Genomic DNA, 57,485 nt, shown 5'->3' with positions numbered 1-57,485 from the left:
ATGAGCCGCAGGTAATGCTCGGCATATTGGTAGTAGTTTTCGCGGGCGACCCGGTCATCGCTCTCGCCTTGCGCCAGCGCGGAGTAGCGCTCGAAGCTCTGGCGCCACTGGGCTGGATTGCCCGCTTGCGCCCGGTTGCCCCGAGCCTGCGACCCGCCCGTATGACGGGGCGATCTGTTCGTGTTGGTTCTTGTGTTCATGTGATGTGCCGCTCCCAGGGGCGGCGTCCAGTTCCGCGCGGGCGATACCATTATCGAGCCGGCGGTTTTCATCTTTGAGGGAGAGGAAGCATACGGGCGGCACGGCGTACATCCGGCCAATGGCGCCCCGGTTTCGCGATGAAAGCTTCCAAGAAGCCGAATCGGTGAATCCGTGCTTTTGATGAGATGGGGGCGGCGCTGCCCGTTTACAAGGGATCGCGCCTGATAGTTTCGGCCGGTGCGGCCCGGCTATTCGGCAACCAGAGGCTGCACCGGCACGACATAGCTGAGCCGCCGCGATGCTTTCGAATAGACATTGCGCCCATCCTGAAACGGCAGATCGACGTGGATGAAAAACACATCCCGACCGTTGTTTCTCGCCTCTCCGTGTAGCGTCAGTATCTGTTCGAACAATTTCTTCCGAAATTCCGGCGCAAGTTCCATGCCGAGCAGCTTCATGGCATCCATCTTGATGAGCCGGTAGGCTTCCCCGAGAGCGCTCGCCTCCCGGCGCGATTGATATCCGCCCGGATCGTTCTTGCCGAACTGCCGCTCCTCATTTCCATGCCTTATGCTATCGAGCGCGCCTTCGGGAACGGTGCTTCTGGCGACCCCGATCATGCCCAACCGTTCGTAGAGGTCCGTGTCCTCGTGTCCCCAACCTCGGATAGCCTCGTCATAGCCGCCAACTCTCCGGAAGTTAGCCTTGCTGCAAATGGCAAAGCCGTCGAGCTCGTCCACCTTGTCTGCGCAACGATACAGTGTGCTTTCCCGCGCATTGCGTCTGAACCACCCTCCGACATCTCCCTTGAAAATCGTATCGGCATCGGCAAAGCACAGAAACGGGTGAGAAGAATTCGCCGCTCCGATGTTCCGCGCCCGCGCCAGGCAAAAACCGGGATCGTCATCGACCTTGACCACCCTCGCTTGGGGATGATTTTTCACCACCCAGTCCGCGGTCCCCTGCCCGCACCCATAGTCGACGACAACCACCTCGGCAAATGACTGCCTGAGCATCAGCGGCAAGGTGTGCTGCAGATGGTGCAAGCGACTTTTGCAGGTCGTTACAATCGAGAGCATGGCGTAAAAATCGCATCCCCCAAGGTGGACCGTGCGAGAATTATATAGCCTCACGAGCCCATCACAATGGACCGTTACGGGACATCTCCCGATCAGGACCGCGCCGCGTAATCCTTCAACCGCGCACCCGCTTCCGTGATGATCGCATCCTGCTTGCAGAAGCAGAAGCGAACGAGATGGCGCGGCACCTGGGGAGCGTCCGGAGCATAAAACGCCGAGAGCGGAATAGCCGCGACTTTCGCCTTCACGGTGATGTCCCGACAGAACTCCTCATCCGTGCCATTGAAGCCGAGCGGGCGAAAATCGACGGTGATGAAATAGGTTCCATCCGTCGGCAGAACATCGAATCCAACCTCGCGCAGGCCCGCTGCCATCAGATCGCGTTTGGCTTCGAGCGAACTCGCGAGCGCCTCGAAATAGCTGTCCTCCTTGCCGAGGCCGAAGGCTATGGCCGTTTGCAGCGCAGGAGGCGTGGTGAAGGTCACGAACTGGTGCGCCTTCATGATCGGTGTCATCAGATGCTCAGGCCCGGTGATGTAGCCGATCTTCCAGCCGGTAAGCGAAAAGGTCTTCCCCGCCGAACCGATGCGCACACAACGCTCGCGCATGCCCGGCAGCGTCATCAGCGGAATGTGCCGGTGACCCGAAAAGACGAGATGCTCATAGACCTCGTCGCAGACCGCATAGGCATCGTGCCTCACCACGAGATCGGCAATCGCCTGCAATTCCACAAGCGTGAAGACCTTGCCGGTCGGGTTCATCGGCGTGTTGAGCAGGATGAGCTTGGTCTTGTCGGAAAATGCGGAAGCCAGCTTCTCGATCGGCAACGACCAGAAGGGCGGCTCCAACGCAACGGAGACGACCTTCGCCCCCATCGCCTCGATCATCGGCTTGTAGCTGTCATAGGCGGGCTCAAGGATGATCGCCTCATCGCCGGGATTGAGGAGGCCCATCAGGCAGTCGCCCAAGGCTTCGGTGGCTCCGGACGTGACCAGCACCTCCTTCTGCCAGTCGATGTCCAGCCCGTAGAATCGCTTGTTGGCGACGGCGACCGCCTGGCGGAGCGCGGGGACGCCAGGCATCGGGGGATACTGGTTAGGGCCGTCGATCAGGGCCTTCGCGGCCGCGGCTCGAACGTCGTCCGGCCCCTCATCGTCCGGAAAGCCCTGTCCAAGATTGATTGCCCCATGTTCGACGGCGAGCGCCGACATAACAGTGAAGATCGTTGTCCCGAGATTCCCGAAAACACTGTTCACCGGCCGCATTCCGCCACACACTCCGTTAGTTGGGTCCCGGCCACGCCTCCAGGGCTTAACGCCGCATCGCGACCGTGGCGGAGCATGTCAAAGCCGCTCCATCGGCGCAAATCCTCAGGGATGCCACGACGTTGCCCACTTTTCGTTCATATTGTCTATTTTACAGGCAGTTATGGGGCCCTCATTTTGGGCAGATATTGTCCACAAGTGGCCAAGACCTTGATTCAGCACGATATTCGTTCAGTCGCGGAGTGGCACGACCCATGCTATTAAGCAGGTAGAAGCCGGCGGACGCTGCGACCAAAGTTTAAAGGGATTTAGGTATGAAGAAGATCGAGGCGATCATCAAACCGTTCAAGCTCGACGAAGTGAAGGAGGCTCTTCAGGAAGTCGGCCTCCAGGGCATCACTGTCACCGAGGCCAAGGGTTTCGGTCGCCAGAAGGGCCACACCGAACTTTACCGAGGCGCCGAATATGTCGTCGATTTTCTCCCCAAGGTGAAAATCGAGGTTGTGCTTGATGACGCGCTGGTGGCAAAAGCCGTCGAGGCTATCCAGCAGGCCGCGCGCACTGGCCGTATCGGCGATGGCAAAATCTTCATCTCGACCGTTGAGGAAGCAATCCGCATCCGCACGGGCGAGACCGGCACGGAAGCTATCTAGGGCGCGGGGGCGCACTAATTCAACACTCAACTCCCACTCAGTACAACACAACGCACACGGGAAAGACGAAATGGCTGATTACGGCTCCATTCAGCAGCTCATCAAGGAAAAGGACGTCAAATACATTGACCTGCGCTTCACGGATCCCCGTGGCAAGATGCAGCATGTGACGTTCGACATCGGCTTCTGCGACGAAGATTTCTTCGCTCAGGGCACGATGTTCGACGGCTCGTCGATTGCGGGCTGGAAGGCGATCAACGAGTCGGACATGGTTCTGCTGCCCGATCTCGACACGGCCGTGATGGACCCGTTCTACGCCCAGAACACCCTCGCCATCATGTGCGACATCGTCGAGCCCTCGACCGGCGAACTCTACGGTCGCGACCCGCGCTCGACGGCGAAGCGCGCCGAAGCCTATGTGCGCTCCGGCGGTTTCGGCGACTCGGTCGTGTTCGGCCCCGAAGCTGAATTCTTCATCTTCGACGATGTGAAGTTCTCGGCCACGCCGTACAAGACGGGCTTCGAGCTCGACTCCGTCGAACTGCCGACCAACTCCGACACGCATTACGAGTCGGGCAATCTCGGCCACCGCGTCCGCACGAAGGGCGGCTACTTCCCGGTGAACCCGATCGACAGCGCGCAGGATCTCCGCGGTGAAATGCTCACCGTCATGGAAGAGATGGGCGTCGTCATCGAAAAGCACCATCACGAAGTCGCCTCGGCCCAGCACGAACTCGGAACAAAGTTCCAGACGCTGACCAAGGCCGCCGACCACATGCAGATCTACAAGTATGTGATCCACAACGTGGCCCAGGCCTTCGGCAAGACGGCGACCTTCATGCCGAAGCCGGTCTTCGGCGATAACGGCTCGGGCATGCATTGCCACCAGTCGATCTGGAAGGACGGCAAGCCGCTCTTCGCCGGCAACAAGTATGCCGACCTCAGCCAGGAATGCCTCTGGTACATCGGCGGTATCCTGAAGCATGCCAAGGCGCTGAACGCCTTCACCAACCCGTCGACGAACAGCTACAAGCGTCTCGTCCCGGGCTATGAAGCCCCCGTTCTGCTCGCCTACTCGGCGCGCAACCGCTCGGCCTCCTGCCGTATTCCGCACGGCACCTCGCCGAAGTCGAAGCGTATCGAAATCCGTTTCCCCGATCCGACGGCGAACCCCTACCTCGCCTTCTCGGCCATGCTCATGGCCGGCCTCGACGGCATCGAGAACAGGATCGATCCGGGCCAGCCGATGGACAAGGACCTCTACCACCTGCCGCCGGAAGAGCTGAAGCAGATCCCGACGGTCTGCGGTTCGCTCCGCGAAGCCCTGCTGTCGCTCGAAGCAGACCACGACTTCCTCCTGAAGGGTGGCGTGTTCACGAAGGAGCAGATCGAGGCCTATACGGACCTCAAGTGGGAAGAGTGCCTGCGTTATGAAATGACGCCGCATCCGGTCGAGTTCGACATGTACTACAGCGTCTAAGTCTCTTCACGGTGGACTTGGGCATTGGGCCGGAGCGAAAGCTCCGGCCCTTTTCTTTTGGTTGCGGATCAAGCCCGAACGAGTTCGAAAGACGTGCCGCAGATGCGGACCGCATTGCCCTCGACCAGCACCCCGACGGTGCGCGCCCTTTCGAGGCAGGCTTGCGGATCGGCCACAGCAATGTCGATGCCGACAACGCCAGTGCCGTCGGCATCCACCGGTTCGACGAAGCGAATGACACCGCGCCTCAATGCGATCTCCGGACCGCGCGCGCCCTCGCGCAGGGGCTGATCGAGAAGCTGCGCCCAGCGCGCGGCAAGCGCCTCGGGTGCGCGGCCCTGAATGGTCACGGCGAGAATTCCCGTCGATATGTCATTGCGAGCCTTCCGCCAGTCGCGCCCGGCATAGGGCCAGTCGCTGTCGTGGTCGAACCAGTTCTCGACACCGGTCACGGAATCGACCGACGTCAAAACGCCGCCGAAGTCGCCCGGATGAAAATGCGTGAAGACGGACGCCCCCTCGTGCTCCGCGATCTTGCGGGCGCCAAGGCCAAGAATACGCTTCCGTTCCGCGAGTGCGTCGCCGGTCTGAAGGATCACCATGTAGCCCGCATCCCCGCCACGGCGATGGAGATAGCGCGAGGCGGAAGCGTCATCCTTCACCGGCTGTACAACTTCGAGAAACTCGTCGCCGACCGGCATCACCGCGTTGACGAGCCCGAACATGCCGACCGCAGGATCGTTGAACGCAACCTTGAGCCCCAACACGTTGCCAAGCTGCTCAACCACCGGCTTGAGATCATGCACGACGAGCGCCACCTGACGAAGCCACATTCGTTACCTCCCTTGCGTTTTGTTTTGGCGCAGCGTGACGGTGGAAACAGCGCACGTCAAGCTGACGAAGCGCGAGCGTCGGAACCCCGAATTAATCCGTATACGTTTTATTTAAGTCAGTTTCGCTGCCCCAAATTTGTCGCGTAGGCAAAGCTCAATTCTTGTTGACGCTTCAACGACAACGGGCCTAGCATTTCTTCATCAGATGGCTCCAACGGGGAGGTTTCGAAGATGACTCCACCGACGCAGGCAAGATCCTGAAACATCTGGATCTTGCATTTCATCGCAGTCCTGACGCGTTCTTCATGGGCGGCCGGTCAGCCAACCATTTATGCCATAGAGCGCACCGTGAAACTGACGCCCGGGCTACTCACATTGAGTGCGCAGGCGATAGCAATGGAACAGGCCCTGCTCTTAAGCTGGGGCGAGTGCGAACAGCACATCCATAAGCAACCCCGCGAGGAACGCCCGACAGGATGACCGGGGCTTCCGCTGAGCGGGGTTGCGTGCATTGAAAATTGGCTCGCGCCATTCACTTCCCCACCTTCCCTCCCTATCTAATTCTCCGTGGTGCCCAATTGCCGCCTCGCTGCGAACACAGAGGCAGGGTAATGTCGGTCGCCTGTAGACCGGAAAACGAGGGGATGAAATGTCGAACGGCCGCGCTGTCATTTTGGGAATTCTCGCCGTCATTGCGCTGATCGGTGTCTGGATATTTTCCAACATCAATGTGATCCCGCGCCAGGATGAGGCGGCGAATGCTGCATGGAGCCAGGTGCTCAACCAGTATCAGCGGCGCGCGGACCTTGTGCCCAATCTCGTTGCGACGGTGAAGGGCTATGCAGCACATGAAGAAAAGGTGCTGACCGAAGTGACGAATGCCCGCGCCCGCGTCGGCCAGCTTACCGCGCCCGACCCGACCGACGAAAAGGCCGTTGCAAATTATCAGGCCGCCCAACGCGAGCTTGGCGGCGCCCTGTCGCGGCTTCTGGTCGTGTCGGAGCAATATCCGCAGCTCAAGGCCAACGAGAATTTCCTGACGTTGCAATCGCAGCTTGAAGGAACCGAGAACCGCATCTCCGTTGCGCGGCGCGATTACATCGCCGCCGTACAGACCTACAACACAACGCTCCGGACCTTCCCCGGCCGTCTCGTCGCCGCGTTCTTCTATGCCGACGCGAAGCCCAAGGCGAACTTCGCGGCCGAGCCCGGCGCGGAGAAAGCGCCGCAGGTCCAGTTCTGATGAAGCGCCTCGCCGCCCTTCTCTCGCTCCTGTTCTGCTTCGGCTTTGCCGCGAGCGCAATGGCGGCCATCAACCCGCCGCCGCTCACCGGTCGCGTGGTCGATGCGGCGCATGTGCTGCCGGCTGAGAAGGCGCGCGAGATCGAGGCGGCGCTCGCCGCGCATGAAGCGAAGACGACCGAGCAGGTCGTCGTCGCTACAGTGCCGTCACTCGATGGCAACGACATAGCGACTTATGCGAATGAAACCTTTCGCATCTGGAAGCTCGGCCAGAAGGACAAGAACAACGGCGTTCTCTTTCTCATCGCGCCGAACGAACATGAGTTGCGGATCGAGGTCGGCTATGGGCTCGAAGGCACGCTGACCGACGCACTCTCCTCACAGATCATTCGGGACATTGTCACGCCGCGCTTCAAGGCGGGCGATCTGCCGGGCGGCATTGAGGACGGTACCGCCGCGATCCTGAAGGTACTGGGCGGTGGCTCGCTCCCCGCACCCAGGCAGGATCAGGGGGACTGGAAGAACGCTTTACCCTTCATCGTGTTCTTCCTGATCTGGATGTTCGTCGCCGGCAATGCGCGCCGCCGCGGCGGACGCGGGCCCGGCATCTGGTGGGGCGGCGGTGGCGGCGGATTTGGCGGAGGCGGAGGCGGCTTCGGCGGCGGTGGCGGAAGCTCCGGCGGCGGCGGGTCTTCAGGCCGGTGGTAAGGCCTTGGCCTCGCCCTTCGAGACGCAGGCTTCAGCCCGCGTCTCGAAGAACGAATTTCCCCTATCTCTCCAACGCGGCAGCCGCCTTGGCTTCGTTCTTCGCGTAGTCGCGGAACGCCTTGAAGACGCCGAGCTTCACATCCGGATCGAGACCCCTCCCCATACGCAAAAGCTGCAAGCAGAACCAGGCCTGCTGTCCCCAGCCATTGAGGCCACGAAGAAGCGCGATGGAGCTCGACGGCCCGAGAAGCCCGGGCCCGATGCGCAGCGTCTTTTCATAGGCAGCCGTTTCGCGTGCCTCTCCGCAAAGGAGCTTCGCCGCAATTGCCGGATCGACGCAGAGCGGACGACCGAGGCCGATGATGTCCGTCGCACCCGATTGCAGCGCTGCGTTCATGCCCTCAACCGTGCGGAACCCGCCCGTGACCATCAGTGGCAGCGACACCACCTTGCGGATGTCGGCTGCATATTCGAGAAAATAGGCTTCGCGCGCGATGGTGCTCTGCCGCCGCTTCTCGGTGCGCTCGGGATGAAGCGTCATGTCCTCGCGACCGGTGAGCGCAGGCTGCTCATAGGTGCCGCCGGAAATCTCGACCAGATCGACATGTTCATCGTTCAGCCAGCCTGCGACCTTCAGCGAATCCTCATGCGTGAAACCACCGCGCTGGAAGTCGGCGGAGTTGAGCTTCACCGAGACCGGGAAGTCAGCACCCACCGCCTTGCGCACCGCGCGAACGGTTTCGAGCAACAGGCGCGCACGGTTTTCGAGGCTGCCGCCCCATTCATCCGTGCGGTTGTTCACGTCCGGCGAAAGGAATTCCGAAATCAGATAGCCATGCGCGCCATGAATCTGCACGCCGGTGAATCCCGTCTCACGCGCAATGGTGGCGGCGTGGGCAAAGCGGCGGATGACATCCTCGATCTCGGCACCAGTCAGCGCGCGCGGCTTGCCGAACTGCGCGCCCGGCATGTCGAGCTGCTTGTCGGAGGGACCGACGGGCTCCTTGCTGACCGAGGCCGGCGTCTGCCTGCCCGCGTGACTGATCTGCATCCAGAGATGCGTGTTGTTGACCGTGCCCGCCTCCGCATAGGCACGCAGCGCCGCCAGCGCTTCGGCCGATTGCGGCCCGTCGATAGCGACATTGCCCGGCCGCTCAAGATAACGCCGGTCGACATGCACATTGCCCGTGAGCAACATGCCCGCGCCACCCTCCGCCCAGCGGCGATAGAGCTTCACATGACCCTCGGTGGCTCGATTGCGTCCGTCGCCCAGCCCCTCGGTCATGGCGGCCTTGGACAGGCGGTTCTTGAGCACAGCGCCGCAAGGCAGCGTGAACGGCGTCGAGATGCTGATTTTATCCGTCATGAAACTCCCCCTGAATTGCTTGGTGACCGAATGTGACAGATCGGTCGGACCGATCAAGCCCGGTTCATATCGCCATTGCGACGCAAGACGGACCCCACGTAAGCTGATACCGTCCGGTTGCAGAGGGGGAACTCACCATGCAGGGCGTGAAGATACGAACGGCGAAGCCGAAGCTGCCGCCGGCGGCAATCGTGAATTTTCTCGGCCGGATCAGGAACGGACTCATCGCGCTGACCCGCAAGATGGTGCCCCCGCCTGTAGCGGTTCTGGAAATGCTGACAAGTTTCTGGGCGTCGCAATGCATATCCCTGATCGCAAAGCTCGGCCTTGCCGATCTGATGAGCGAAAAGGAAGCGATCTCCTGCCAGACGCTGGCGGAGAATTGCGGCGCCAACGCGGAGGCGCTTTATCGCGTCATGCGCGCGCTCTCGACTGTCGGAATTTTTGCCGAGGACAGCATCGGCCATTTCCGCCTTACGCCAATGGGCGCGACGCTGAGGACGGATCATCCGCAGTCGATGCGCTATTTCTCGATTTATCAGGGGAGCCTCAACTGGGACAATTGGGGCGCGCTCAGCCATTGCGTGGCGACGGGCCGCAACGCCATTGAACATCTGCACGGCATGAAGTCCTTTGAATATATTTCGGGCAATCCGGTGCGCGCCGATATTTTCGACAAGGGCATGGTCAACGTCTCGGAGATGGAGATCGATCCGGTGCTGGCCGCCTACGACTTCTCGCCTTTCAAGACGGTTGCCGACATCGGTGGTGGATATGGCGCCGTTCTCGGCTCCATCCTGATGCTCAATCCGGGCATGAAGGGCATCCTCTTCGATCTGCCGCACACGGCCGAGGGCGCGCGCCGCTATTTCGACGCAGCAGGACTTGGGCCCCGCGCCGAGACGCATGGCGGCAGCTTCTTCGATTCCGTGCCGGGCGGCGGCGACGCCTATGTGATGAAGCACATCATCCATGACTGGTCCGACGAAGAGTCGATCCTCATCATGAAAAACATCCGCGCGAAGATTCCGGCAACCGGCAAGCTGCTGTTGATCGAGCACGTGATCCCCGCGCCGGGCGTGGCGCATTTCTCGAAGTTCCTCGATCTCGAAATGCTGGTGGCAACAACGGGCCGCGAACGCACGGAGCCGGAATATGCCGCGCTGATGGCCAAGGCGGGCTTCCGGCTGGAGCGCATCGTACCGACCATCGGGCTTGCGAGCGTGATCGAGGCAAGTCCGGTGTGACCTTCTGCCCACTCCATCGTCATGGCCCGATTTATTCGGGCCATCCACGTCTTCGTCGTCGCAGAAGGAAGACGTGGATGCCCCGGACAAGCCGGGGCGCGACGAATAGAGGAGTAAGCAAGATCAAGTTCGCGATTGAACTCTTGGTAGAGGTAGGTCTGTTAAACGTGCAGCTCGAATTTATCCCTGATCGTCCTTCGGCGTAACTAGTCCACCTGCATAACCGGCAATGGCGAAAAGCAGATTTCCAAGGTTTGGCCAATCTATTTTGCCGGTAACAAACGCAACCGCTCCGACAAAAAGCACAAGGATTAAAAGCAGCAAGCTCGTCGTATATTTTCCAAAGCCTTTGTTCTTGGAGCAAAAGAATCCCAAGAGACTCCCGGCAAAAATGAGAAATGTCAGAGCAATCGGCACGAATTCCATCCTTCCCCCCTTTTGTCTCAGTCTGATTGGTCGTACGCACACGCCTGTCGCAAGATTGAGCCTCGCACGGCAACATAAAGCTAAGCTGTCCTAATTTGACTTTTCCGGTAACTGGCCGCCTTGCCATCCCGTACTGCTGATTTTTACGAAATCTGTTAACCTGCACTTAGAGCAATAAAGTTTGAATGCGAGGGTAAAATCCTTAGCGGCCTTCGGGCGCTCGTTTGGATAGTGGCTTCCGCCCAGCTCATCTGGAACATGATGCCCATAGTCCAGAATCCGCATGACGTGCTTATCTTTGCATCGCGGACAGAAAAAATAGAAATAGTCAGTATCAGATGTTCCGATCAGGCCCCCGTCTGAGACTAGGGATGAACTGCGGTAAGGCCTCCCTTTATTGAATGCCATGTATCACCTCGAAGTCCGCTCGACCAATTCCTCAAGCGACCATAACCTATCAGAAACGCCAACGGCCATAGCGGGCGTTGTCCTGAGGGACTTGTGAAGCCTCACGAAATTGTGGTGCGCGAAGTGCCGCGCCATTTGCCCCCTCCGCCTCCCCGGCCCTACAATCGGCCTCGATTCGTTCCCCCAGATTGAAGTTTGAGTTTTCATGGCCGCCCGCAAGACGTCCAATTCCGACGATACCAGCGATCTCTTTGCCGCCGCGCCCAAGGCGCAGAAGCCCGTCAAATCCGCGCCCAAAGCCGCGGCGAAGGACGACGACAGCTATTCGGCCAAGGACATCGAGGTTCTGGAAGGTCTGGAGCCTGTACGGCGCCGCCCGGGCATGTATATCGGCGGCACCGACGAGAAGGCGCTGCATCACCTCTTCGCCGAAGTCCTCGACAACTCGATGGACGAGGCGGTCGCAGGCCACGCGAACTGGATCGACGTGTCGTTCCATGCCGACGGCAGCCTGACGGTGGCCGACAATGGCCGCGGCATTCCCGTAGACCCGCACCCGAAATTCAGGAACAAGTCGGCGCTGGAAGTCATCCTCACAACGCTCCATTCGGGCGGCAAGTTCGGTGGCAAGGCCTATGAGACCTCGGGCGGCCTTCATGGCGTCGGCGTCTCGGTGGTGAACGCGCTTTCCGACCGGCTCGAAGTCGAGGTCGCGCGCGAGCAGAAGCTCTATCGCCAGATTTATGCGCGCGGCGCGCCACAGACGAAGCTCATCGAGGAAGGCCGCGTTCAGAACCGTCGCGGCACGCGCATCACCTTCCACCCCGACGCAGACATCTTCGGCAAGGGCGCGGCCTTCAAGCCGGGCCGCCTCTATCGCATGGCGCGGTCCAAGGCCTATCTCTTCGGCGGCGTCGAAATCCGCTGGCACTGCGCGCCCGAACTTATCAAGGACGAGACGCCCGCCGAGGACGTGCTGCATTTCCCGGCCGGCCTCGTCGACTTCCTCCGCGCTGAAATCGGCGAGAAGGATTGGGTGACCGCCGAGCCCTTCTCCGGCAAGGTCTCGCGGGCGGGCGCGCACGGCGCGGCCGAATGGGCCATTGCCTGGCATGGCGGCGAGGAAGGCTTCGTCCATTCCTACTGCAACACGGTGCCGACGCCCGAAGGCGGCACGCATGAGGCCGGTCTCCGCACCGCGCTCACCAGGGGCCTGAAGAATTATGCCGACATGGTCGGCAACAAGAAGGCCTCGCAGATCCAAGCCGAAGACGTGCTGGGCACCGCGACGGTGCTGCTCTCCGTCTTCATCCGCGAGCCGGAGTTTCAGGGCCAGACCAAGGAGAAGCTCGCCAGCTCGGAGGCGCAGCGCCTCGTCGAAAAAGCCATCGGCGACCACTTCGACCATTGGCTGACCAACTCGCCGCAACAGGCGAACAAGCTTCTCGACTGGGTGATCGACCGCTCGGAAGACCGTCTGCGTCGGCGGCAAGAAAAGGATGTGGCGCGCAAGACCGCGACGCGAAAGCTGCGCCTGCCCGGCAAGCTCGCCGATTGCGCGCAGGCGGGCGCGGCGGGCTCGGAGCTCTTCATCGTCGAAGGCGACAGCGCCGGCGGCTCCGCCAAGCAGGCCCGCGACCGCGCCACGCAGGCGATCCTGCCCCTACGCGGCAAGATCCTGAACGTCGCCTCGGCCAGCGGCGCGAAGTTGCAGCAGAACCAGCAGATCAGCGACCTCGTTCAGGCGCTCGGCGTGCGCACCGGCTCGCATTACCGCGACGAAGACCTGCGCTACGACAAGGTCATCATCATGACCGACGCCGACGTCGACGGTGCGCATATCGCCTCGCTGCTCATCACCTTCTTCTATCAGGAGACGCCGGAGCTGATCCGGCGCGGGCACCTCTATCTGGCGGTGCCGCCGCTCTACAAGCTGACGCAGGGCGGCAAGACCGCCTACGCGCGCGACGACGCCCACAAGGACGAACTCCTGAGAAAAGAGTTCAAGAGCAACGGCAAGGTAGAAATCAGTCGTTTCAAGGGCTTGGGTGAAATGCTTCCCGCGCAGCTCAAGGAAACGACGATGGTCCGCTCCAAGCGCACGCTCCTCCGCGTCACCGTCCCGGAGGACCAGGTGAAGGAAACCAAGGGCTCCATCGACCGCCTGATGGGCAACAAGCCGGAGCTCAGATTCCAGTTCATCCAGGAACGCGCCGCCTTCGCAACCGATCTGGATATATGAAGGCCACGTAATTCGGTTTACGCTTCTCCATCGTGATCCACAGTTCCTGAAGCGGTCACGACGAAGGAGTAGTGGGAAATGAAGAAAATCATTCTGACCATTGCGGCAGCTTCACTTTATGCGTCCGCCGCTCTGTCGCTCCCCGTCGTCTCCTATGTCCAGCAGACCTCGCTCTACAAGCCGTCGACTGTTCACGCGGCGGGCTTCAACGTCGAACTTTACGGATCGCCCGCACCGGGCATGAGCGGTGAAGCGGCCATTGCCGGGCTGCACGGACCCGCATGGGCCGGGGGGACGCCGCTCAGGCTTCTGCCCCAAGGCGCCAAGCCCGGTCAGGGTACGCGTCTGGTGCTGGTCTTTAACGGTGCAGGCACGCCCAGCGAAGCGGCGTGTGAAACGCCCGGAGCGCTCGGTGGCGGCGAGGCGGTGGCGGGATCGTCGCTTCGCGTGGTCGCCGTTTATTGCTCCGGCGATCGCATGATCGCGCGCGGCGCGCTCTCCGGCGACGCGGTAACCGGCCCTGGCGACGGCGCATATCGCTCAGCCATGCAATCGCTTCTCGCTGCGATGTTTCCGCCACAGAACACCAATATCTCGCCATTTGGCGGCGGGCTTTAGGCTATAAGGCTGGCTCCCGGGCCGAGCCGCGATTGACAAAAGCCTGTTAATCCCTATGTATTGCGTGGAATTGCGGACCGCGCGGCCGCGGAACGACGCGCAAAGACGCTGCCCCCTAAGACAAAGCGTCCACGGGCCCTCGAAGTGGGCCACCATCGGGCAGCATGTACATGGTAGAACAGGCCTCATTATATGACATTTGACGAACTCGGCCTCGGGGCCGAAGTGCTTAAAGCGGTAGCCGAAACCGGTTACACCGAACCGACCCCCATTCAGGCGCAAGCCATTCCCTTCGTGCTTGCTGGCCGGGATGTGCTCGGCATCGCGCAGACCGGTACCGGCAAGACGGCGTCCTTCACGCTGCCGATGATCGAGAAGCTGTCGCGCGGACGCGCCAGGGCGCGCATGCCCCGCTCTCTCATCCTTGAGCCGACCCGCGAACTCGCAGCCCAGGTCGCCGAAAATTTCGAGAAATACGGCAAGTACCACAAGCTCTCCATGGCGCTGCTCATCGGCGGCGTCTCCTTCGGCGATCAGGAAAAGAAGCTCGACCGTGGCGTCGACGTTCTGATCGCGACGCCGGGCCGCCTGCTCGACCATTGCGGACGCGGCAAGGTGCTGCTCACCGGTGTGCAGATCCTCGTCATCGACGAAGCCGACCGCATGCTGGACATGGGCTTCATCCCGGACATCGAGGAGATCTGCAAGAAGATCCCCTTCACGCGCCAGACCCTCTTCTTCTCCGCGACCATGCCGCCCGAAATCCAGCGGCTCACCGATACGTTCCTCCAGAACCCGGAACGCATCGAGGTTTCCCGCCCCGCCTCCGCCAGCACCAACATCACACAGGCGATCGTCAAGACGACCCGCGAAGGCAAGCGCGACATGCTGCGCAGCCTGATCCGCGACGAGAACTGCAAGAACGCCATCATCTTCTGCAACCGCAAGCGCGACGTTTCGATCGTCGCGAAGTCGCTGGAGCGCCACGGCTTCTCGGTCGGCGCGCTGCATGGCGATCTCGACCAGTCGACGCGCACAAAGACGCTGGACGGCTTCCGCGCCGGTACTATCCGCCTTCTCGTGGCGAGCGACGTTGCCGCCCGCGGCCTCGACATCCCGGATGTGAGCCACGTCTTCAACTTCGATATCCCGACCCATTCCGAAGACTATGTCCACCGCATCGGCCGCACGGGCCGCGCGGGCAAGTCAGGCATCGCCTATACGCTGGTGACGCGCGAGGACGGCAAATATCTTGCTCAGATCGAAAAGCTGATCGGCAACGCGGTCCCGGTGCATGAACTGACCACGGCCCAGCCTGCGCCCGTCGGCGAAGTCGCCATCGAAGCGGAAACCGCTGCCGAGCCCGCGACGGCGCCGGAGCGCAAGCCGCGCCGCTCGCGCGCCAAACCGCGCAAACCGGAACCCATCCTCGACTCCGAGGCCCTGCCGCCCGCCGACCCCGTCGCGGAACTCGTGGCCGAGACGGTCGAGCATATCGAGCATCCCGAACCGGTTCGTCGCCACGAACAGACCCGGCACGAGCAACCCCGCTCCGAGCCGCGTCAGGAACCGCGTCACGAGCGCAGCCGCGGACGCGGCCGCCGCGACGATGACGAGGGCCCGAAGGTTCTGAGCTTCGGCGACCATATTCCCGCCTTCATGCTCAATGTCGTGAAGCTGCCCAAGAAGGGCGCGAAGGACATTGAGGAGGAAGAGATCGAGGAAGTCGACGATGCCGGCAATGTCGAGGAGATCGACGAGATCGTTGAGGTCGAGGCACAGGAAGCCTGAAGCCCCGTTCCTTCCAGAATTTAAAGGCGGCTCGCAAGAGCCGCCTTTTCTTTGTTCTTATTTGACCGCCGGCACCAGGCGCCAGACGATGTTGCCCACATCGTCGGCGACGAGCAGCGCACCTGCCTTGTCTTCGAAAACGCCCACCGGACGCCCCAGCGCATCGCCATCCTCGTTCACGAAACCTGCCAGCACATCCTTGGGCAGCCCAACGGGCTTGCCGTCCTTGAACGCCACGAAGATCACCTTGTAGCCGCTGCGAGGTTTGCGGTTCCAGGAACCATGCTGACCGATAAAGGCGCCGCCCTTGTACTGCGCCGGGAACAGATCACCACGATAGAAGTGGAGCCCGAGCGAAGCCGTATGCGAACCGAGCGCATAATCGGGCGCGATGGCTTTCGCAACCAGCGCCGGGTCCTGCGGCGACACACGGGCATCGACATGCTCGCCGTAGTAGACGAAGGGCCAGCCGTAAAAAGCTCCATCCTTCACCGAGGTCATATAGTCGGGAACGAGGTCGTTGCCAATTTCGTCGCGCTCGTTGACCACGGTCCAGAGCGTGCCGGTGACGGGCTCCCAATCCATGCCGTTCGGATTGCGCAGACCCGATGCAAAGATGCGCGACCTGCCCGTCGCTATATCGACCTCGTAAATGGCCGCCCGGCCCACTTCCTTGTCGAGCCCGTTTTCGCCGACATTGCTGTTTGAGCCCACGGTGACATAGAGGCGCTTGCCGTCCGGGCTCGCAATGACGTTCTTCGTCCAGTGATGGTTGATCGGACCGGCAGGGAGATCGATGACCTTCACACCCGGCTCGCCGATTTCCGTCTCGCCCGCCTTGTAGGGAAAGCGGAGCAACGCATCGCTGTCGGCGACGTAGAGGTCATTGCCCACCAGCGCCATGCCGAAGGGCGAATTGAGATCTTTCAGAAAGACGTGCCGGACATCGGCAACGCCGTCGCCATTGGTGTCGCGCAGCAGCGTGATGCGATTGGCGCTCGGCGTCTCGGCGCCCGCCATTTTCATGACAATGCCTGCAACCCAGCCCGTGATCCCCTTGCTGTCGTCAGGCCTCTTCGGCCCGTTGGTTTCGGCGACCAGCACATCGCCATTGGGAAGCACCAGGAGCCAACGTGGATGATCGAGGTCCCTGGCAAAGGCCTTCACCGCAAACCCCTCGGCGGGCTTCGGCGCCCCGCCCTCGGGCCAGCCGACAGCGGTTGCGATATTCACCGTCGGTAGCGCGCTCGACTGCGGTTGCGGCAAGGTCGGATGGGGGCCATAGCCGGCCGTAGCCGGTAGGGTCGAGTCCTCGCCACAGGCCGAAAGGCCGATAAGAGCGAAGGTGACGGCAAGGCTAGCGACGAGATGTTTCACGGTGAGCCTCTCTTTGGAGCCGTGGTGAAAAAAGGGCGGCTCAGTGGCCGCCCTTTCGCATTTACGTATCGACCTCGCGGCGGATCTACTTCTTGATCTGCGAGGCAAGCATCTTGCGGACCTTGGGGCCATAAGGCGCCCGGAACAGTTCCACCACCATCTTCGCCTTGGACTGCGTGTAGATCGCCTTCTTGTGACTGAAGGTGCGGAACCCGTCGACGCCGTGATAGGAGCCCATGCCGCTCGGGCCGACGCCGCCGAAAGGCAGGTCTTCCATCGAGACATGCATGATGACGTCATTGACCGTCACGCCGCCCGAGGTCGTGTGGTCGAGCACACGACGCTCTTCATTGGCGTCCTCGCCGAAGTAATAAAGGCCCAGCGGCCGGTCATGACCGTTGATGTAGCCAAGCACTTCGGAGACATCGCGGTAGGACTTCACCGGCAGCACGGGGCCGAAGATTTCGTCCTGCATGACCTTCATGTCGTCGGTGGCGTTCAGCACGATCGTCGGCGGAATCTTGTGCGCCTGCTGCTGGCTGAAATCCTCATTGGCCGGATTGATCTCGACGATCGTCGCGCCCTTGGCCTTCGCATCTGCCAGATAGCCGTTGAGGCGGTCGTAATGGCGCTGGTTGACGATCGAGGTGTAGTCCGGATTGTCCTTGATGGTCGGGAACATCTTGGTGACCGACTTCGTCGCTTCCGAGACGAATTCATTCACCTTGCCTTCCGGCACGAAGACGTAGTCCGGCGCGAGGCAGATCTGACCCGCATTGAGCGTCTTGCCGGTCATGATCTTGGCAGCCGTCTCGTCGATCTTCGCGCTGTGCGACACGATAACCGGCGACTTGCCGCCGAGTTCGAGCGTCAGCGGAACGAGATGCTCGGCCGCCGCACGCATGACGTGATAGGCAATCGAGGTCGCGCCCGTGAAGATCAGGTGATCGAAGGGCTGGCCGCTGAACGCCTGGCCGACTGCCGGGCCGCCGGTGATGACGGCGACTTCCGTCTCGTCGAAAGCCGAGCGGAACATGCGCGCCATGAGTTCCGACGTCGCCGGCGTGAATTCCGACGGCTTGATCATCGCGCGGTTGCCGGCGGCGAAAATGCCCGCGAGCGGCGCGAAGGTGAGGTTGATCGGGAAGTTCCACGGGCTGATGACGCCGACCGTGCCAAGCGGCTGATACTCAACCCGCGCCCTGGCGCCGAGAAGTCCGAGCGGGAACTGCACCTTGCGCTTTTCAGGCTTCATCCAGTCGCGCAGATGCTTCTTGGCATGCTTCAGCGGCCCGAGCGTGCCCATGACGTCGGTGAGCAGGGTCTGCTCATGGCTGCGATGCCCGAAATCGGAGGCCAGTGCCTCGCAGATTTCCTTCTGGTTGTCGACGACGAGCGCGATCGAACGGTCCAGCCACTCGATGCGGCGCTCCGCGCTGAGCGGACCTTCCTTGATATGGGCGGCTTTCTGCCGATCCAGAATGTTGCGGATCGAGGCCGAAATGGCCCCCACATCGGCCTCTTGGGCCTGAGATTCGGCCAAGCTCATGAATTCCTCCTGTTGCGCGCCTCTTGGGCCCAATGCCGCCAGGTTGAGCTGGCGATAGGCCAATTTGGGTAAAATATACATGACATTGACCAAAGCTCGTAGCCCCCTTTGGCCTTCCCCGGAGGGGCCTTCCGCTGCGTCAAGCTGAAGCTGAGCGCCCATTTCCGAGGCCGGTTTACCGCCGCGTAACGAAGTTAACCTAACTTCGCCGGCGTTGGATTTGGGCCGTGCTTCGAGGCAAGGCGGCCGGGCGAGGATTTTGCGGTGACTTATACGGACGATATTGGCGTGGCGACCGAATGGAGCATGAAGGCCCTGGGGCTCATGGCCCGTCACGGCATCGCGCCGCTACCGCAAAATTACGACCTCTGGTTTCGTTATGCCTCCGGCCACAATGCCGACCTCAACGAGGCGATCGACAGCAAGCTGAAGGAAGGCACGAAGATCGACGACAATATCTCCGCCGACCTGCATCAGCGCTTCATCACTCACGCCGCCCTTACCAACGCGACAATCAATGCCGGTGACAAGCTAAATCTCGAAGTCGACAACATCCTGAAACTCGTCGCGGAAGCGGCGGGCGACTCGAGCGCCCTGGGCGCCTCCGTCCGCCAGGCAAGCGCCGAACTCTCGAACCGTTCGACTGCGAACGATGTGCGCCGCGTTGTGGATGTGATCGTCGCTGCGACACGCCACATGGAGACGCGCAGCAAGGAGCTGGAGCTGCGCCTGAATGAAACAAAGAGCGAGCTCAACACGCTTCAGTCGAACCTGACAAAAGCGCGCAATGAAGCCCGCACAGACGGCCTCACCGGCGTCGCAAACCGCAAGGCATTCGACGAGGCGCTGGCGCAGGCTATCACCCAGGCATCGGTCGACAGCTCCCCGCTCTGTCTCGTCATCGGCGACATCGACCACTTCAAGCTGTTCAACGATACATGGGGTCACCGCACGGGTGACCAGGTGCTGCGCCTCGTGGCGAGTTGCCTCAAGGCCGGCGCACGAGAGACCGACACAGTCGCCCGTTATGGCGGCGAAGAATTCGCGCTGATCCTGCCGGGCATCGCCACGGAGGACGCCGAAAAACTCGCCAACGAAATCCGCGAAACCGTGCAGTCGCGCGAACTCGTGAAGCGCTCCACGGGCGAAACGCTCGGCCGCGTAACCATGTCGCTCGGCATCGCGACGCTGCGTCATGGCGAAGGTTCTTCCACTTTCATCGAACGCGCGGACGCCTGCCTCTATGCCGCCAAGCGCGGCGGCCGCAACCGCGTCGTCTCCGAAACACCGGACCTCGCACCCAAAGCCAAAGCGAGCTGAGGCCGCAACCCGCTTACGCTTTACGTAGCGGAACGCCCACGCTGGCATTCCGTTCACGTCCGCACATGCGACCGACGCACCCACTCCCTTCCGTCTCGCCATCGGCGCGTCTATGCACGCCCGCAAATCACGCAAGGGGTGAGGCCTTTCTTATGAGCGAACGGACGACTATCAAACTCGAAACGAAGGACGGCATCGCCCTCCTCACCCTGAACCGTCCGGAGGTGCTGAACAGCATCAATACGGCGTTGATCGCCGACATGCGCGAAGCGGTCGCGGAAGTCGCCGCCGACGACGAAGCGCGCGTGCTCGTCATCACGGGCGCCGGCCGCGGCTTCTGCGCGGGCGCCGATCTCGCGGCGCAGGGCAAGCGCTCGGAAGGCATGAGCGTCGGCCAGGGCGTCGCGCATGGCATGGAGATCGGGTTCAATCCGATGATGCGCGAACTTCACGAACTGAAGAAGCCAATCATCTGCGCCGTCAACGGCACCACAGCCGGCGGTGGCGTCGGCCTCGCGCTGGTCGCCGACATCGTCATCGCTGCAAAATCCGCAAGCTTTATTCAGGTCTTCGGACCGAAGCTCGGCCTCATCCCCGATCTCGGCACGACATGGACGCTGCCGCGCCTCATCGGCCGTGCCCGCGCGCTGGCTCTGACGCTGACGGGCGACAAGCTCTCCGCCGAGACAGCTGCCGAATGGGGCATGATCTGGAAATGCGTCGACGACGAAAAGCTCATGGAAGAGGTGATGACGCTCGCCGGAAAGCTCGCCAAGGGCCCGACCGGCGCATTCGCTGAAATCCGCAAGGCCATCGACGTTTCGGGACACAACACATTTGCCGCTCAACTCGACTACGAGCGCATTACGCAAGGCCAGATGGGCGACCATCCGAACTTCGTCGAAGGCGTCACCGCCTTCCTGCAGAAGCGCGAACCCAAATTCAAGCCATAAGAAACAGCTATAAAACAGGAGGAACACATGGAATTCGAACGCGTCAGACTCGACATCGACGGATTGGTGGCCACGCTCACACTGAACCATCCGGAAGTCATGAATGCCGTCTCACCGGAAATGCTCGGTGGACTGATGAAGGCAATGGATGAAGTCGAAAATCCGAAGAACGGCGTTCGCTGCCTCGTCATGACCGGCGAAGGCCGCGGCTTCTGCACCGGCGCCAATCTTCAGGGCCGTGGCGACAACAATGGCGGCCGCCCCGACGCGGGTTCGGCGCTGGAAACGATGTACCATCCCTTCCTGCGCCGCCTGCGCAACCTGCCCATGCCTTTCGTCACCTCGGTGAACGGGCCGGCGGCGGGTGTCGGCATGAGCTTCGCGATGATGGGCGACCTCATCCTATGCGCGAAATCTTCCTACTTCCTTCAGGCCTTCCGCCGCATCGGGCTGGTGCCCGACGGCGGCTCGACCTGGCTCCTGCCGCGCCTCGTCGGCAAGGCCCGCGCCATGGAGCTTTCGCTGCTCGGCGAAAAGCTTCCCGCCGAAACCGCGCTCGCCTGGGGCCTCGTCAACCGCGTGTTCGAGGATGCGGAACTTGCGGCTGAAACGAAGAAGCTCGCGCTCGATCTCGCAAACGGTCCGACCGTGTCGCTGAGCCTCATTCGCCGACTCTATTGGGAGAGCACGGACAACACCTATGAGGAGCAGCTCAACCTTGAGCGTCAGCTCCAGCGCACCGCCGGCAATTCCGGCGACTTCAAGGAAGGCGTCCGCGCGTTTCTCGAAAAGCGGCCCGCCCAATTCAAGGGCGAGTAAGCGCTGACTCTAGGCCTTGGGCTTCCTTGAAGGCTTTTTGGAGGGCGACGCCTTTGCAGGCGTCGCCTTCTGCTTTTTCGTTGCCGCCTTTTTCCGCTCAGCGGCACGCGCCGCGCGCGCGAGCTTTTCTGCCCTCGCCGCCCGCATCACCTCCATCGCCTTGCGCGCCCATTGCACGAGTTCGTCGGGATCGTCGTAAAGGCGTTCGGGCACTTCATAATAGTGAAGCGCGCCCGTCGTGCCGTCCGACATCTCGTAAGTGAATGGGCCCTTTTCCTCTGCCTCGTAGTCGGCGCGATTGCGATCATCGACCTTGAAGTAGAGCGTCTCGTCGAAGATGAGCCCTAACATCAGATCGTCAAGATAGACGCCTGCTCCGCCGAACATGCCGCGAAAGCGCACCGGGCCCAGCCGCTCAAGCTGCTCGGCGAGAAATTCCTTATATTCGGCACTGACAGCCATGCCGCCTCAGAGGCGCGCAGGTTCGATGGTGACGCTTTCGCCGCAGCCGCAGGCGTCTGTCACATTCGGATTATTGAACCTGAAGCCGGAGGAGAACTTGTCCGTCTCGTAGTCCATCTCGGTGCCGATGAGAAACAGGATCGCCTTGGGATCAATCAGGATCGTCACACCCTTGTCCTCGATCACCTCGTCGAGCGGGTTCGCGGCCTCGGCATATTCCATGGTGTATTCCATGCCGGCACAGCCGCCATTCTTCACGCCGACGCGAAGGCCGACATATTTGCCTTCCGAGCGCGCCATAATGGCCTGCAGATGCGCGGCGGCTCTATCGGTCAGCCGGATTGCCTTGGGACGTTCTCTCGCCATGTTTACACCTCGGACTTTAGATGGAGCCCGGTCCTTCCAAGTTCAATACATGTTGAGCGCGACGCGCGCTTCGTCAGACATGCGGCTCGGATCCCAGGGCGGATCGAAAGTCATGTTGACCTTCACGTCGCCCACGCCGTCCACCGAGCGAACTGCATCCGCCACCATTTCCGGCATGGTGCCTGCGACCGGGCAGCCAGGCGCGGTCAGCGTCATGTCGATCAGCACGTCGCGGTCGTCCGACACATCGACTTTGTAGATCAGACCGAGTTCGTAGATATCGACCGGTATTTCCGGATCATAGACGCTCTTCAACGCAGCGATGATGTCGTCGGTGAGACGATCCAGTTCTTCCTGCGGGAGTGCCGACGACGCCGGTGCTTCGCTGGTCCCCTCGTCGGGCATCTTGGCCTCGGTCATGTTCGCATCGTCCGACATACTGAGATCCTCAACTGAAGAACTTCTTCGCATCGACGAGCGCGGCCGCGAGGCGATCGATCTCTTCATGCGTCGTGTACATAGCGAAAGAGGCGCGCGCCGTCGCGGCCACGCCGAAACGCTCCATCAGCGGCTGCGCGCAATGGTGTCCCGCGCGCACCGCGACGCCCGCGCGGTCGATGATGGTCGCAATGTCGTGAGCATGGGCATCGGCCATTGTGAAGGAAACGATACCACCCTTGCTTTTCGAGGTGCCGATGATGCGCAGCCCCTCGATGGCCGACAGCTTCTCCGTCGCATAGGCGAGCACGCTCGCCTCATGCCCCGCAATCGCCGCGCGGCCGATTCCATGCACATAATCGAGCGCAGCGCCGAGGCCAATCGCCTCGATGATCGCCGGTGTTCCCGCCTCGAAACGATGTGGCGGCGCGGCATAGGTCACAGTATCGAGCGAGACTTCGCGGATCATCTCTCCACCACCGCGATAGGGCCGCATCTGAGCGAGACGTTCCTTCTTGCCGTAGAGAAGGCCGATGCCCGTCGGGCCGTAGATCTTGTGACCTGTCACCGCGTAGAAATCGGCGTCGAGATCGCGCACGTCGATCTCCAGATGAACGGCGCTCTGCGAACCGTCCACGACGACGGGAATGCCCTTCTCATGCGCGAGCCGGATAATCTCCTTCATCGGCGTCACCGTGCCGAGCACGTTCGACATATGCGTCAGCGCGACGATCTTGACCTTGGGGCCAAGGAGCTTTTTGTAAGCGTCCATGTCGAGGTCGCCCTCGTCCGTCACCGGCACCCATTTCAGAACCGCGCCCTGACGCTCGCGCAGGAAATGCCACGGCACGATGTTCGAGTGATGCTCCATCACCGACAGAACGATCTCGTCACCCGGCTCGATCAAGGGCGCGGCATAGCTCGCGGCGGCAAGGTTCAGCGCATCGGTCGAACCGCTGGTAAAGATGATCTCGTCCGTCGAACCGGCATTGAGGAAGGCGCGCGCCTTTTCCCGCGCATCCTCAAAGGCCTGCGTCGCCGCGTTGGAGAGGTAATGAAGCCCGCGATGAACATTCGCATACTCATGCTCCATCACCTGGCGCATGGCATCGATGACGACGCGGGGTTTCTGCGCCGAGGCGCCATTATCCAGATAGACGAGCGGCTTGCCATAGACCTCGCGCGACAGGATCGGGAAATCCGCTCGCACACGCGCAACATCGTAAGTCGCTTCGGCAATATTGAGCTTCAATTCCGTCATGACGTCTTTTCCTGATGGCGCTCGAACCAGCCAGCGGCCAGAGCCCGCAAATCATCCCGCGCGGCCCCGCTCGATACAGTCTCGAACGCCTCATCAAGGAAGGCCGAAATAAGCAGCTGCCGCGCCGTGTGTTCGTCGATGCCACGCGCACGAAGGAAGAAAATCGCATCGCGGTTCAGCTCGCCAATGGTCGAGCCATGGGCGCATTGCACATCGTCGGCATAGATTTCGAGTTCGGGCTTTGCGTTCATCGACGCGTCGCGCGACAGAAGCAGCGCGTTGGACATCTGCCGCCCATCTGTCTTCTGCGCGTCGGGCCGCACCATGACATTGCCCTGGAAAACGCCCGTTGACGCGCCGTCGAGCACTGTCTTGAACAGTGTGGAGCTGGAGCAGTGCGGCACCGCGTGGTCGACATAGCAGAAGTGATCGCCATGCTGCGAACCGGCAAGTGCCGTCGCACCGTTCACATGCGCCTCACCGCCCTCCCCCTTGAAGGTGATGAAGCTCTGGTTGCGCGACAACTTCGCGCCAAGCGTCAGTGAAAAGCTCGAAAGCTTCGCTGCGGCGCCAAGCTCCGCCGTCAGGCTCGCAAGGTGAATAGCCTCCGCGCTCTCGTCCTGAATCTTCACATGGTCGAGCATCGCGCCCCTGGCGAGCGACACATCGGTCACGAGATCCACGAAATAACTCCTCGCGCCGGCATCCACATGCGTCTCGAAGATCGTCGCCTCGGCGCCTTCTTCCAGCCGCACAAGCACGCGCATATGCGAGGCGCCATCATCATTGGCAAGGAAGATCAGATGCAGCGGCTTGTCGAGCTTCACGCCGCGCGCAACATGAAGACCGAGCCCATCACGCATCAGAGCCGTATTGAGCGCGATGACATTGCCCGCTTGCGTGGCAACCTTCGTTTCCACCAACGGTCGCGCCCAGGGCTCGCCCAAAGCCTCAGCAAGCTGAACGAGCGTCACACCATGGGGCAACTCCGCAACAAGATCACTTTGCAGCCTGCCATTCACGAAGATGGCGACATGCCGGTCGATGCCATGGAATACAGCAATGCTGGGCCGCTCCGCCGCATCAGGCAGTTCCACGACGCCGCTCGGCTGCGACGCGGGTGAGAGTGTCGCCTTGTCGAGTGCGCGCGCGAGGTCCGTGTAACGCCAGTCCTCGAGACGGCGATGCGGAAGCCCCGCGTCCGCGAAGGCCCTCAGCGCATCGGCGCGGCGGGCGGCGAGCCAAGCAAGACCTGCGCCGGGAAGCGCATCGCGCTCCCGCTCGTAGGTCTCAACGAAGTTGCGAGCTGCGTCTGTCATCTCGCTTCCTTACGCCGCGAATTCGGCATAGCCGGTCCGTTCGAGCTCTCCAGCGAGCTCCTTGCCGCCCGTGCGCACGATCTTGCCCTTCGAGAGGACATGGATCACATCGGGCACAATATAATCGAGAAGACGCTGATAATGCGTGATGACGATCATCGCGCGGTCGGGCGAGCGCAGGCTGTTGACGCCCTCTGCCACGACCTTCAGCGCGTCAATGTCGAGGCCGGAATCGGTTTCGTCGAGGATCGCAAGCGACGGTTCGAGCAGCGCCATCTGCAGGATTTCGGCACGCTTTTTCTCGCCGCCCGAAAATCCGACATTGAGCGCGCGCTTCAGCATGTCGTCCGACACGTTGAGCGGCTTCGACTTCTCGCGCACAAGCTTCAGGAAGCGCGGCGCGTCGAGTTCCTCCTCGCCGCGCGCCTTGCGCTGCGCGTTGAGCGCCGTCTTCAGGAACGTCATCGTCGTGACGCCGGGAATCTCGATCGGATACTGGAAGGCAAGAAAAACGCCGGCCGCCGCCCGTTCATCCACATTCATGGCGAGAAGATCGCGGCCCTTGTAGGTCACGGAACCTTTCGTCACCTCATAACCTTCGCGGCCCGCCAGCACATAGGACAGCGTCGACTTGCCCGAGCCGTTTGGTCCCATGATGGCGTGAACGCTCCCTGCCTCGACCGTCAGGTCGACGCCCTTGAGGATTTCCTTGCCATCGACGGTGGCATGCAGGTTCTTGATCTCGAGCATTCTCAAACGCCTTCTCAATTCTTCATTTCGTCGCTATCGGCCATGCCGACATTGACGTCGTATATTTCAGATCGAAGCGCCTAACCGACACTTCCTTCGAGACTGATGCCGACGAGCTTCTGCGCCTCGACCGCGAATTCCATCGGCAATTGCTGCAACACGTCGCGGCAGAAGCCGTTAACGATGAGCGCCACCGCCTCTTCCGCCGGCACGCCGCGCTGCCGGCAATAGAAAAGCTGCTCGTCGCTGATCTTCGACGTCGTCGCTTCGTGTTCCAATATCGCGGTCGGGTTCTTCGACTCGATATAGGGAACCGTATGCGCCGAGCATTTCGATCCGATCAGCAGACTGTCGCATTGCGTGAAGTTGCGGACGTTCTCAGCCTTCTTGTGCACGCTGACGAGGCCGCGATAGGCATTGGACGAGAAGCCCGCCGCGATGCCCTTGGAGATGATCCGGCTCGACGAATTGCGGCCCAGATGGATCATCTTCGTGCCGCTGTCGACCTGCTGATAATTGTTCGAAATTGCGATCGAATAGAACTCGCCGCGCGACTCCTCGCCACGCAGGATGCAGCTCGGATATTTCCAGGTGACGGCAGAGCCCGTCTCGACCTGTGTCCATGAAATCTTCGAGCGCGCCCCGCGGCAATCGCCGCGCTTCGTCACGAAATTATAGATACCGCCCTTGCCGTTCTCGTCGCCGGGGAACCAGTTCTGCACCGTCGAATATTTGATCTCGGCATCGTCGAGCGCGATGAGTTCGACCACGGCCGCATGAAGCTGGTTCTCGTCGCGCTGCGGCGCGGTGCAGCCTTCGAGATAGGACACGTAAGCGCCCTTGTCCGCGATGATGAGCGTGCGCTCGAACTGACCGGTCTGTTTCTCGTTGATGCGGAAATAGGTCGAGAGCTCCATCGGGCAGCGCACACCCGGCGGGATATAGACGAAGGAGCCGTCCGAAAAGACCGCCGAATTGAGCGTTGCGTAGAAATTGTCCGAAGACGGAACGACTGAGCCGAGATATTTCTTCACCAGCTCCGGATGCTCGCGCACGGCCTCCGAAAACGGGCAGAAGATCACGCCCACTTCAGCGAGCTTCGCCTTGAAGGTCGTGGCAACCGATACGCTGTCGAACACGGCATCGACCGCAACGCCCGCGAGGATCTGCTGCTCGACCAACGGGATGCCGAGCTTCTTGTAGGTTTCGAGAAGTTTCGGATCGACCTCGTCAAGGCTTTCGAGTTTCGCCCTCTGTTTCGGCGCCGCGTAGTAATAGGCATCCTGAAAGTCGATCGGCGGATAGGAAACCTTCGCCCATTTCGGCTCTTCCATGGTGAGCCAGCGGCGATAGGCTTCGAGGCGCCATTCGAGCATCCACTCGGGCTCTTCCTTCTTCGCCGAGATGAAGCGGATCGTATCTTCGCTCAGGCCGATAGGCGCGCGCTCGGACTCTATGTCCGTCGTGAAGCCGTACTTGTATTTCTCGCCTGCGACCTGATCGACGGATTCAACCGTCTCGCGAACCGCTGCCATATCAACTCTCCACTTCTTCGAGCGCGGAAACCGCCGCACCCGAATTCGAACTTTTCACCCCATCGCCCAACTTGTCGCGCGCGCGCTTCGCGGCCCGCGACCAGCTCTGAGCAAGGCGCTCGATCTCTTCCGCCGTATTGCCGAGCCCGAGGCTCACGCGGATCGCGCCTTTCGCCAGCGTGTCTTCAACACCCATGGCGGCAAGCACATGCGACCGCGCAACCTTGCCGGACGAGCAAGCGGCGCCCGCGCTGACCGCAACACCGTCGAGGTCGAGCGTCATCAAAAGCGTTTCCGCATCAAGGCCCGGCGCGGAGAAAAGGCTCGTATTGGCAAGCCGCTCCGCGCCCGCGCCGAAAACACAAAGCTCCGGCACGGCCTCACGCAAAATCTCTTCGAGCCGGTCGCGCAACTGGCCAACGCGCGGCATCTCCACAATCTCCTGCGCCGCAAGCTTCGCTGCCGCGCCAAAGCCGGCAATGCCGGGCACATTCTCGGTGCCGGAGCGGCGGCGCAACTCCTGTCCGCCGCCACGGATCAGCGCGTCGAAGGGCAAGCCTTCGCGAATGACCAGTGCGCCCACGCCCTGCGGCCCGCCCAGCTTGTGCGCGGAGACTGTCATCAGGTCCGCGCCCAGCGCATGAAAATAAACGGGCAAGCGACCCCATGCCTGGATCGTATCGGTGAGCACCACAGCGCCCGCCTCTTTCGCCAGCGCGACAGCTTCCGCGACGGGCTGCACGACACCCGTTTCGTTATTCGCGTACATCAACGCCACCAGTGCCTTGCCCGGCGAGGCCAGGCGCTGCGCCAACTCGCCAAGATCGGCGACACCATTCACATCGACGGACAGCACCTCGACCGGAACGCCGAGGCCGTTCGCCGCAACGCGCACGCAATCATGCTCGATGGCCGACACGATGACGCGCTCGACACCCAGCGCCGCGCGGGCCACATGAAGCGCAAGGTTCGCCGCCTCCGTGCCGCCGCTCGTGAACACCACTTCGGCGGGCTTTGCATGAACGAGGGCCGCAACGGAGGTCCGAGCCTCTTCGAGTATCTTTCGCGCCGCCCGGCCTTCCGCATGAACGGATGATGGATTGCCAGTGGCGGAAAGAGCGCGCAGAACCGCATCCGCCGCCTCGGCACGTACCGGGGCAGTCGCATTATGGTCCATATAGGCGCGTCTCATCGTCATTCGCTCGAACCCTTGAGGTCGCGGCGCAAAAAATCGGCTCAGTCGGCGGCGTTGGAAATCGGCTGCTGGTCGCTCGCGCGGGCCCCCGGATGCGTCGTCGCCACACGGCCATTTATCACGTCGCCGAGTGAGACGGACCCCAGAAACAGATGAATCTGGTGGCTCAATTCAGCCCAGAGGTCATGTGTGATGCAGCGGCTGGAGGAATTGCCCATGCAGCCCTTGGGGGAGCCGACCTCGCAGCGCGTGGCGTTGAGCGGCTCATCGACCGCCATAATGACGTCCGAAATGCGGATATCGTCGGCATCGCGCGACAAAAGGTAGCCACCGCCCGGCCCGCGCACGCTCTTCACCAGGTCGCCGCGGCGCAGCTTGGCAAAAAGCTGCTCGAGATAGGAAAGCGAGATTTCCTGGCGCTCCGCGATATCCGCCAGCGCCACGGGTCTTCCGGTGCCAAACCGGGCCAGATCCGCCATCGCCATCACGGCATAACGACCTTTTGTGGTGAGCTTCATGGCCCGTTCTCCTTTCGAAAGCGCCCCGGGCTCTCGTCCCGCGGCCTAAAACCCTTGCGCAACCGGCACTTGCCTGTGTTAAAGAACGAACGCCTTTCAGGCTGGCCGGAAAGCCGATGCGCCGCTTTTTGGCGGCATTCGCGACGCCAGAGGAAAAAGACGCGCGACTGGGCTTCGGCTTCTCCGAGCGCTACAGTCAACTACTTAGCCACCTCTGGACCAGATTTCCAGAGAAAACCGCCATTCGTATCTGGAAAATTTTCCGAGACGGGGGGTAGGTTAATGGCCCCGGAACGCCGGCGCCTTGCATAACGAGACGAGAGGGCAATGCCAGAAGTCATTTTCAATGGTCCCGCCGGCCGTATCGAGGGGCGTTACCACCACAGCCGCAAGTCGAATTCGCCGATTGCGCTGGTGCTGCACCCCCATCCGCAGTTCGGCGGCACCATGAATAACCCGGTCACCTACACCCTGTTTCAGGGCTTCGTGAACCGCGGCTTCTCGGTGCTCCGCTTCAATTTCCGTGGCGTGGGCCGCAGCCAGGGCGCTTTCGATTCGGGGATCGGCGAGCTTTCGGACGCGGCCTCGGCGCTCGACTGGCTACAGGCCCAGAATGCCGACGCCTCCCAATGCTGGATTGCGGGCTTCTCCTTCGGCGCCTGGATCGCCATGCAGGTGCTGATGCGCCGCCCCGAGATCGAAGGCTTCATCTCGGTCGCCCCGCCGGCCAACATGTATGACTTCACCTTCCTCGCGCCCTGCCCCTCTTCGGGCCTCATCGTCAACGGCAGCGCCGATCAGGTCGCTCCCGCCGCCGATGTGCAGAAGCTCGTGGACCGTCTGAAGACGCAGAAGGGCATCGTCATCGAGCATTCGACGATCGACGGTGCGAACCACTTCTTCGACCAGCATCTCGAGCCGCTGGCGGCCGTTTCGGGCGCCTATCTCGACAAGCGCCTCGCGGCCTACGCCGCGCGGGATTAACAAAACAACCAGGAGAGGACGCCGATGCTTTACGCAATCGTCAAGGCGCTCCTCTCCGGCATGCTCATCATGGCAGCGTCGGAAGTCGCCAAGCGCAGCCCCTCGCTCGGCGCACTCGTCATCTCGCTCCCCCTCATTTCGATCCTCGCCTTCATCTGGCTTTGGAACGACACCGGCGATAGCGAACGTATCGCCGCGACGGCCGCGTCGACCTTCTGGTATGTGCTGCCAACGCTGCCGATGTTTCTCGTCCTGCCTGCGCTACTGCGCAGCGGCACGGGCTTCTGGCCCTCGCTCGGGCTTTCCTGCCTGCTTACCTTCGCGCTTTATCTGGCAACCGTCTGGATCGCGGCGAAGTTTGGCGTCAGCCTCTGATTACCTTGCTGCCCTGTGCAGCTGCCCGCCCTTCATTGGCTCGGGCACCCCGGTGGTCGTCGGCAGGCTGAGCGGAAGACCGCGCAACGAGCGCGCGGCGAGATAGGCGAAAGCCTCCGCCTCCACATCATCGCCCCGCCAGCCGAGATCCTCCGCAGGCAGGACGCCACCCTGCAGGCGCTTTGACAACATCGACATCAGCACCGGATTGCGCCGCCCGCCGCCACAGACGACGAAGCGCGTCGGCATGCCCGGAATATGCGCGATGCCGCGCGCAATGGCCTCAACCGTGAACGCCGTGAGCGTTGCAGCACCATCTTCGGGCGAGAGGTGCTCGACGGCCTCGGCGGCTCGCGCAAAGGAAAAGCGGTCGAGCGATTTCGGCGGCGGCATTTCGAAGAAAGGATGATCCATAAGCCGGGCCAGCACATCGACATCGACCTCGCCCGCCTCCGCCAACGCCCCGTCCTTGTCGACCGGCTCGCCGGTGTGGCGCATTGCCCAGTCGTCGATCAATGCATTGCCGGGGCCCGTGTCGAAGGCTATGAGCCGCCCATCGAGGCCGACATAAGTCACATTGCCGACGCCGCCGATATTGACGATAGCGACCGGCTCGTTGATCCCGGCGCTACGGGCGAGCGCCTGATGATAGAGCGGCACCAACGGCGCACCATGCCCACCCGCCGCCACGTCCGCCGAGCGGAAATCATTGATGACGTCGATGCCGGTGAGCGACGCCAGCACATCCCCCATGCCGATCTGGACCGTCCGCCGCGCCTCGGGCTGATGCAGCACCGTCTGTCCGTGAAAGCCGATAAGGTCGATATCGGCGGGCTTGAAGCCCGATTTATCGAGAAGAACGCGGACCGCCTGCGCATGGGCGAGCGTCAGGAGACGTTCGGCCTCCGCCACGGCCTCAGGCATTGGGTCGCCGGCAGGCCAGCTCTTCGCCGCCTCCAGCGCCGCGCGGAGCACCGCCCGCTCCTCCGGCGTATAGGGAACGCCGAGGCTTGGGCCGGGACGCACGATATTCTCGCCATCCGTTTCCAGAATGGCCGCATCAATACCGTCGAGCGAGGTGCCGCTCATGAGGCCGATGGCTCGGATCATGCGGATCGGTCCGTTTCCTAAGGCGTTTTTCCCGTCCTCAAAGCGTGATACACCACCGGCTCCCCAATGCCTATGGCAAGCCCCCAATCGAGCCGATCATGAGCAATTTCAAGTCCGACTTCCTGCGTGAAATCGAAGCCCGTGGCTTCATCCACCAGATCTCCGATCCGGAGGCCCTGGACGCCTATGCCGCGAAGGAAACCGTGACCGCCTATATAGGCTTCGACTGCACGGGGCCCAGCCTCCATGTCGGCCACCTCATGGGCATCATGATGCTGCGCCGCCTGCAGCAGGCGGGCCACAAGCCCATCGTCCTCATGGGCGGCGGCACGACCAAGGTCGGCGACCCCTCCGGCAAGGACGAACAGCGCCAGCTTCTCACCGACGCCCAGATCGCGGCCAACATGGCCTCGATCAAGACCGCCTTCACGAGCTTCCTCACCTTCGGCGATGGCCCGACCGACGCCATCATGGTCAACAATGCGGAATGGCTGGAAAAGCTCGAATACATCTCCTTCCTGCGCGACTATGGCCGCCACTTCTCGGTCAACCGCATGCTCTCCTTCGACAGCGTGAAGCTGCGCCTCGACCGCGAGCAGCCGCTCTCCTTCCTCGAATTCAATTACATGATCCTGCAGGCCTATGACTTCGTGGAGCTGGGCAAGCGCTATGGCTGCCGGTTGCAGATGGGCGGCTCGGACCAGTGGGGCAATATCGTCAACGGGCTCGAACTTGGGCGCCGCGCGGCAAACCTCGATCTCTTCGCCGTCACCTGCCCCCTCATCACCACCTCCTCGGGCGCAAAGATGGGCAAGACCGCCGCAGGGGCCGTCTGGCTCAATGCTGACATGCGCTCGCCCTTCGACTACTGGCAGTTCTGGCGCAACACGGAAGATGCCGACGTGGAGCGCTTCCTGAAGCTCTTCACCGAATTGCCACTCGACGAAGTCGCCCGCCTCGGCAAGCTCGAAGGCGCGGAGCTCAACGAAGCAAAAAAGATTCTCGCCACCGAAGCGACCGCCATGCTGCATGGCCGCGAGGAAGCGGAGAAAGCAGCCAATGCCGCGCGCACGGCGTTCGAGCAGGGCGGCATCAGCGCCGACATGCCGACGGTCGAAGTCGAAATCGGTGATGGCATCGGTGTGCTGAGCGCCGTCGTCGCGGCGGGCCTCGCCGCATCGAACGGCGAAGTGCGCCGTCTCATCAAGGGCGGCGGCGTGAAGATCAACGACAAACAGGTGACCGACGAGCGATCACTGATTACGACCGCTGACATCACAGGTGATATGGTCGTGAAGGTTTCGGTCGGACAGAAGAAGCATGTTCTTCTGAAGCCGAAGGCCTGACGCGCACCACAAGACACGCACGCAAGAAAAAGCCCCCTCCCTTTTACATGGGAGAGGGCCTATTCGCGCCTCGTGGGGGCAGGAGGCGCGCGAGGTAGTCCGCGGTTTTCCCCGCTGTTGATTATTCCGTGAACGCTGCGGTTTCATTCAGCGAATAATCACGTCAGTCTATATGCGGAGATGCACTCCGCAATTCAAATCGACGACCTGCGACAAAATTACGGTTTGGGCGCCGCCTCGGCTGGCTTTTTAGCGCCATCGTCGACAGGTTTGTCAGCAGACGGTTGTTCCGGCGGAAGCGTGCTCGAGAACTCGAAGAGCCGTCGCAGGAAACCCGGCGCAATGGCGGAGAGCGGGTTCACGATCACGCTCGGATCATCGATATTGCCCTTCACCGCATAGGTGAAACCGAAAATCCCCTCGCCCTCCCGGCCGACGATCAGAGGCCCGAGCAACGGCACTTTGCCAAGAATGGAGTTCACGGTGTAGGCGGGAACGAGCGTCCCCTCCATCTGCGCGACATTGGCGGAACGATCGACCTGACCGCTCATGGTAAGGCCGACGGCGGGGCCCGACATGCGGGCGTCCTCGACATGAATGCGGTGGCCGGTCACGCGGAACGGCAGCTTCAACGTATCGAAGAAAATGCCCTCGCCCGTGAGCGTGTCGCTAATGCCCGTGAGCGAGCCGAGCGTCAGTATCTTGGCGAGAACCGGCGCATTGACGATGCGAAATTTCGAGGCGGAGATTTCACCGGTAAGCGGCGAGCCGGGCTTTGTGTCATCGAAAGTGGCATCTGCACTCAGATCGCCGCCTTGAACGCTGGTGTAGAGATCGAGCGCGCGGAAGACCAGGCCCGCATCGGCCGACCGCAGAGAAAAGCTCCGTGTACGGTTCTTCTCCTGCTTGATCGAAACCGATATCTGGTTGCGTCCCTTGTCCAGCGCAAGAAGGTCCATCAGATAGACATCACCCTCGATCAACGCGATCCTTGCGTCGACGTCGGTGACTTTCTCATCGTTCTGCGCCATCACATCGCCGATGCGAGCCCGGATCGCCGTGCGCAACGTCGGATCCTGCTCCATCTCCGGCGTGATGAGACGCGTCGCCGCCCTTTCGGCTTCGGCCTTGTCGCCAGTCCCGGAAATGAAGGCATGAAGCAACCCCCGCGCATCGCCCTTCGCCCCTTCGATGTCGACGATGAGCTGTCCGCGCTCGTCGCGCCGTGCCTTGAGCGCCAGATCGTTGGTCGAGCCGAGCTTCACAGTCGGGACATTCGCGGAAAGAATGCGGTTCTTTTTATCGATGGCAAAGGCACCGCGCACGTTCATGTCCGCGCCCGCGAGCACGAAATCCGTGAAGCTGAAAGCATCCGGCGAGAAGTCGATCTTGAGGTCGACAGTCGCGGGCTTGCCCTTCGGTTTCTCCCAGCCGAGCTGACTGATCTTCGCGACGGCGTCGGTCAATTCCGCATGCACCACCCCGCTTTTAATCTCCGCGCCCGAGCCCATCAGCGTCGCGTGAATATCGGGCGAGCCGGAAACCCAATCGGTGAGGCCGAGGCCGATGGCTTCGCGCTCCTGGTCGTTGAGCTTGCCTGAGATATCGAAGACGGAGCCCGGCCCCTTGGTGCGAACGAAGCTCTCCGTCCAGACGACCTGAAGCGGCGAGGTGCCGTTCAGGCTGACAGGGCCCTTTGCCTTGAGCCCCGTGCGCTGGACATCGATGTCGAGTGTTCCATCGGTGATCGACAGGTCCTTCTGGATGTTCGGAATACCGACCTTCTCGGCGTGAGCCGTGCCCGAAAACTGAACATCATCCATCTTGACGCCCTTGGAGAGCGGCAGGCGGAGTTGCGCGTTGATCTTGCCAGTCCCGGCAATGGTCGCGGGATCAAGCCCAAAACCGCGAATGAGCTTCAGCGGCTCATGATCGAGTAGCGCCAGTATATCCGCGGTGGCAGCATCCGCGGTGAATTCAATGTCGCCGATGCTGTGCTTGTTGCTCAGCTCACCATCGGCGAAATGGCCATTGGAGACGGCGATGGTCCGGTTCGGCCCGACTGCGACGGTCGCAGCAGAGACCCAGGCGTCGAACCTGTCGCCCTGCAGGGTGCCGCGCGCGGACACGCCGGTCATGTGCGGCATGGCGTCGAGATAGGCAACATCCGTTCCGCTGACGTTGAAATTGAACTTGATGCGTTCATTCGGGATCGCCATGCCCGCATCGGCATCGGCGAACATGTCGGCCGGCACATCGACCGCGAAGTCGCCCTTTTCAAGCGTACCGCCATGCAGGTTCTTCTCCACCCATTCGCGCGCGTTCGGCGAAAGCGGCAGCGGCCAGATGGTGCGCACCGTGTCGACGGGAATGGAGACGATCTCGCCCTTCATGCGCACGGCGGGCGAGCGCGGGCCGCTTTCGATCGTGCCGGCGGCCTCGATCTTGCCGCCCGCGATGCCGAGCGTGATGTCCTCGACGGAAATAGACCGCTTGTCGAAATCGAGCAGCGCCGCGACATGCGCCCTGTCGAGTTCGAAGTGCCCCTCGAAGAAGCCGGGCACATCGGTCGTGGTCTTGCCTGCCGTCAGATCAACCTTGGCCGTCGAAATGTGGAGACCTTTGCCCAGCACATAATCGACATGCCCCGTGAGCGCTGCGCTGTGCGGACCTGCCTGAAGCTCAAGCTCATTCACCACGATACGCCGTGCAACCGCATCGAGCGAGAGCACCGCTCGCGCGCGCTCCAGAACGACTGGCGCCTGCTGTAGCGCGGGAAGCACGAAGTTACCCTTGCCCGCTTCAATGGAGAGCTTCCCCGAAATGACATCGCCATTCGGTTTCAGTTCGAGCGTGCCCTTGGCATCGAACGGCGCGTCGAAGAGCATGTAATCGGCAAGATCGGGCATGGCGCGGGCAAGGGCCGAAGGCACGATGTTGCTGGCCTGCATATCGACCTGCACCGATTTGCCGCCGACCGGCATCGCACCGCTGAGTTCGAGATGGCCGGTGGTGTCCGCGATCCGCACGTCGGCGGAAAGGCGCCCGGCAAGCCCGCCGTCGCCCCGATAGAGGATCAGATTGGCGTTGGGCGCCTCGAAAGTCGCGCCGTTCACCTCGTCGACGAAACGCAGCGTGGCATCCTCGATGCCCACATGCCTCAGATGCGCGAGCATCGGGATGCTCCGGTCGCCTGTCGCCAGCGCGGCGAAGAGAGGGCCAACAAACCCCTCTGCCTCTTGCGTCTCAGGTTTCGCGACAGGCCCGGCCTCGGCGCCAGCAGCAGCGAGCCCCAGCGAAACACCCTCGGGCCGCCGCACGATGGCCAGGCTGACGCGGTAAAAGTCGATCGTCGTCGGTGAGATTTGCCCGATGAGCAGTGCAGGTACGCTCAAACGGAATGACATTTCCGGTGCGGCGGCGACCTCGTTCTTGTCCGCGCCGGTGAGGCGAACATTGAGGAGACGAAGGCCGAGCTGGCGCTTCTCGGGGAGCCAGCGCAACACAGTGTCGCCAATGGTCAGTTCACCGCCCGCAAGTTCGCTCCGGGCGCTGTCCTGGATGATTTCGGTAAGGATCGGGAGCGAGATCGGGCCGCCGGACAGGCGCCAGGCCAGCACCCCAAGCAGCACCGCCGTCGCCGCAACGGCAACGCCCAGGACCTCCAATGCGATCTTACTCGTCCGGCGTATCAAGAAAGGACCAGTCCCTCTCGCTCGTCTTGAACCCCCGAATCGTTCCCGAAGGGCAGGCTTTCCATGAGATCCGGGGCACGGACCGAGTGCCGCGACGAGGTCTCTCCCGTTCTTTTACCTGCAGCGTCGGGCGAAGTCTCTCAAATTGGCGACGCCCGCATGACAAGTCCACATCCCGCAGTTTACGAGCCTGCGTTTTTAGCCCCAAATGTCGGCGGCAACAGGCGGCGGATGCCGCGTGGGCGATAGAGACATCCGACTGGAGGCGCGTTAATGGCAAAAGCGATTTCTGCTAAAAAGTCCGGCGTAACGACGAAGGTCAAAAAAGCGGCACCAAAAGCCAAGGCCCCCGCGGCTAAAAAGCCGACAGCCAAGGCGAAGGCAGCCGCCGCTGCAAAAACAGTCCCGGCGAAAAAAGCCGCGGCAAAGCCTGCGGCAAAAAAGCCTGCCGTGAAGAAAGCCGGACCTACCGCGAAACCGGCTGCCAAAGCCCCAGCCGCCAAACCCAAGGCCGCTCCGAAGGCAAAAGCCGCGACCGCTTCCACCCTGCCCGCCGTCGGCCGGAAGGCCCCCGCATTCTCCCTGCCCGCCGATGACGGCAGCACCATTTCGCTGTCGAGTCTCGCAGGCAAGAAGATCGTCCTCTACTTCTACCCCAAGGACGACACGCCGGGCTGCACGGTCGAGGCCATCGCCTTCTCGGCGCAGAAAGCGGCCTTCGAAGCGGCCAATGCCGTGGTCCTCGGCGTCTCGAAGGATTCCGTCAAGGCGCACTGCAAGTTCAGGGACAAGCACAACCTGACCGTCCGCCTTCTCTCCGACGAGACGGGTGAAATGCTGGAGGCCTATGGCGTCTGGGTCGAGAAGAGCCAGTATGGCCGCACCTATATGGGCATCGCCCGCACGACTTACCTGATCGACGAAAAAGGCGTCATCGCGAAGATCTGGCCGAAGGTGAAGGTCGATGGTCATGCCGACGACGTGCTCGCCGCCGTGAAGAGCCTCTAGGAAGCGGATCGAGACCGAGATGAGCGAAGCCCCGCCCGCACCCTTCATCGCCGAAGGGACTTCGTTCGCCCCACACTCGCTCGCTCAAGCCGCCCGCGCTGTGCTCGAATGTCCGGATGCGGACGAAAAAGCGCGCCTCGCGCATGAGGCCGCGAAGTGCTGGCGTAGAGGCGCTCTCACGCTTGCGCCGGGCGAGATGCCGGACAGGCCCAATCGCCCGGCGAAGCCTGAACTTCTGTCGCCCAACCAGATGCCGCGCCGCACCTTCAAAGGACCGCGCGGCCGCTTCGCCCTTCTCCATGCGCTCGCCCATATCGAGCTCAACGCGATCGACCTTGCCTTCGACATTGCGGGCCGCTTCACCGGGCGAACGGTCGGAGAGACGCAGCTTCCCCGCGCCTTCTTCGATGACTGGATCGCGGTCGGCGACGACGAGGCCCGCCACTTCGCGGCCATTCAGGCGCGCCTCCGTGCAATGGGTGGATGCTATGGAGACCTCCCGGCTCATGATGGCCTGTGGCAGGCCGCGGAAGAAACGCGCCACGACGCCCTGGCCCGCCTCGCCGTCGTGCCCCTCGTTCTCGAAGCGCGGGGCCTCGACGTAACGCCCCCCATGATCGAAAGGTTAATGGGCGCGGGCGACCATGACAGCGCCGACATATTGAGAATGATCTATCGCGAAGAACAGCAACATGTTGCGGCAGGCGCACGCTGGTTCAACTATTTGTGCGATGCGGGAAATCTCGACCCGCAGACCACGTTTCAAACCCTGGTACGCAAGCATTTCCGCGGATTGCTGAAGCCACCGTTCAATACCGATGCCCGCGACGCCGCAGGCCTTGAGCGGTCTTTCTACGAGCCCCTCGCTTCGCGCTGAAAATGCGCTTTTCTTTCCCGTCCCATTAAGCGACAGTATTTTCCTTCGTCGGGGGCGACGATCAGCGCTTCAATGGAATGTTAATCATACCGGTCGAGACTGCCGGCTGTGATGTAACCGTCACGTAAATCCATTGATATGCGCGCGGTTCGAAATTGTGTTGGGGGTATGGCGCATGAGGGGCGTGCACCATAAGCACTCTGGATACGGCGAAGCGTTGCGCAGGTTCCTGCGCCACCACTACGTCGAACGCCAGATTTATCTGCGCAGTCATGGGCAGGTTCAATTCATATCTCTGTCACCGTTCACGCAGGCCGTGTTCCTCGCGATCGCTTTCGTATTCTTCAGCTGGATCGCATTTTCCTCCGTCAACGTCGTCTTCAAGCAGCAGATCATCACCTCGAAAGAGCAACGCTACCTGAAGATGCAGAGCGCCTATGAAGAGCGCGTGGCGCAATTGCAGGCCGCCTATGACCAGCTCAACGGTCAGCTCGTCATTTCGCAGGAACGCTTCCTCGCCACCACGCGCGAGCTGGAAGACAGACACCGCCAGCTCACTGCGCTGATGAGCCAGAGCCAGTCCGCAAGCTCTGAACTGGAGAGCATGCGCCGCCGCTACGCCGCGACCGCGCGTCCCGCGAGCGCCGCTGCCCGCGCCAACACGATCCTGATGTCCGTCGACCACGACAGCGACCTTGCCGCTCTCGGGGCCGATCTCGGACAAACGACGACACGGCCCCAGCGGACGGCGGACGCCGAAACCTATGTCGTCGATGGAGCAGAAAATGGCGGCATCGACATTGCCTCGCTGGCTGCCGGCGACGATCAGAACGACACAGCGTCCCAGATTGACGCAAGGCTGACCCGGCTCGACCGCAACCAGCAGGGCCTCGTCAACTCGATCGAGGAAACCACCGACCGCAAGATCAAGGAACTCCGGTCGATCATTGCCATGACCGACGTCGCCGAGGTGAAGACGCTTTCCGGTGGCTCCTCCTCCCGGATGCCGGTCGCCGAAGGGGGGCCCTTTCTCGGTCTCGCCGAGGGCGAGGCGCTCGCGGACGGCGGCAAGGACAGCGCCTTCTCCAGACAGCTCCACAGGGTCAGCCAGAACCTCAACACAATGGCCGATCTGGAGAAATTCATTGCGAAAGTCCCTCTGGCCGAGCCGCTTGTCAGCTACCGCGAAACGAGCGGCTTTGGTCCACGCATAGACCCGTTCAACGGCAGAATGGCCTTCCATGCCGGCGAAGATCTGGCCACGGATTACGGCTCGACCGTATACGCCACGACTGCGGGAACCGTGACCTTTGCGGACTGGAGGGGCGCTTATGGCCGCATGATCGAGATCGATCTCGGCAATGGTTTCCGCACCCGCTACGGCCATCTCAGCCGTATCGACGTCAAGGTTGGCCAGAAAATTGCTTTCAGGGAGCCAATAGGCCGCGTGGGGTCCTCTGGCCGCAGCAGCGGACCGCATCTTCACTACGAAGTCTGGTTCGACGGAATAGTCCGTGATCCATCCAAATTCATCGAGGCAGGGCATTATGTTTTCGCGAAACAAGGCTAAGGATATCGAGAAGCCAGCCGCCCCGGTTGTGGCGCCGGCCCCAAGCGCGCCGCTGGTGAAGCGCACCGCCGCGCGCACGGTTCCTTCCATCATTTCGACGGACCTCGTGGTCCATGGCAACCTGACCGCCACGGGCGACATCCAGATCGACGGCACTGTCGAAGGCGACATCCGCAGCCAGTCGCTGACCATCGGCGAGAAGGCTTCAATCACCGGCGAAGTCGTCGCCGAGGACATCGTGATCCGTGGCCGCGTCGTGGGCACCATCCGCGGGCGCCGCGTCCAGCTTTCCTCGACCTGCCATGTCGAGGGCGACATCCTGCATGAAGCGCTGGCCGTCGAAACGGGTGCCTTCTTCGAAGGCAATTGCCGCCATTCCGACGATCCAATCGGTCAGGCTTCCGCGTCGCGTGCGCCCGCCGCGCCGCGCCCGAGCGCCGGCCCCGTGGCCGCGCCCCGCCCGGCTGCCGTGGCCCCCGCGCCGCGCCCTGCCGAGCCTGCCCAGGCCGCAAGCCCCGTGATCGTGGGTGACGGCGGCGTCGTCGTGAAGCGCCCCGCCGCGCAGTAAGCACCGCGAACAGACCTGCCGCGTCGAGAGATGACGGCGCGTAAAACGAAACAGCCGCCTCGACATCGAGGCGGCTGTTTTTATTCGGGGTGGCGGCAAACGTGCCGCGCGATCACGGGATGCAGGATCAGTCGATGTCCTCGACCGGTGCGTCGGCCCCGCCCTTCACGCGGGCAGCGAGAGCCGCAGCCATGAACTCGTCGAGATCACCATCGAGCACGCCGGAGGGCGTCGGGCTTTCGACGCCGGTGCGCAGGTCCTTCACCATCTGATAGGGCTGCAAGACGTAAGAGCGGATCTGGTGGCCCCAACCGATATCGGTTTTTCCCGCCGCTTCGGCCTGCGCCGCTGCCTCGCGCTTTTCCAGCTCGGCCTCATAGAGTCGCGCGCGCAGCATGTTCCAGGCCGTGGCGCGGTTCTTGTGCTGTGAGCGTTCGTTCTGGCAGGCGACGACAATGCCTGTCGGAACGTGGGTGATGCGCACGGCGCTGTCCGTCGTGTTGACGTGCTGGCCGCCCGCGCCCGACGAACGGTACGTGTCGATGCGGCAGTCGCTTTCGTTGACGTCGATGTTGATCGAGTCATCCACCACCGGATAGACCCAGACGCTCGAGAAGCTCGTATGGCGCCGCGCATTGGAGTCGTAAGGCGAGATGCGGACGAGGCGATGAACGCCCGACTCCGTCTTCAACCAGCCAAACGCGTTGTGCCCCTTCACCTGGATCGTCGCCGATTTGATGCCGGCCTCTTCGCCGTCATGCCGTTCGACCAGATCGACCTTGTAGCCCTTGCGCTCCGCCCAGCGCGTATACATGCGCAGAAGCATCTGGGCCCAGTCCTGGCTCTCCGTGCCGCCCGCGCCTGCATGGACCTCGAGGAAGGCGTCGTTGCCATCGGCCTCGCCGGAGAGAAGCGTTTCAATCTCGGCCTTGCGCGCATCTTCGCGCACGGCCTTGAGCGACGCCTCGGCTTCCTTGACGATGCCGTCGTCGCCCTCGGCCTCGCCGAGTTCGATCAGTTCGATATTGTCGTTGAGACCTGACTCGAGGCGCAGATAGGCGCCGATGGCCTCATCCAGCCGCGTGCGCTCCGCCATGAGAGAGCGGGCCTTGGTCGGATCGTTCCAGAGATTGGGATCTTCAGAGCGGGCGTTCAGTTCGTCGAGGCGCTTGCGGGCAGTATCCCAGTCAAAGATGCCTCCTCAGCAGTCCCAGGGACTGCTTGATTTCATCGGCTATCGCCTGGGTCTCGGTACGCATCGCTCTTGCTCTCCATCAAATCGGGAGCGGAAAATAGGCCGAACATATCCGGGTGTAAACCCGTGGCATGTGAAGCCGCTGAAACTCAATAGAGGCCGCCCGTTCCTGAATCGATCGCGCCGCCGCCCGAACTCGCGGGCGCGCCGAGCGTTCCGCCATCGGTGCCCGTTACCGGAGTTCCGGTGACGACATTCAGGGAGGAGTTCGATGACGCCTGAGGCTCCGTTCCTTCCTTGAATGCTTCAAGGATCACATCGGGATCGCTCGACGTGGCGAGCTGGCCCGTCTTGTGATCGACCTTCACGAGACTGATGCCGGGCGGAATGCGGAACGGGATGGCGGGTTCGCCGCCGATCTCTGCCTGCATGATGTCGCGGAAAACCGGCGCGGCGGTACGCCCGCCCGTTTCGGCGCGCCCCAGTGGGGCTGGCGTATCGTAGCCGACGAAGACGCCGACGACGAGATGGGGCGAATAGCCCATGAACCATGCGTCGCGCTCGTCGCTCGACGTGCCGGTCTTGCCCGCGAGCGGCACGCCCACGGCCTTGACGGCAGAGCCCGTACCACGTTGCACGACGCCCTCGAGCATCGACGTGATCTGATAGGCCGTCTGCGGGCTCTCGATCTGCTCCCGGTCGTCGGGCAGCTCCGGCGGCGCCTGGTTCGTCCAGTCGGCATTGCAATCGGGGCAAGGCCGATTGTCGGACTTGTAGATGGTGCGGCCCCAGCGGTCCTGTACGCGGTCGATGAGCGTCGGTTTCACCTTCTTGCCGCCATTATCAAAGGTCGAATAGGCCGCAGCGAGACGCATCAGGGTCGTCTCGCCCGCGCCGAGCGACATGGCGAGCACAGGTTGCATGTTGTCGATGACGCCGAAGCGGTGCGCGTATTCGGCGACCTTGTCCATGCCGATCGCCTGCGCGAGGCGGACCGTCATGACGTTGCGCGAATGCTCCAGACCGAAGCGAAGCGTCGAAGGTCCAAAGAAATCCTTTTCATAGTTCTCGGGCTTCCAGAGACCGAGGCCCGGCCCCTGATCCATGACGAAAGGCGCGTCGAGAACAAGGCTTGATGGCGTGAAACCACTGTCGAGCGCGGCCGCATAGACGAAGGGCTTGAAGGACGAGCCCGGCTGACGCAACGCCTGCGTCGCGCGATTGAACTCGCTCTGGTCGAAGCTGAAGCCGCCCTGCATGGCGAGCACGCGGCCCGTATGCGGGTCCATCGCGATCACCGAGCCGTTGACGGCAGGTACCTGGCGCAGCGCATAGGCGCCCGCGCCCTTCGCTGCCAGGCGTTCGACATAGATCACATCGCCGATGGCAAGCGCATCCGAAGGCTGTTTCAGGACGGGCCCAAGATAGACATCCTTGATCGACTTGCGCGCCCAGCTCATGTCGGCAAAGGCAATGGTGCCAGTCTTCACGTCAGTCGAGAACTTGCCGTTCGGCAGCTTCTCGGGCCGCAGGCCGATCTTCACCGCTGTCGGCGAGAGGTCGAGCACGACGCCCAGCGTCCAGGGCGCGAGATCTTCGGCGAATTTCTGCTTCTCCAGCGCTTCCTGCCAGTTCTCACCGGGCTTCAGGCTGGCGACCGGTCCGCGATAGCCGTGGCGCTGGTCGTAATCGACGAGACCCTTGCGCAGCGAGCGGCGGACGATCGCCTGGAGATGCGTATCGATGGTGGTGCGAACCGACAGTCCGCCCTCATAGAGCTTCTGCTCGCCGAACTGCGAATAGAGTTCGCGCCGCACTTCCTCGACGAAATAGGAGGCATCGACGAGCTGCACGCCCACCGGCCGCTGCACCGTCCTGAAGGGCTCCGCCTGGGCGGCCTTCGCATCTTCCGGCGTAACGAAACCGTCCTCTTCCATCCGGCCTATCACCCAGTTGCGGCGGGCGATGGCGCGATCGCGATGCGTATAGGGATTGTAGTTTTCAGGGCCCTTCGGCAGCGACGCGAGATAGGCAACCTCGGCGACCGAGAGCTGGTCGAGCGGCTTGTCGAAATAGTTCAGCGCCGCGGCGGCAATGCCGTAGCTGCCGGTCCCGAGATAGATTTCGTTCAGATAGAGTTCGAGAATCTTTTCTTTCGAATAGGCCTTTTCCATCCGTAGCGAGAGCAGGATTTCCGTGATCTTGCGCTGCGCGTTGCGGTCGCGCGTCAGAAGGAAGTTGCGCGCCACCTGCTGCGTGATGGTCGATGCCCCGACGAGGCGGCGGTCGTTCAGCACATTGAAGACGTTATCCACCATGGCACGCATGATGCCCATCGGATCGACGCCGCTATGCGTATAGAAATTCTTGTCTTCGGCGGCGAGGAAGGCCTGGATCACGCGCTTGGGGATCGCGCTGATCGGAACATATATGCGCCGCTCGCGGGCATACTCCGCAATGAGCTCGCCGTCGCCTGCATGAACGCGTGTCATCACCGGCGGCTCGTAATTGGCGAGCTTGGAATAGTCGGGCAGTTCGATATTCATCTGCCAGAGCACGTAACCGGCGACGAGAGCCACGCCCGCGACGGCGACCAGAAAGAGCGCGGATAAGACTTTGAGAACTCTCAACATCGGGCTCAGCTGCCCCCATCTTTCTCTATTGGTGCCGCCTAGGCATTAGACCGGCGGAAGGGCCAAAACCGCCGCCACACATAGCACGGTCCCATTACGGGAAACTACCCGCCAATCTCTGCCGCATAGTTAACCGGCGGCTTTGCCGGTCGTGGTCTAGGTCGCAATTGTGGCAGACTCGCGACGCGAGCGGGCCTAATTCGGCCCTTCGGCCAGCCTGTCGCCGAAATAGCGGTCCACCGCCCGCACGAAAGCATTGGAAACCGTCGTCCGCCATTTCGGCGAGGTCAGGCGCTTCTCTTCCGTGGCATTGGTGAGAAAACCGAGCTCAACCAGTACTGAAGGCACGTCCGGCGCCTTCAGCACGACAAAGCCCGCAAAGCGGTGTGTCGGCTCAAGGAGGTAGGTCGCCTTCCTCGCATAGTCCACGACGGATTTGGCGAAACGTACCGAATAGTTCTTGGTCTCGCGCTGGGCGAGATCGATCAGAATGCCCGTGACCTCCGGCGACTCGCCCTTGAAGTCGATCCCAGCGATTGCGTCGGACAGGTTTTCCTTACGCGCGAGCTCCGCCGCTTCCTTGTCCGAAGCCTTTTCGGAGAGCGTGTAGACCGACATGCCCTTCACATCGGACTTGGCGATCGAATCCGCGTGGATGGAGATGAAGAGGTCCGCCTTGTAGCGCCGCCCGATCTGCACCCGCTCGCGCAGCGGAATGAAGATGTCCTTGTCGCGCGTCAGGTGAACTTCATATCGCCCTGTCGCGCGCAGACGCTTCGCCAACTCCTTGGCGAAGGCCAGCACGACATCTTTTTCGACGACGCCGCTTCTCAAGCCATGCGTACCCGGATCGACGCCGCCATGTCCCGGATCGAGGACAATGATGCGGCGGCGTTCATGCCGCGCGGGCGGTGTCACGGGCACGACGGCGGACGAGGCTGGCGTCGGCGCCACAGATGCGGCGCTGCCCACCGCCCCCGTCGATGGAGCCGGACCGGACGAAACCGGCCCCAGATCGGCCCCCGGCCTTTCAGCCGTTTTGATGAAGCTCTCCCGGTCCGTCGCCGCGAGATCAATGACCACGCGCCGCCCGAAACCACCCTGCGGCTCCAGAATGAAATTGCGCGCAACCGACACAGGCCCGGTCGCGTCGATCACCACGCGGAAGCGCTCGTCCTGAAACTTGCCATAGCGATAGCCGGCAATGAGGCCCCGCCCCTTTCTGTCTACATCGGCAGGCAGGCTGGAGCGCAGCTTCGGAAAATCGATAATCACCCTGTAGGGGTCGGCAAGCGTGAAGACCCGATAGTTCACCGGCTCTGCGCCGCCGAGTTCGACGACAAAGCGCGTCTCCGCCCCGCGATCGCCGATGCGGATGCTGGAAATGGCCGCCCCGTTTCCCGGCGCGGGCGAATGCCCACCTTCGGCATCAAGCGCGGCGCGGTCGTCATCGGGGAGCGACGAGGCGGGAGCCGGCAGCGCCGCCTCATTGACGCCTTCGGGGCGACCGGATTGTGAGGAGGCCGCCGGGAGCGTTCCTAGAGCGCCCTTTTCGGCCTTGGCGGACCCGGCGGGCAGGCATCCGGCGAGAACAAGCGACAGAAGGACCAGCGCAGAAACGGGCGCCCTTGGCACCCTCCCTCTACCTGACCGCAGTGAAGCGGCCACCTGCCCACTATTCAACATAATATACAGCAACCGCCCGATACGCGGCCCGTTCCCTCGGCCGGGCTTATATCCCCGCCGATCATGAATCAGATACCGACCTAATCTATTCTGGCCAGAATACTTTATAAACCATTACCCGACCGGAAAACTTCACGATTTCTCAATGACTAGGCTGGTTAATGGAGTGTAGCGGCCGGGCCTTGGTACAGGCTGTGACAAATCTTGACTCAAGCACCGCCAAGCCATCGCTTGCCAAATCAGGACCGCGCAAAGTACAAGACAAAGGCTAGCCGGTTTGGCTTTCCCCTGGGGTGTCCGGTGCTTTCGATACCGGCTCCACCTGGTCCGATGAGCCTGGAGATACGGCGAACCTCTGCCCCCGTGACAAGAAGGCGGTGCGGCATTCTTGGGTTCGCCTTGCCTCAGGCTCCCTGGCAGACCACGACGCCAGACCGCCCGAGCGAGTTTGACGCTCGTCCCACCTCTCGCTTTCCACTGGAATCGAGACGGTCACGACGATTTCCGCCCGCCCCCGGCGCATAAGGGGGCACCGAAGGTTGAGATGCACGACGCAATCACGCAGATGGAAGACGCACAGGCCGGAAAGGTTCGCTTCACAAGCGAATTTACTGCGCCCCGTCTTGCTGCGCCGGCCGTGCTCGCCGCCTGCTCATCACAGTACAAAACCGGCCTTATCACCGCGCCCATGATCCATGTGGTTGCGGCCAGCCGGGTTCACACAATCGGCGCTCGCCCGCGCCCGCTCGGCCGCATGAATTTGCGCCTTGCTTTGCGTGGCGGCCAGCGCCCCGGAGATTTGCTCAATGGCAAACAAGATGCTTATCGACGCGACCCACCCCGAGGAAACTCGGGTTGTGGTCGTGAGCGGCCAACGTGTTGAAGAGTTCGATTTCGAGTCCGAGGCAAGAAAGCAGCTTCGCGGAAACATCTACCTCGCGAAAATCACGCGCGTAGAGCCTTCGCTGCAGGCGGCTTTTGTCGAATATGGCGGCAACCGTCACGGCTTCCTCGCCTTCAGCGAAATCCATCCCGACTACTACCAGATCCCTGTCGCGGATCGCGAAGCGCTGTTGAAGCATCAGGCAGCCGCCGCGCGCCGCGAGGCCGAGGAAGAAGATCACGACGGTGAGGGCGAGCAGCCCGCCGCCGAACAGGGCGAGGCCGTCGCTGCCGAAGCCAATAATTCCGAAACGCGCACCGTTGATGAGCATCACGACGATGCTCCGCATGGCGACGAGGAATCGGCCAATGCGCCGATCGAGCGCGGCGAGATGGAAACCGTCCATTCCGACGAGACGATCGAGTCGATCGGCGCCGGCGATGTGCTTGAGGAAGCGCAGGAAGAAGCCCAGCCCCGCAAGCAGCGCCACAACTTCCGCAACTACAAGATTCAGGAAGTCGTGAAGCGCCGTCAGATCATGCTGGTGCAGGTCGTCAAGGAGGAGCGCGGCAACAAGGGTGCGGCGCTCACCACGTTCCTTTCGCTCGCCGGCCGCTATTGCGTGCTCATGCCCAACACGGCGCGCGGCGGCGGCATCTCCCGCAAGATCACGCAGGCTGCGGACCGCAAGAAGCTGAAGTCGATCGCCGAGTCCCTCGATGTGCCGGAGGGCATGGGCCTCATCGTCCGCACGGCGGGCGCGAAGCGCACCAAGGCGGAGATCAAGCGCGACTACGAATATCTGCTCCGTATGTGGGAAAGCGTGCGCGAGCTGACGCTGCGCTCCACGGCCCCTGCCCTCGTCTATGAGGAAGGCAGCCTGATCAAGCGTTCGATCCGCGATCTCTACGACAAGGACATCGATGCCGTCTTCGTCGAAGGCGACGAAGGCTACAAGGAAGCCAAGAACTTCATGCGCATGCTCATGCCGAGCCATGCGAAGAATGTTCAGCAGTACAAGGAAAAGATTCCGCTTTTCCAGAAGTATCAGGTCGAGCAGCAGCTCGACTCGATGTTCAACCCGGTCGTGACGCTGAAGTCCGGCGGCTATGTCGTCATCAATCCGACGGAAGCCCTCGTCTCCATCGACGTCAACTCGGGCCGCTCGACGAAAGAGCGCAACATCGAGCAGACGGCGCTCAGGACCAATCTCGAAGCGGCGGAAGAAATCGCGCGCCAGATGCGTCTGCGCGACCTTGCGGGCCTCATCGTCATCGACTTCATCGACATGGACGAGAACCGCAACAACCGCGCGGTCGAGCGCAAGCTCAAGGATTGCCTGAAGACCGATCGCGCCCGCATTCAGGTGGGCCGCATCAGCCATTTCGGCCTGCTCGAAATGTCGCGCCAGCGCATGCGCTCCGGCGTGCTCGAAGGTTCGACCGTTCAGTGCCAGCATTGCCTCGGCACCGGCCTCGTCCGCTCTGTCGAGTCGATGGCGCTCCATGTGCTGCGCGGCGTCGAAGCCGAAGCCGCCAAGGGCCGCGCCGCCGCCTTCACGCTGAAGGTTCCGGTCGAGGTCGCCGTCTACATCCTCAACCAGAAGCGCGCCAACCTGCTCGACATCGAGGAGCGTTACGGCACCTCGGTCTATGTCGAGGCGGATGCGTCGCTGAAGGGTTCCGACCATCGCGTCGAACATGCCGAAGCCCGCGCCCTGACGCGGACGCGGCCCGCGATCGGCGCGATCAACATCGAAACGGCCTATACGGAAGAACCGGAGCCCGTTATCGAGGAGCCCGTCGTCGAGGAAGACGAAGAGGAAGAAGAAGAAGCCTCCGCCCAGCCACGAGAACGCCGTGGCGAGGAAGGCGATGAGGAAGGTCCGCGCCGCAAGCGTCGTCGTCGCAGGCGTCGTGGCGGTGGCCGTCGCGACGAGGAAGGCACTGAAGCCCAGGCCGGCCAACCCGCACAGGGCGAAGCTCGCGCCGAAGGTGAAGCGCCCGAAGGCGAAGAAGGCGACGAGGACGAAGACCAGGCCGAGGAAACTGCCGGCGCGGAAGCTGGCGACGAGGCTGGTGAGGCGGAGCGTCAGCGCAAGCGCAGGCGTCGTGGCCGCCGCGGCGGCCGCCGTAATCGCGGTCGCGAGGAAGGCGGCGCCGAGGGTGCAGCCGAAAGCGCCGAGGCTTCCGAGGCCAGCGAGCCCGCCGAGGAAGCGCCGATCCTGCTCTCCTATTCGCGCGATGATATCGTCCGCGAGGAAGCTGCGCATGTAGCGACCGAAGAAGTCGAACAGGCGGTAGCCGCGGCGGACCCGGTGCCGATGGAAATCGCCCGCGCCGAAGAAGCTCAGCCCGCGACCGAGAAGATGGAAGCGGCAACGCCGGTCGAGTACGCGGAAGCGCCGATCGTCGAGGAAATTCCGGTGGTCGAAGAAGCTGCTGTGATCGAAGAAGCGCAGCCGGTCGTCGAAACCTCCGCGCCCGCGGCCGAAACCAAAAAGGCCCCCGAGCCCGAAAAGCCGCAGGGCCCTGCCCGTCGGGGCTGGTGGCAGCGCCGCAGCTCTGCTGACTGATTGAAAATGGCGAAGCGCTGGCGGCTCAGGCCAGCCAGCGCTTCAGCCGCTCTACTGCCTCTTCCATATCCGCCATCGAGCCGGCGAATGACAGGCGAATGCTCTGCCTGCCCCGCTCCGGATCGAAATCGAGGCCCGGCGTCGCCGCGACGCCCGCCTCATGCAGCATGCGATGACAGAATTCGGCGCTGTCATTGGTGAGCTTGCGAACATCCGCATAGAGATAAAAGGCCCCATCCGCAGGCGCGAAACTGTCGAAGCCTGCTTTGGGCAATTCGGTGAGCAACAGTGCCCGGTTCGCCGCATAGCGCGCGACATTGGCGTCGAGCTCTCCGGTCGCATCGAAAGCCGCGGCGCCTGCCACCTGCGCCACCGATAATGGCGCGATGAAAAGGTTTTGCGCCAGTCGTTCCAGCGGGCGCACCAGCCGCTCCGGCACGACCAGCCAGCCGAGCCGCCAGCCCGTCATGCAGTAATATTTCGAGAAGCTGTTGACGACGACAGCATCGGCGCAAGACGAAAGCGCAGTCGCCGTCTCCGCGCCAAAGACGATGCCGTGATAAATCTCGTCGGAGATGAACCAGCGTCCTTGCGGCCTCGCAAGCAGCTGAAAGCTCGGCAAGCGCGGCAGGCGTCATCATCGTGCCGGTCGGATTGGCGGGGCTTGCCACCAGCGCACCCGCGATGCGGCCATGGCGGCGCTCGGCGTCATCGATCAGCTCCGGCGTCAGCGACCAGCGCGTCTTGGGCCCCACGGGAATGCCGACAGGCGTGAGGCCCAGCGCCAGAAGAATGTTGCGATAGGCCGGATAGCCGGGCTCCGAAATCGCAACCCGCGCACCGGCATCGAAGCAGGCAAGAAAGGCGAGGATGAAACCGCCAGACGAGCCCGCCGTCACCACCACTCGGTCGGGTGCAATGTCGAGCCCGTGGGCGTCGCCATAGTGCCGGGCGATGCGCCGGCGAAGCGACAGCAGCCCCAGCGCATCGGTATACCCCAGACGGTCGGCCTCGAGCGCCCGCGCCGCCGCCTCGCGCACGGCGAGCGGCGCTTGCGTCGATGGCTGACCCACTTCGAGATGCATGACGCGCCTACCGCCCGCGCTTTCAAGCGCGGTCGCGTCCCGCATCACATCCATCGCGATGAAGGGCGCGACATCGCTGCGCTTCGAAATCTCTGGCGCGTCAGCCATCAGACGAAAGCTCAGGACCCTGAGCGCACAGCGCCGAAGCCGACGCCGTCGCTCTTCGGGCCGACGCCCATCGTGCAGACGCCCGACGGCAGGCCGGTGGGGCAGATGATCGCCGAAGCGGGCGAGCGCGCGTCAGCCGGACTCGCCTGCAGGGCGGGCAGCGCCGTATTGCCGTCTGCCAGTGCTGCCTGCGCGGTGTGCAGGATGGCCGCCGCGCCCTTTGGCGCACCGCCGCCAGCACCCGCAAAATAGAGGTTTTTGTTATTCGGGTTGATGATCATCACCGGCGTCAGCAGGTTCGAGGCAATACCCCGCGGGACCGCAGGCGACGAGGCGAAGACGACGCCCGCGGCCTCCGCTGCCCGGCCCGAGCCGAAGGCGCCATTCAGCGTCACCGAGCAGGCGACCGCCCCGCCCTTGGCGTCGACGACGGCGAAGGATGTCGTGCCGAAATCGCGGTCCAGCGACATGTTCGGAGAACCGAGAGAAAGTGCCGTCTTGTCCGCGGCATCCGTCAGCCCCGCCGCGTCAGACCTGCCCAGGACAGCGTTCCAGAGCGCGCCGGAGAAAACGCCGGCGCCGAGCGACTGAGCCGGAAGCGCGACGAACGCATCGCCCGCCTGAATCTGCTGCGCGGGCGCCACATCGGCGCGATAGTTGGTCAGGTCCGCCTGCGACAGCGCCCCGCCCTTCGTGCGCGCCTGCTCGATCAACTGGCGAGCGGTCTCACCGGTGTAGAAGCCGGGAGCGCCCTTGCTGCGAATATGCGCGAGCGTCGTCGCAAGATTCACCTGGGCGAAAGTGTCGAGTTCGCGATAGCCGCGCTCGCCATCGGCGGTGAACAAGCGGCGCAGATCCGCCGAGTTGGCAAATGCCAGTCCGCCATCGGTCAGCTGCCTGCCCGTGGCCCGCGACACCGGGAAGCCTGTCGCCGCGAGGCGCTCAGCAGGCGAAATGAGTTCGCTCCAGGATTTCGAACCATATTTTGCCTGCAGCAGCGCGAAGCCGCGCACATTGCCAGGAACGGCGACGGGCCCGCCGCTGATGGGCTGGCGCGGCAGGAAGGAAATGGTTTCGACCGTCGGCTTGTCCGCGGCCCGCGCGAGGCATACGCCACCGCCGCCAAGCCCGGCCGCCGCCGGATAGGTCACAGAAAGCGCGAAATAAAGCGCTGTCGCCGCATCGGCTGCATTGCCGCCCTTTTCGAGCGCATTACGCCCGATGAGCGCCGCCGTCGGCTCGTCGGCCACCACCGCGCCCGCAAAGGTCGAATCGGACGTGTCCATGGCGAGCTTCTTGCCGGCCACGTCATCGCGCTGATACTTGGTCTCGATGCTGCTGTTGGTCACCGTCGCCCCGAGCGGCGCCTCGCCGCTGAGGCCAGTCGACGAACAGGCCGCGAGCGAGCCGGCAAGAACCGCATGTCCGAGGAAAGGCAGCACTCGGGCTGTCATCCGGCTCCGGCTCGACCGGACCTTGTTAGACCAATTATGGCGCACGCTGTCCTCCCCATTTGGCCGTCTCCGGCCTGTTCACAATTTGGCCTCAATCCCGGCTTTTCTTGCTCTCGCAAAGCGCAGGAAACGGCATGTTCGGAGCGTTCAAGAAGATAGTCTGGAGCTCGATTGACGGGTCTATCACTGACCCCTACCGTTTAGTCGCCCCGCGTGAGGGTTTCAACGCCCATTTCCGGCCCGGAACCTCAAACGCGGAGCATGCCGAAGGACCGAACGATCGCGCCGGACCCGATTTCGGCAAATTTTCGAAGCGGCCGGCACTATGCCGCAGACGATGGAAAAGCCAGTAAATGTCGATTAGATACGCGGCCAAAGCAGCAGGCGCCTTCTGCCTCTCCGCTCTGCTCGCCTTTTCAGGCGTCTCGCCCGCCCTGGCGGACGGAATTTCGCTCGTCCGCGACGCCGAGACGGAAAACATGGTGCGCGAATATGCGCTGCCGATCTGGCGCGCCGCAGGCCTGAACCCTTCGTCGGTACGCGTCTATCTGGTGCAGGACGATACGATCAATGCCTTCGTGGCCGCCGGCCAGCGCCTCTTCCTCAATACCGGCCTCATCACCCAGGTCGACACGCCCCTCGAACTCACCGGCGTCATTGCGCATGAAACCGGCCACATGGCCGGCGGCCATCTGGTGCGCGGCACGGAGGCCATGGACAAGCTGAGCATGCCCATGATCGCGTCCATGATCCTTGGCGTCGGCGCCATGGCGGCCGGCGCGGGCGACGCAGGCATGGCAATCATCACGGGCGGCGCGCAGGTCTCCCAACGCTCGGTCCTCGCCTATAGCCGCCAGCAGGAAGGCAGCGCCGACCAGGCGGGCGCGACCTATCTCCAGAAGGCGGGCATCTCCGGCAAGGGCATGCTCGACCTTTTCTCCAAGTTCCGCGATCAGGAAGCTCTGTCCACGACCCAGCAGGATCCTTTCATCCGTAGTCACCCCATCTCGGAAGAGCGCCTCGCCGCGCTTGAGGAACGGGTGAAGGCCTCGCCCTTCTACTCGAGGACCGACTCGCCGGAACGGGTGCATCAGCTGAAGATGGTGCAGGCGAAGCTCAACGGCTTTGTCGATGACCCGGTGGTAACCTTCCGCCGCTATCCCGAGTCCGATCAGAGCGACTATGCTCGCTACGCGCGCTCGATCGCCTATCACAAGAATGGCGACAACGATAAGTCGCTGGCGGAGCTTGCTCCCCTGCTCCAGAAGGAGGCCAGCAATCCCTATCTCTGGGAACTCAAGGGCCAGGTATTGTTCGAAGGCGGCAAGGTTCCCGATTCCATCGAGCCTTACCGCAAGGCGCTGTCGCTCAATCCGGACGAGCCGCAGCTTCAGCTTGAGCTTGGTCAGGCGCTCCTCGCGGCGGAGAAACCCGCCTATGACAAGGAGGCGCTCGGCTACCTGCAGGATTCGGTCAAACGCGATCCTGAAAATCCGACGACCTTTTTCCAGCTCGCCATTGCCTATGGCCGGTTGAACAATATAGGCATGGCTGAACTCTCGACCGCCGAGTACTACGAGTCGATCGGCGAGATGCGCGACGCGCGCGGCCATGCCGCCGTCGCGCAGAAACATTTGAAACAAGGCTCGCCCGAATGGCTCCGGGCCCAGGATCTCATGCAGGAAGAAGGATGAGTATGCGTCGCTCTGTTATCACGACCCTTGCCACAATGGCCGCGCTGGCCCTTGCGGCCCTCGGCCTTGCCGGCGCCGCGACTGCCGGAACGCCCACGACGCAAGACCGCAGCTTCAGCGCCGAACAGACGGGCGACATCGAGAAGATCGTGCATGACTATCTCCTCAAGCACCCCGAAGTGCTGATCGAGGCGATGCAGGAACTCGACAAGAAGCAGGCAGCTTCCGACCGCCAGAAGCAGGACGGCGCCATCGCCGCGAACCGGGCTGCGATTTTCAACGATGCCGACAGCTACGTCGCGGGCAACCCCAAGGGCGACGTCACCATCGTCGAGTTCTTCGACTATCAGTGCGGCTACTGCAAGCGCAGCTTCGGCCCCTTGATGGATACGCTGAAGAAGGACGGGAATATCCGCCTTGTGCTGAAGGAATTCCCCATTCTCGGCGAAGAGTCGGTCACGGCCACGCGCGCCGCCGTCGCCTCAATGAAGCAGGGCAAGTATTTCGAGTTCCATCAGGCGCTGTTCCACCATAAGGGACAGCTTACCGACGAAGCCATCATGCAGGCCGCCGCCGATGTCGGGCTCGACACCGCGCGCCTGAAGCGCGACATGAACGACGCGAAGATCAAGAAGCTCATCACGCGCAATTACGAGCTCGCCGATGCGCTCGCCATCAAGGGCACACCGGGCTTCATCATCGGCGGCAAGCTCATCGCCGGCGCGCTCGATAAGGACGAACTCGTCGCCGCCATCAAGGATGCGCGGGAGACCTGCGGCGCGAACTGCTGAGACCGTGGGCCGATCCAGGGCAACGCCCCGGGTCGGCCAGCCTCAGATCAGGCCAGACAGCGGCGAGGACGGATCGGCATATTTCTTCTTGGGCATGCGTCCGGCGAGATAGGCAAGCCGTCCCGCCTCCACCGCGAGCTTCATCGCCCGCGCCATGCGGATCGGGTCTTTCGCCTCCGCAATCGCCGTATTCATCAACACGCCATCGCAGCCGAGTTCCATGGCGATCGCTGCATCGGATGCAGTGCCCACGCCCGCATCGACCAGCACGGGCACTTTCGCCTGCTCGATGATGAGGCGGATATTGATCGGATTCTGGATGCCGAGGCCCGAACCGATGGGGGCTGCGAGCGGCATGATCGCGCAGCAGCCAAGCTCCTCCAGCTTCTTCGCCATGATCGGATCGTCGGTGCAATAGACCATCACCTCGAAGCCGTCCTTGATGAGCGCTTCCGCTGCCCGCAGCGTCTCGATCATGTCGGGATAGAGCGTCTTCTGGTCGCCCAGCACTTCGAGCTTCACAAGGTTCCAGCCGCCCGCCTCACGCGCGAGGCGCAGCGTGCGCACCGCGTCTTCCGCCGTGTAGCAGCCCGCCGTATTCGGCAGATAGGTCACCTTCTTCGGGTCGATATAGTCGACCAGCATCGGCTCCTTGGGGTTCGTCACGTTCACGCGGCGCACGGCAACAGTGACGATCTCCGCGCCTGCCGCCTCGACGGCGGCGGCGTTCTGCGCCAGATCCTTGTATTTGCCCGTGCCCACGATGAGCCGCGACCTGTAGGTGCGGCCTGCGATGGTGATGCTGTCGTCGCCGGCCGTCTCAGCCGCGTCGATCTTCGCCGTTTCAGTCACCTGATATCTCCTGGCAAGCGGCTCAACCGCCGCCGACAAAATGAACGATCTCCAGCCGGTCGCCATCCGCGAGCTGCGTTTCGCCATAGACCGAGCGCGGCACGATTTCGAAATTGCGCTCGATGGCGACCTTGCGCGGATCGAGCCCGAAGCGCTCGATCAGCCCCAGCACCGTCAGCGGCGCCTGGGCCTCGTGAATATCACCATTGATGGTTAACTGCATGCCGGTCTCGTTACGTCCCAGTCGGGAGGCGCTTTGGGGGTTCCGCAGGGGCACCCGGCCCTCTTGCTGGCCGGGATAATGGGTGAGCGGACCTCCCAATTCAAGCGGCGCGGCAAAGCGGGTTAAAGCCTTTCGCCCATTACGGGACTTGCGTATAACTGGACCGCCTCGAATCGGGGACAGGGGCGCGAGGGGCTTGAGATGGACACATTCCTGCCCCTTTCCCCCAGATAATTCCGCCAGCCGGGACCCGGGACGAAAATGGCCAAACGGGCTACAAAACCTGCCGCAAAGCCGATCGCAACGAAGCCGATCTATGTGCTGAACGGCCCAAATCTCAACCTGCTCGGACAGCGGGAACCGGAGATTTATGGCCGCGCGACGCTTGCCGACGTCGAGAAGTCGCTCGCTGCCCGCGCCAGGTCGCTGGGCGCCTCGGTCCTTTGCCTCCAGAGCAACAATGAAGGCGACCTCGTCACCTGGATCCAGGAGGCGCGGACGATGGCGGGCGGCGTCATCATCAATGCGGGCGCCTATTCGCACACTTCGATCGCCATCCACGACGCGTTGGCGATGCTCGACATCCCGGTGATCGAGGTTCACATCTCGAACATCTACAAGCGCGAGAGCTTCCGGCATCACTCGCACATCTCCTCCGTTGCCACGGGTCTCATCTGCGGTCTTGGCGTGAAGGGATATGAGCTTGCCCTCGAGGCGATCCTCGCCGACATTTCAAAATAGGATTTCCGACATTGGCCGCACCCCGCCAAACGGCACCCAAAGCAGCCCAGTCCTCAGCCAAAGCACCAGAGAGTAATGCAAGCGAGATGAGCAAAGCAGGCGTCGATCAGGAGTTGATCCGGCAGCTGGCGGCCCTCCTGAAGGAGACCGACCTCAGCGAAATCGAAATCGAAACCGGCTCGCTGAAGCTGCGCGTCGCGCGGCAAGTGAGCCAGGTGACGATCCCCGTCGCGCATCACGCGGCTTCCGCTCCGGCAGCGGCGCCCGCGGCCGCCGCGCCTGCGAGCGACGCCACGCATCCGGGCGCCCTCACCTCGCCCATGGTCGGCACCGCCTATCTCGCCGCCGAGCCGGGCGCCGCGCCCTTCGTGACGGTCGGCTCCAAGGTCACCGCCGGTCAGACGGTTCTCATCATCGAAGCGATGAAGACCATGAACCACATCCCGGCGCAGCGCGCAGGCACGGTGACCAAGATCCTCGTCGAGGACGGCCAGCCGGTCGAGTTCGGCGAACCCCTCGTCATCATCGAATAGGCCGGAACGGCAATGTTCGAAAAAGTCCTCATCGCGAACCGTGGCGAGATCGCGCTCCGCATCCACCGCGCCTGTCGC

At 62.4% G+C, this 57,485-nt stretch carries 51 protein-coding genes and 2 pseudogenes (2 of these 53 running past the window's edge); 24 read left to right on the top strand and 29 right to left on the bottom strand.

The annotated features are described in order from the left end of the window. The 3 genes from F2P47_RS08545 to F2P47_RS08535 form a co-directional block, all read right to left on the bottom strand. Positions 1-200: the 5' portion of a DUF4167 domain-containing protein gene (locus F2P47_RS08545; protein ID WP_185681026.1), read on the bottom strand. The gene continues 25 nt to the left of window position 1, outside the view; the window shows 200 of its 225 coding nt (coding positions 1-200); its start codon is at positions 198-200; its stop codon lies beyond the left edge, outside the window. 249 nt (positions 201-449) lie between these two features. Beyond that, positions 450-1,280 carry a glycosyltransferase family 2 protein gene (locus F2P47_RS08540; RefSeq protein WP_152215928.1) on the bottom strand — a complete coding sequence of 277 codons (831 nt, stop codon included), beginning with the start codon at positions 1,278-1,280 and terminating at the stop codon, positions 450-452. Between the two features lie 92 nt (positions 1,281-1,372). Beyond that, positions 1,373-2,545 (bottom strand): aminotransferase, encoded by a 1,173-nt coding sequence (locus F2P47_RS08535; RefSeq protein ID WP_152215927.1) that lies wholly within the window; start codon positions 2,543-2,545, stop codon positions 1,373-1,375. 314 nt (positions 2,546-2,859) lie between these two features. Here F2P47_RS08535 and F2P47_RS08530 point away from each other — a divergent pair, with 314 nt between their 5' ends. Beyond that, positions 2,860-3,198, top strand: a complete 339-nt coding sequence (locus F2P47_RS08530; RefSeq protein WP_152215926.1) for a P-II family nitrogen regulator — start codon at positions 2,860-2,862, stop codon at positions 3,196-3,198. A gap of 70 nt (positions 3,199-3,268) precedes the next feature. Further along, positions 3,269-4,678 carry a type I glutamate--ammonia ligase gene (glnA, locus tag F2P47_RS08525; RefSeq protein WP_152215925.1) on the top strand — a complete coding sequence of 470 codons (1,410 nt, stop codon included), beginning with the start codon at positions 3,269-3,271 and terminating at the stop codon, positions 4,676-4,678. A gap of 68 nt (positions 4,679-4,746) precedes the next feature. Here glnA and F2P47_RS08520 read toward each other — a convergent pair whose 3' ends face one another. After that, on the bottom strand, positions 4,747-5,511 hold the full coding sequence (locus F2P47_RS08520; RefSeq protein ID WP_152215924.1) for a VOC family protein: 765 nt from the start codon (positions 5,509-5,511) through the stop codon (positions 4,747-4,749). A 649-nt stretch (positions 5,512-6,160) separates the two neighbouring features. On the opposite strand from F2P47_RS08520, the gene F2P47_RS08515 reads away from it, so the two are divergent. Both F2P47_RS08515 and F2P47_RS08510 read left to right on the top strand, forming a co-directional pair. Beyond that, positions 6,161-6,754: a LemA family protein gene (locus tag F2P47_RS08515; protein WP_152215923.1), complete on the top strand. Its 594-nt coding sequence runs from the start codon at positions 6,161-6,163 to the stop codon at positions 6,752-6,754. Beyond that, entirely contained in the window at positions 6,754-7,461 is a 708-nt protein-coding gene (locus F2P47_RS08510; protein WP_185681025.1) for a TPM domain-containing protein, read from the top strand. The genes F2P47_RS08515 and F2P47_RS08510 overlap by 1 nt, the downstream gene beginning before the upstream one ends. 61 nt (positions 7,462-7,522) lie before the next feature. Here F2P47_RS08510 and F2P47_RS08505 read toward each other — a convergent pair whose 3' ends face one another. Continuing rightward, positions 7,523-8,827: an NADH:flavin oxidoreductase/NADH oxidase family protein gene (locus tag F2P47_RS08505; protein WP_152215922.1), complete on the bottom strand. Its 1,305-nt coding sequence runs from the start codon at positions 8,825-8,827 to the stop codon at positions 7,523-7,525. Positions 8,828-8,964: 137 nt separating this feature from the next. Between F2P47_RS08505 and F2P47_RS08500 the strand changes: the two genes are divergently transcribed. Next, positions 8,965-10,074 (top strand): methyltransferase, encoded by a 1,110-nt coding sequence (locus F2P47_RS08500; RefSeq protein ID WP_152215921.1) that lies wholly within the window; start codon positions 8,965-8,967, stop codon positions 10,072-10,074. A 180-nt stretch (positions 10,075-10,254) separates the two neighbouring features. Here F2P47_RS08500 and F2P47_RS08495 read toward each other — a convergent pair whose 3' ends face one another. Next, positions 10,255-10,500, bottom strand: coding sequence for a hypothetical protein (locus F2P47_RS08495; protein ID WP_152215920.1), 246 nt, complete (start codon positions 10,498-10,500; stop codon positions 10,255-10,257). 411 nt (positions 10,501-10,911) lie between these two features. After that, positions 10,912-11,037: pseudogene (locus F2P47_RS18115) on the bottom strand (IS1 family transposase); the annotation flags it as partial. 76 nt (positions 11,038-11,113) lie between these two features. Between F2P47_RS18115 and parE the strand changes: the two are divergent. From parE to F2P47_RS08480, 3 genes are all read left to right on the top strand, one after another. Beyond that, positions 11,114-13,150: a DNA topoisomerase IV subunit B gene (gene parE / locus F2P47_RS08490; protein ID WP_152215919.1), complete on the top strand. Its 2,037-nt coding sequence runs from the start codon at positions 11,114-11,116 to the stop codon at positions 13,148-13,150. 78 nt (positions 13,151-13,228) lie between these two features. Then, positions 13,229-13,768: a hypothetical protein gene (locus F2P47_RS08485; protein WP_152215918.1), complete on the top strand. Its 540-nt coding sequence runs from the start codon at positions 13,229-13,231 to the stop codon at positions 13,766-13,768. Between the two features lie 192 nt (positions 13,769-13,960). Beyond that, the gene (locus tag F2P47_RS08480) at positions 13,961-15,559 is read left to right on the top strand and encodes a DEAD/DEAH box helicase (RefSeq protein ID WP_152215917.1); all 1,599 of its coding nucleotides are present in this window, start codon (positions 13,961-13,963) and stop codon (positions 15,557-15,559) included. Positions 15,560-15,616: 57 nt separating this feature from the next. On the opposite strand, the gene F2P47_RS08475 is transcribed toward F2P47_RS08480, so the two are convergent. Further along, positions 15,617-16,936 (bottom strand): PQQ-dependent sugar dehydrogenase, encoded by a 1,320-nt coding sequence (locus F2P47_RS08475; RefSeq protein ID WP_246176807.1) that lies wholly within the window; start codon positions 16,934-16,936, stop codon positions 15,617-15,619. Between the two features lie 85 nt (positions 16,937-17,021). Beyond that, positions 17,022-18,485 (bottom strand): coniferyl aldehyde dehydrogenase, encoded by a 1,464-nt coding sequence (locus tag F2P47_RS08470; RefSeq protein WP_152215915.1) that lies wholly within the window; start codon positions 18,483-18,485, stop codon positions 17,022-17,024. Positions 18,486-18,749: 264 nt separating this feature from the next. Here F2P47_RS08470 and F2P47_RS08465 point away from each other — a divergent pair, with 264 nt between their 5' ends. The 3 genes from F2P47_RS08465 to F2P47_RS08455 all read left to right on the top strand — a co-directional run bounded on the left by F2P47_RS08465 (position 18,750) and on the right by F2P47_RS08455 (position 21,577). Beyond that, positions 18,750-19,805, top strand: a complete 1,056-nt coding sequence (locus F2P47_RS08465; protein WP_152215914.1) for a GGDEF domain-containing protein — start codon at positions 18,750-18,752, stop codon at positions 19,803-19,805. A gap of 152 nt (positions 19,806-19,957) precedes the next feature. Next, a complete protein-coding gene (locus F2P47_RS08460; protein ID WP_152215913.1) occupies positions 19,958-20,758 on the top strand; it encodes an enoyl-CoA hydratase-related protein in 801 nt (266 codons plus the stop codon). Between the two features lie 27 nt (positions 20,759-20,785). Continuing rightward, positions 20,786-21,577, top strand: coding sequence for an enoyl-CoA hydratase/isomerase (locus tag F2P47_RS08455; protein WP_152215912.1), 792 nt, complete (start codon positions 20,786-20,788; stop codon positions 21,575-21,577). A 9-nt stretch (positions 21,578-21,586) separates the two neighbouring features. Here the strand turns inward: F2P47_RS08455 and F2P47_RS08450 are convergent, their stop codons facing one another. The 9 genes from F2P47_RS08450 to F2P47_RS08410 form a co-directional block, all read right to left on the bottom strand. Continuing rightward, on the bottom strand, positions 21,587-22,039 hold the full coding sequence (locus F2P47_RS08450) for a TfoX/Sxy family protein (RefSeq protein ID WP_152215911.1): 453 nt from the start codon (positions 22,037-22,039) through the stop codon (positions 21,587-21,589). Between the two features lie 6 nt (positions 22,040-22,045). Next, positions 22,046-22,405 carry a HesB/IscA family protein gene (locus tag F2P47_RS08445; protein WP_152215910.1) on the bottom strand — a complete coding sequence of 120 codons (360 nt, stop codon included), beginning with the start codon at positions 22,403-22,405 and terminating at the stop codon, positions 22,046-22,048. Between the two features lie 42 nt (positions 22,406-22,447). Beyond that, entirely contained in the window at positions 22,448-22,843 is a 396-nt protein-coding gene (locus tag F2P47_RS08440) for an SUF system Fe-S cluster assembly protein (RefSeq protein ID WP_152215909.1), read from the bottom strand. Positions 22,844-22,853: 10 nt separating this feature from the next. Next, a complete protein-coding gene (locus F2P47_RS08435) occupies positions 22,854-24,104 on the bottom strand; it encodes a cysteine desulfurase (RefSeq protein WP_152215908.1) in 1,251 nt (416 codons plus the stop codon). Further along, positions 24,101-25,423, bottom strand: coding sequence for a Fe-S cluster assembly protein SufD (gene sufD, locus F2P47_RS08430; protein ID WP_152215907.1), 1,323 nt, complete (start codon positions 25,421-25,423; stop codon positions 24,101-24,103). Before sufD ends, F2P47_RS08435 begins: the two co-directional genes overlap by 4 nt. A gap of 9 nt (positions 25,424-25,432) precedes the next feature. After that, on the bottom strand, positions 25,433-26,173 hold the full coding sequence (gene sufC / locus F2P47_RS08425) for a Fe-S cluster assembly ATPase SufC (protein WP_152215906.1): 741 nt from the start codon (positions 26,171-26,173) through the stop codon (positions 25,433-25,435). A gap of 80 nt (positions 26,174-26,253) precedes the next feature. Then, positions 26,254-27,708: a Fe-S cluster assembly protein SufB gene (gene sufB / locus F2P47_RS08420; RefSeq protein ID WP_152215905.1), complete on the bottom strand. Its 1,455-nt coding sequence runs from the start codon at positions 27,706-27,708 to the stop codon at positions 26,254-26,256. Position 27,709: 1 nt separating this feature from the next. Next, entirely contained in the window at positions 27,710-28,906 is a 1,197-nt protein-coding gene (locus F2P47_RS08415) for a cysteine desulfurase family protein (RefSeq protein ID WP_152215904.1), read from the bottom strand. 38 nt (positions 28,907-28,944) lie between these two features. Then, the gene (locus F2P47_RS08410) at positions 28,945-29,421 is read right to left on the bottom strand and encodes an Rrf2 family transcriptional regulator (protein WP_152215903.1); all 477 of its coding nucleotides are present in this window, start codon (positions 29,419-29,421) and stop codon (positions 28,945-28,947) included. Positions 29,422-29,748: 327 nt separating this feature from the next. Between F2P47_RS08410 and F2P47_RS08405 the strand changes: the two genes are divergently transcribed. Together F2P47_RS08405 and F2P47_RS08400 are read left to right on the top strand one after the other, a co-directional pair. After that, positions 29,749-30,405 (top strand): alpha/beta hydrolase, encoded by a 657-nt coding sequence (locus F2P47_RS08405; protein WP_152215902.1) that lies wholly within the window; start codon positions 29,749-29,751, stop codon positions 30,403-30,405. A gap of 24 nt (positions 30,406-30,429) precedes the next feature. After that, entirely contained in the window at positions 30,430-30,780 is a 351-nt protein-coding gene (locus F2P47_RS08400; RefSeq protein WP_152215901.1) for a DUF3147 family protein, read from the top strand. Here F2P47_RS08400 and F2P47_RS08395 read toward each other — a convergent pair whose 3' ends face one another. Further along, entirely contained in the window at positions 30,781-31,890 is a 1,110-nt protein-coding gene (locus F2P47_RS08395; RefSeq protein WP_152215900.1) for an anhydro-N-acetylmuramic acid kinase, read from the bottom strand. It abuts the gene before it with no gap. A 98-nt stretch (positions 31,891-31,988) separates the two neighbouring features. Here F2P47_RS08395 and tyrS point away from each other — a divergent pair, with 98 nt between their 5' ends. Next, on the top strand, positions 31,989-33,236 hold the full coding sequence (tyrS, locus tag F2P47_RS08390; RefSeq protein ID WP_152215899.1) for a tyrosine--tRNA ligase: 1,248 nt from the start codon (positions 31,989-31,991) through the stop codon (positions 33,234-33,236). A 218-nt stretch (positions 33,237-33,454) separates the two neighbouring features. Here tyrS and F2P47_RS08385 read toward each other — a convergent pair whose 3' ends face one another. Continuing rightward, positions 33,455-36,904, bottom strand: a complete 3,450-nt coding sequence (locus tag F2P47_RS08385; protein WP_152215898.1) for a DUF3971 domain-containing protein — start codon at positions 36,902-36,904, stop codon at positions 33,455-33,457. 209 nt (positions 36,905-37,113) lie between these two features. Beyond that, entirely contained in the window at positions 37,114-37,419 is a 306-nt protein-coding gene (locus F2P47_RS17925; protein WP_246176806.1) for a hypothetical protein, read from the bottom strand. Here F2P47_RS17925 and bcp point away from each other — a divergent pair. The 4 genes from bcp to F2P47_RS08365 all read left to right on the top strand — a co-directional run bounded on the left by bcp (position 37,382) and on the right by F2P47_RS08365 (position 40,954). After that, positions 37,382-37,939 (top strand): thioredoxin-dependent thiol peroxidase, encoded by a 558-nt coding sequence (bcp, locus tag F2P47_RS08380; RefSeq protein WP_246176805.1) that lies wholly within the window; start codon positions 37,382-37,384, stop codon positions 37,937-37,939. The genes F2P47_RS17925 and bcp overlap by 38 nt on opposite strands. A gap of 19 nt (positions 37,940-37,958) precedes the next feature. After that, positions 37,959-38,816, top strand: a complete 858-nt coding sequence (locus F2P47_RS08375; protein WP_152215896.1) for a ferritin-like domain-containing protein — start codon at positions 37,959-37,961, stop codon at positions 38,814-38,816. Positions 38,817-38,991: 175 nt separating this feature from the next. Continuing rightward, positions 38,992-40,386, top strand: a complete 1,395-nt coding sequence (locus tag F2P47_RS08370; RefSeq protein WP_152215895.1) for a peptidoglycan DD-metalloendopeptidase family protein — start codon at positions 38,992-38,994, stop codon at positions 40,384-40,386. Continuing rightward, positions 40,364-40,954, top strand: coding sequence for a bactofilin family protein (locus F2P47_RS08365; protein WP_152215894.1), 591 nt, complete (start codon positions 40,364-40,366; stop codon positions 40,952-40,954). Before F2P47_RS08370 ends, F2P47_RS08365 begins: the two co-directional genes overlap by 23 nt. A gap of 127 nt (positions 40,955-41,081) precedes the next feature. On the opposite strand, the gene prfB is transcribed toward F2P47_RS08365, so the two are convergent. The 4 genes from prfB to F2P47_RS17675 all read right to left on the bottom strand — a co-directional run bounded on the left by prfB (position 41,082) and on the right by F2P47_RS17675 (position 47,285). After that, positions 41,082-42,213 (bottom strand): peptide chain release factor 2 gene (gene prfB, locus F2P47_RS08360; RefSeq protein WP_152215893.1). Its coding sequence is split into 2 segments (ribosomal slippage): positions 41,082-42,143 and positions 42,145-42,213, totalling 1,131 coding nucleotides; the frame shifts between segments, so codons are not numbered across the junction. Positions 42,214-42,298: 85 nt separating this feature from the next. Then, positions 42,299-44,782 carry a penicillin-binding protein 1A gene (locus F2P47_RS08355; protein ID WP_152215892.1) on the bottom strand — a complete coding sequence of 828 codons (2,484 nt, stop codon included), beginning with the start codon at positions 44,780-44,782 and terminating at the stop codon, positions 42,299-42,301. A 195-nt stretch (positions 44,783-44,977) separates the two neighbouring features. Continuing rightward, on the bottom strand, positions 44,978-46,417 hold the full coding sequence (locus tag F2P47_RS08350; protein ID WP_185681024.1) for an N-acetylmuramoyl-L-alanine amidase: 1,440 nt from the start codon (positions 46,415-46,417) through the stop codon (positions 44,978-44,980). A gap of 706 nt (positions 46,418-47,123) precedes the next feature. Next, entirely contained in the window at positions 47,124-47,285 is a 162-nt protein-coding gene (locus F2P47_RS17675; RefSeq protein ID WP_185681023.1) for a hypothetical protein, read from the bottom strand. Here F2P47_RS17675 and F2P47_RS08345 point away from each other — a divergent pair. Next, on the top strand, positions 47,275-49,926 hold the full coding sequence (locus F2P47_RS08345) for an Rne/Rng family ribonuclease (RefSeq protein ID WP_152215890.1): 2,652 nt from the start codon (positions 47,275-47,277) through the stop codon (positions 49,924-49,926). The two genes, F2P47_RS17675 and F2P47_RS08345, sit on opposite strands and share 11 nt — an antisense overlap. 25 nt (positions 49,927-49,951) lie before the next feature. Here the strand turns inward: F2P47_RS08345 and F2P47_RS08340 are convergent. Together F2P47_RS08340 and F2P47_RS08335 are read right to left on the bottom strand one after the other, a co-directional pair. Then, positions 49,952-51,119 (bottom strand): annotated as a pseudogene (locus tag F2P47_RS08340) (pyridoxal phosphate-dependent aminotransferase). An 11-nt stretch (positions 51,120-51,130) separates the two neighbouring features. Further along, complete coding sequence (locus F2P47_RS08335) at positions 51,131-52,573, bottom strand: gamma-glutamyltransferase (RefSeq protein ID WP_185681022.1); 1,443 nt, start codon at positions 52,571-52,573, stop codon at positions 51,131-51,133. Between the two features lie 353 nt (positions 52,574-52,926). Between F2P47_RS08335 and F2P47_RS08330 the strand changes: the two genes are divergently transcribed. Beyond that, positions 52,927-54,267, top strand: coding sequence for a M48 family metalloprotease (locus tag F2P47_RS08330; RefSeq protein WP_152215888.1), 1,341 nt, complete (start codon positions 52,927-52,929; stop codon positions 54,265-54,267). Positions 54,268-54,269: 2 nt separating this feature from the next. Next, entirely contained in the window at positions 54,270-55,058 is a 789-nt protein-coding gene (locus F2P47_RS08325) for a DsbA family protein (protein WP_185681021.1), read from the top strand. Between the two features lie 42 nt (positions 55,059-55,100). On the opposite strand, the gene F2P47_RS08320 is transcribed toward F2P47_RS08325, so the two are convergent. After that, positions 55,101-55,910: a thiazole synthase gene (locus F2P47_RS08320; RefSeq protein ID WP_281349281.1), complete on the bottom strand. Its 810-nt coding sequence runs from the start codon at positions 55,908-55,910 to the stop codon at positions 55,101-55,103. Positions 55,911-55,932: 22 nt separating this feature from the next. Beyond that, on the bottom strand, positions 55,933-56,133 hold the full coding sequence (gene thiS / locus F2P47_RS08315) for a sulfur carrier protein ThiS (RefSeq protein ID WP_152215886.1): 201 nt from the start codon (positions 56,131-56,133) through the stop codon (positions 55,933-55,935). Between the two features lie 261 nt (positions 56,134-56,394). On the opposite strand from thiS, the gene aroQ reads away from it, so the two are divergent. The 3 genes from aroQ to accC form a co-directional block, all read left to right on the top strand. Then, a complete protein-coding gene (aroQ, locus tag F2P47_RS08310; RefSeq protein WP_152215885.1) occupies positions 56,395-56,874 on the top strand; it encodes a type II 3-dehydroquinate dehydratase in 480 nt (159 codons plus the stop codon). 86 nt (positions 56,875-56,960) lie between these two features. After that, entirely contained in the window at positions 56,961-57,407 is a 447-nt protein-coding gene (gene accB, locus F2P47_RS17670) for an acetyl-CoA carboxylase biotin carboxyl carrier protein (protein ID WP_185681020.1), read from the top strand. Positions 57,408-57,419: 12 nt separating this feature from the next. Then, positions 57,420-57,485, top strand: partial view of an acetyl-CoA carboxylase biotin carboxylase subunit gene (gene accC, locus F2P47_RS08305; protein ID WP_185681019.1) — the 5' end (the start) only. The gene runs 1,278 nt beyond the window's last position; only the first 66 of its 1,344 coding nucleotides appear in the window; it begins with the start codon at positions 57,420-57,422; the stop codon falls past the right edge of the window.

The organism is Parvibaculum sedimenti, from assembly GCF_009184905.1.
Classification (GTDB): domain Bacteria; phylum Pseudomonadota; class Alphaproteobacteria; order Parvibaculales; family Parvibaculaceae; genus Parvibaculum; species Parvibaculum sedimenti.
This window is presented reverse-complemented; position numbering and strand designations above follow the sequence as displayed.

Bases quoted from the DNA above. Each gene is read 5' to 3' on its own strand.
- F2P47_RS08505 (WP_152215922.1), bottom strand. From the start codon at position 8,827: ATGACGGATAAAATCAGCATCTCGACGCCGTTCACGCTGCCTTGCGGC.
- F2P47_RS08395 (WP_152215900.1), bottom strand. From the start codon at position 31,890: ATGATCCGAGCCATCGGCCTCATGAGCGGCACCTCGCTCGACGGTATT.
- glnA (WP_152215925.1), top strand. From the start codon at position 3,269: ATGGCTGATTACGGCTCCATTCAGCAGCTCATCAAGGAAAAGGACGTC.
- F2P47_RS08370 (WP_152215895.1), top strand. From the start codon at position 38,992: ATGAGGGGCGTGCACCATAAGCACTCTGGATACGGCGAAGCGTTGCGC.
- thiS (WP_152215886.1), bottom strand. From the start codon at position 56,133: ATGCAGTTAACCATCAATGGTGATATTCACGAGGCCCAGGCGCCGCTG.
- F2P47_RS08440 (WP_152215909.1), bottom strand. From the start codon at position 22,843: ATGTCGGACGATGCGAACATGACCGAGGCCAAGATGCCCGACGAGGGG.
- F2P47_RS08535 (WP_152215927.1), bottom strand. From the start codon at position 2,545: ATGCGGCCGGTGAACAGTGTTTTCGGGAATCTCGGGACAACGATCTTC.
- F2P47_RS08480 (WP_152215917.1), top strand. From the start codon at position 13,961: ATGACATTTGACGAACTCGGCCTCGGGGCCGAAGTGCTTAAAGCGGTA.
- sufB (WP_152215905.1), bottom strand. From the start codon at position 27,708: ATGGCAGCGGTTCGCGAGACGGTTGAATCCGTCGATCAGGTCGCAGGC.
- F2P47_RS08330 (WP_152215888.1), top strand. From the start codon at position 52,927: ATGTCGATTAGATACGCGGCCAAAGCAGCAGGCGCCTTCTGCCTCTCC.
- F2P47_RS08470 (WP_152215915.1), bottom strand. From the start codon at position 18,485: ATGAGCTTGGCCGAATCTCAGGCCCAAGAGGCCGATGTGGGGGCCATT.
- tyrS (WP_152215899.1), top strand. From the start codon at position 31,989: ATGAGCAATTTCAAGTCCGACTTCCTGCGTGAAATCGAAGCCCGTGGC.
- F2P47_RS08405 (WP_152215902.1), top strand. From the start codon at position 29,749: ATGCCAGAAGTCATTTTCAATGGTCCCGCCGGCCGTATCGAGGGGCGT.
- F2P47_RS08485 (WP_152215918.1), top strand. From the start codon at position 13,229: ATGAAGAAAATCATTCTGACCATTGCGGCAGCTTCACTTTATGCGTCC.
- aroQ (WP_152215885.1), top strand. From the start codon at position 56,395: ATGGCCAAACGGGCTACAAAACCTGCCGCAAAGCCGATCGCAACGAAG.
- F2P47_RS08520 (WP_152215924.1), bottom strand. From the start codon at position 5,511: ATGTGGCTTCGTCAGGTGGCGCTCGTCGTGCATGATCTCAAGCCGGTG.
- F2P47_RS08530 (WP_152215926.1), top strand. From the start codon at position 2,860: ATGAAGAAGATCGAGGCGATCATCAAACCGTTCAAGCTCGACGAAGTG.
- F2P47_RS08410 (WP_152215903.1), bottom strand. From the start codon at position 29,421: ATGAAGCTCACCACAAAAGGTCGTTATGCCGTGATGGCGATGGCGGAT.
- F2P47_RS08460 (WP_152215913.1), top strand. From the start codon at position 19,958: ATGAGCGAACGGACGACTATCAAACTCGAAACGAAGGACGGCATCGCC.
- F2P47_RS08515 (WP_152215923.1), top strand. From the start codon at position 6,161: ATGTCGAACGGCCGCGCTGTCATTTTGGGAATTCTCGCCGTCATTGCG.
- F2P47_RS08345 (WP_152215890.1), top strand. From the start codon at position 47,275: ATGGCAAACAAGATGCTTATCGACGCGACCCACCCCGAGGAAACTCGG.
- F2P47_RS08495 (WP_152215920.1), bottom strand. From the start codon at position 10,500: ATGGAATTCGTGCCGATTGCTCTGACATTTCTCATTTTTGCCGGGAGT.
- F2P47_RS08365 (WP_152215894.1), top strand. From the start codon at position 40,364: ATGTTTTCGCGAAACAAGGCTAAGGATATCGAGAAGCCAGCCGCCCCG.
- F2P47_RS08540 (WP_152215928.1), bottom strand. From the start codon at position 1,280: ATGCTCTCGATTGTAACGACCTGCAAAAGTCGCTTGCACCATCTGCAG.
- accB (WP_185681020.1), top strand. From the start codon at position 56,961: ATGAGCAAAGCAGGCGTCGATCAGGAGTTGATCCGGCAGCTGGCGGCC.
- F2P47_RS08415 (WP_152215904.1), bottom strand. From the start codon at position 28,906: ATGACGATGAGACGCGCCTATATGGACCATAATGCGACTGCCCCGGTA.
- F2P47_RS08355 (WP_152215892.1), bottom strand. From the start codon at position 44,782: ATGTTGAGAGTTCTCAAAGTCTTATCCGCGCTCTTTCTGGTCGCCGTC.
- F2P47_RS08510 (WP_185681025.1), top strand. From the start codon at position 6,754: ATGAAGCGCCTCGCCGCCCTTCTCTCGCTCCTGTTCTGCTTCGGCTTT.
- F2P47_RS08400 (WP_152215901.1), top strand. From the start codon at position 30,430: ATGCTTTACGCAATCGTCAAGGCGCTCCTCTCCGGCATGCTCATCATG.
- F2P47_RS08435 (WP_152215908.1), bottom strand. From the start codon at position 24,104: ATGACGGAATTGAAGCTCAATATTGCCGAAGCGACTTACGATGTTGCG.
- F2P47_RS08325 (WP_185681021.1), top strand. From the start codon at position 54,270: ATGCGTCGCTCTGTTATCACGACCCTTGCCACAATGGCCGCGCTGGCC.
- F2P47_RS08450 (WP_152215911.1), bottom strand. From the start codon at position 22,039: ATGGCTGTCAGTGCCGAATATAAGGAATTTCTCGCCGAGCAGCTTGAG.
- parE (WP_152215919.1), top strand. From the start codon at position 11,114: ATGGCCGCCCGCAAGACGTCCAATTCCGACGATACCAGCGATCTCTTT.
- F2P47_RS08335 (WP_185681022.1), bottom strand. From the start codon at position 52,573: ATGACAGCCCGAGTGCTGCCTTTCCTCGGACATGCGGTTCTTGCCGGC.
- F2P47_RS08445 (WP_152215910.1), bottom strand. From the start codon at position 22,405: ATGGCGAGAGAACGTCCCAAGGCAATCCGGCTGACCGATAGAGCCGCC.
- sufD (WP_152215907.1), bottom strand. From the start codon at position 25,423: ATGACAGACGCAGCTCGCAACTTCGTTGAGACCTACGAGCGGGAGCGC.
- F2P47_RS08375 (WP_152215896.1), top strand. From the start codon at position 37,959: ATGAGCGAAGCCCCGCCCGCACCCTTCATCGCCGAAGGGACTTCGTTC.
- F2P47_RS08455 (WP_152215912.1), top strand. From the start codon at position 20,786: ATGGAATTCGAACGCGTCAGACTCGACATCGACGGATTGGTGGCCACG.
- sufC (WP_152215906.1), bottom strand. From the start codon at position 26,173: ATGCTCGAGATCAAGAACCTGCATGCCACCGTCGATGGCAAGGAAATC.
- F2P47_RS08500 (WP_152215921.1), top strand. From the start codon at position 8,965: ATGCAGGGCGTGAAGATACGAACGGCGAAGCCGAAGCTGCCGCCGGCG.